The sequence below is a fragment of the Proteus sp. G2673 genome (assembly GCF_009915125.1).
Classification (GTDB): domain Bacteria; phylum Pseudomonadota; class Gammaproteobacteria; order Enterobacterales; family Enterobacteriaceae; genus Proteus; species Proteus penneri.
On record NZ_JAABLT010000019.1, the window covers coordinates 1 to 57,671 of the forward strand.

The following is a 57,671-nucleotide window of genomic DNA, read 5'->3' on the forward strand; positions in this document are numbered from 1 at the left end:
GTGACATACGGATTAACAGTCCGCCGTTCTACCGACTGAACTATGGAGGAAGCGAGTTCTCGTAAGAACGAGATGGATAATAGCGAGGGAGATGAACATTGTAAAGTAAAAAAAGTGAAATAACAGTTTAAGTGGTTAAAAAATAACTAATTTATGGTTTTTAAATCAAATAAGGAGGTTTTGAGTTTAAAAAATAGTCGGTGGAAGAGTGTTGATTGAAATGACCTTATAAAAAGGCATTCTTTTATTAATGATTTTGAGTTAACACGAAATTGAAGATGGACATATAAAAATACAAAAGAAATAAATAAGAAAATAGAGGAATAAAAATAGTCAATGAGTAGAAAGCAAAAAGCCCGCACTGTGATAGCGCGGGCTTTTCTAAATTTGGCTCCTCCAACTGGACTTGAACCAGTGACATACGGATTAACAGTCCGCCGTTCTACCGACTGAACTATGGAGGAAGCGAGTTCTCGTGAGAACGAGGCGAATAATAGCTATCCTTTATCACCTTGTAAAGTAAAAAAATGAAAAAAAATACCGTTTGCTCAAGACTGCATCAAGTTGTTTCTTTTTTGATAAAAATGTATAAAAAATAGATGGTTATCAATAGAAATAATATTCGAAATTTCATTTCTAGTCGCTGAAATGTGTCTTACATTGGAAAGAAAAGATAAAGCGTTTTTTTAAAAGAAAGTTTTTCATACTGTTTAGTTATACAATCTGACGAATTAAAAGACTAATTGAAGATCCCGAGACGATGGATACTACGAATTTATCAGTACCGATGGTATTAGAGTTTGAGCAATTTAAAAAAACACTTCTTCTATATACAAAAGATAAAGAAGGAGGATGGGATACCTCTGTTTCTGGTTTAGCGTTATGTCGGTATACTTCTATTACAGAGTCTGAAGGCTGGATGTATGAACCCAGTTTGGCTATTGCTGCACAAGGTGCAAAGCAAATAACGATAGGGCTAGAGACAAACTGTTATCGTCCTATGAATATGCTTTTAACATCATCAGATATACCTACTTTTGCTAAAGTCTGTGAAGCGTCAAAAGAAACGCCTTTTTTAGCAATGTTGCTAAAACTAGACCTCGCTCTATTACCTGAACTGCTAGCCGAAAATAAGTTTGAATTACTACAAGAAAATAACGAGATCAGCGCTCAACAAATTGTTCAAGCAACCGCGCCAATTTTACAAGCAGTAACAAGACTTATAAAACTAATAGATACACCAGAAGATGCACTTTTTATTGCTCCTTTGATCCAAAAAGAGATCCTTTATTACTTATTAAGATCGAATGATGGTGCGCGTCAGCAACTATTAGCATCACAACATCCTCAGTGTCGGCAAATTAGTGATGCGCTTGATTGGATTAAACAACATTATCACGAAACAATCCGGATTGAAGATCTTACAACGTTAGTGGGTATGAGCACCTCATCATTTCATTTTCACTTTAAAAAACGAACTGGCATGACGCCGTTGCAATATCAAAAGTGGTTACGGCTGAATGAAGCAAGAAGGATCATGCTGATTGAAATGAGTGATGTTTCTAAAGCAGCATTTATCGTCGGTTATGAAAGCCCATCACAATTTAGTCGTGAATATCATCGATTATTTGGTTTATCGCCCTTAAAAGATATTCAACGATTAAAAGAATCAGAAACTGAAACGGTATCTTTGGATTATTAGGCAAGAATAATGGAGAAATGAGTTAAAGCAGTGATGAGTAATTGCGTTATAGTTTGCTTATTAAATATGTGTATACAAGGAGTTTAGAAGTGACTAACGTTTTTATTATTAATGCTGCAAAAGAGTTTGATGGTTCTGAAGGGAAACTCAACGATCATTTAACGCAAGTCGCCACAGATTTGTTGTCTTCGCATCAGATAAATGTGCAATCAACACGCATTGATGATGGTTATGATAATAACGAAGAAGTTGATAAATACTTATGGGCCGATGTCATTATTTATCAAATGCCAGCATGGTGGATGGAAGGTCCTTGGATCTTAAAAAAATATATTGATGATGTATTTAGTGCTGGGTACGGCAAAATGTATATTGATGATGGTCGTACACGAAAAGATCCTTCGAAAAAATATGGTTCGGGTGGATTATTACAAGGCAAAAAGTATCTTCTTTCTGTAACTTGGAATGCGCCTTTTGAATCTTTTGAAGAACAAGAACAGTTCTTTGAAGGAAAAGGGATTGATGCTGTCTATTTTCCATTCCATAAAGCGAATCAATTTTTAGGTATGGAAGGATTAAAAACCTTCGGAATGTTTGATGTGGTGAAACAACCGCAAATTGAGCAAGATGTTGAAGCGTATAAAAAACACCTAAAACACGAAATTGTTGGAATAGCAGGTTAGGTCTTTATCGTACTAGATATAAATTAGCTATTTATTAATTAAGCAAGATAACGATACTGATTGGATTTAGGTAGCTGATTTAGATGATAAGAATGTAGAAAGTAAAAAGCCCGCACTGCAATAGCGCGGGCTTTTCTAAATTTGGCTCCTCCAACTGGACTCGAACCAGTGACATACGGATTAACAGTCCGCCGTTCTACCGACTGAACTATGGAGGAAGCGAGTTCTCGTGAGAACGAGCCGCATAATAACGATGATATATCAGAGTGTCAACGTTAAAAGTGGATTAAATATCTGTTTGGTGGGTTTATCGACAAAGTGACTAAATAATAGAAGTTATTCTCCGTGTTTTTATCTGTAACACGGAGAATCAATTAGGCTTGATGAGATAATTGTGATGCTGAAATTGATTGTTGAACGGGATCAAATGCCATCAAGTACACATCGTAAAAATGAATTTCTTGTTTTTTACTAATAATCTCACGAATGTCTTCTTTTATTTGTTGAGATATCGCAGGGTGCTGGTGGATCTCATTTATGGCTTCATCAGAGAGTTTTTCAAAGGTATACCATTCACCGTTATAGCAGACTCTCAAATCGAGAACGCCAATGTCTTCAAATTTATAGATAGGTTTTATATCAAATAATAAGATACCAGCCATCGCTAAGAACATCATAGTAAAGAGAACCAGCGAGATAACACCAAAGTAAGGTGAATAAATTAATAACGCCGCGAGTAATACATAAGAGAGAACCATGCTGATACATAGCCAGATATGGTTTTTTAAAAATTGACTATTAAAATGTGGTTTCCCGTCTCTTTTTTCTGCTTTATTGATCCGGTCTAAATCACGCTCTAAGATTTCTTTTAATACATTCATTGTAAACACCTTAAGAGATGAATGTTGCAAACTTGTTTCTTGTTACTAGATTATCACGTGGGCAAGATAAGCGGGTAGAACAGTTTTTTTAAATTCTGGCATTAACTGTTATTGTTAGATTATTAAGAATATTCTTATTCGTTGTTAATAATAGAGATAAAATATCAAATAAATTTTATACACAGTGATAAAAATCGAGGAAGAATTGTATTTTTAATGTGCAATTTGCATTTTTTTAATCTTTAGGTGCATAAAACTATTGCTATTAAACTTGTCTCATGCGTTAATGAGTAAGGCCTCAATACAGACCTGATTTATGATTGACATTCTAAGTTAATGAGTTTTAAACAGCATCGCTTTTTGACCGTTTTCTTCATGTGTGCCCATAAGTTATAGGTAGTTCAGGCCAGTAGATGCCGAGAAGGCAACGTTTTATTGATATATAGGAAAGTCACATGTCTGACAAAATGAAAGGTCAAGTTAAGTGGTTCAACGAGTCTAAAGGCTTTGGTTTTATTACTCCAGCAGACGGAAGCAAAGACGTATTCGTTCACTTTTCTGCCATTCAAGGTAACGGTTTCAAAACTCTGGCTGAAGGTCAGAACGTAGAATTCACAATTGAAAACGGTGCAAAAGGTCCAGCAGCTGCTAACGTAACTGCTCTGTAATTAAAGCCTTTTAAAAATTTTCTTCAAGCCTGTCACCTTATGGTGGCAGGCTTTTTCTTTATGGGTAAAATAAAAAAAGAGAATGATAATATTTATCAGGAGAGAAAATGCAAGTTAATGATAATGTTGTTGTAAAAACAGATGGTATTGACGATCGTGAAGGAACTATCCTACTTATCGAAGAATTTAATGAAGGTATAATGTATTTGGTATCACTCCCTGAATATCCAAAAGGAATTTGGTTTTTTAATGAAAAAGAGGGCGGTGAAGGAATATTTGTGAGACCAATACAGCAAAAGTGACTGACGTTTAGGTTTGGTTCATTTACATTTTCAAATCAGCTACTTATACTTTTGCTAAATTATAGTTAGGAGAAAACACCTTGGATACACAAAGTTGTAGGTTAATGACAAACCCATTAATCGAGAATAATTTTATTCAAAATAATAGGTAAGCTGTTTTCTTCACTAAAACTGCTTACCATTTTGGTGGGCAGTGCGTTGTAATATTCCTTTCTTATATTTCAATTATGCACTTACCCAAATAATTTCCCTTATGCAGCTAAAACAAGAAGGGTAATTTCATGTGCTATATTTTTTTCTCTTTATTTCCTCCTCCTAAGGCGATGAATTGATTTCAACACTCTGAATTGTCAGAGCAAAATTTTCATATCGATTTTAATCATCATGTAGAGGAAATAAACATGACGATGACGCCTTATATTTTAAATCTCGTGATTGCAATGTGCCTTGGTGCTTTGATTGGTGCTGAACGTCAATGGCGACAAAGAATGGCAGGTTTAAGAACAAATGCTTTAGTGGCAACGGGTGCTGCTGTTTTTATTTTAAGCTCAATAGAAACTTCGTCAGATAGCCCTGGTCGGATTGCAGCTCAAGTTGTTTCAGGTATTGGATTTCTTGGTGCTGGTGTGATCATGCGCGAAGGAATGAATATACGTGGGCTTAATACAGCAGCAACACTTTGGTGTTCTGCGGGAATTGGTGTGTTGAGTGGATTAGGTTTATATCAATTGGCGACCATAGCAGCACTTCTTATTCTTTGTGCGAATATTTTATTGCGAGAAGCTGCTCAGCGGATAAACGCTCAACCACAACATCAAGCAATAGATATTGAGCAACGCTACTCAATACGAATTATTTGTCATGAAGAAGATGAAGTTTTAGTTAGAACTCTGATTTTACAGGCAATAAATGGATTACATGTTCGATTACAGTCTTTAAGTAGTGCTGATACATTGATGCCTAGTCAATTGGAAGTTTGTGCCGAATTACTTGCAACCCCCGTCGAGCAAAAAGAGATAGAAGCGATTGTTTGCAGAGTAAGTTTAGAAAAGAGTGTCAGTGCAATTAATTGGAAGATAGCAGCAGAGCATCCTATTTAACGGATCTTTTTTAAGACAAGATTATTCTAATCAAGGCTCTCTATATTCAGTATAGGGCGCTTTTTTGTCATATAGATACTAGTTAGAGATCAACTTACAAAGTTATTTCAAAAAGGAATATGAATATTAATAAAAGTTATAAAGAATATAATTTTGTAATTTGTAAGTAATAGAACTGTCATATTTCAAGTTGTTGTATAGTCGATTATGTTTATTCGTACAGACATATTCTTTTGTATGTTCATAGTAAACTATTCACTTTTTCCTACCTAAATCCAAATCACTTAGTGTATTTACATAATATTTAATTCTAAAACTAATTTCTCTAATGAGAAGAATAAGGCGTTAGTTATACATTACGTATTATTACTAACATATAGAAATAAAGTATTTTAATTGTGTAATTATTATTTGCGTAACTATTACTTTATGGAATAAAAAATAGAAAAATATTATCAAAAAAGCTAATTAAAATACGTGATAGAGAGGATACGTTCATTTTCGTTTTAATAAAAACAAACATTTTTGTCTAAATTGATTAATGTACAATTATTTGTATTGTGGTTAACCCGTATATAATGAGTTATGAATGAAAAATATTGAACTACCTTTGTGGGGTGTTTGGTATCATTTCTCATTTTTATTAATCGTTTCTTTTGGTCTGATTTGATTTATCTCTGTTTATTTTGTTTTTAATAAATAGAAAAAACTAAAATCAAGTAAGAGATTGCTACCCATGGTTTACTTATTAAATGAGGCACTTAGGAGTATTATGGGACAAAAAGTCGTTATTAAGGGGCTTAGAGCAGTATTTCATTTGGGATAAAAATTGATGTTTTCCATTGATTATATTAGATTTTTTTAATACCTAAATTATACTCTCAAATTATTTCAATGTATTTGGCTAAAAATTTATCAACATTTACTGCCATATTTAATTTAAGCGTGATTTTTTTGAGTAATGTTTTTAATTTAATTTAATTAGACTCTCAAAATATGAAGAAAAATTTAGGAAAACGGTGGGTTTATACTGCTACAGTAAAGCTGATGAATTGCTATGGTATGTTGTCTGTAATCACTAATCATTGGTGAATGAAAATCTTTTGAAGAATTGTGGTTTTTTTTGTAAAAACCATGTGGAAAAATTGATACCAATAAGTAATCTTATAATAAGAGTAGAAAAATTACACCACTCTTTCTGTTCAGTAAAATAATCATTTCAAAATTATATTGTTTATAACTTTGTCAAGGATGTAAATCTTACTTATTACAGAAAGAGAATTATCTTAGTATGAAATAGATGTGTCGTTAGTATTTTTCTTGAAAATATATATAAAGGATAATTGTGGTACTGACCTTTTTTGATTCACCAAAAAAGATAAAACCAAGTATAAGAGGAACACTAATTTAAAACATTGCTGGTATAAAAGTGTGAACAAAAATTTCATGTTCGCTTACTAAAAAACAATGTAACTCGTTTCAATAGAACTGGAAGCAATACACAAACTATTTGCATTCACCTCATGAATGATCTCGATTATTACTATAACAAAATACGGTTACAATATTTTTCAATACCTTCTTTTTCCAAAAAATTAGAACACTTTGGGGTTATAGAATACTAAGTACTGTTATTGGTTTTTAAGACTAATCTAATAAATGAGATATAAGCCTTGATTATTTAGATATATCAATATTTTTATTAGGTTTTGAGCGAGAGAAAAAGTCTTTTTAATGTTGAAATTACTCATAAAAAGGGTAATAAAATGAGTCAAATTAGTAGTTAGAATAGAGGAACATTTAGAGATATATTTTGGCGCTTTAAGTAAAGATGTACCGATATTTAAATCTTTATACTCTCCTAGGTTCGTCAACACCAACTTTTGTTAAGTAATAGTGTTGTTACGAAGTCAGCATTTTTAGTTCCGTAATGCCTTGAGACTTGTGATAGCTAGGTTGAAAAAAAGAGGCTAACTACATGATAAGAGAGAAGGTGAAACAATACTCATCATTTGTAAGAGTAAAACAAATTGTTGTTAGAAACTATTTGGGGCTAAAAGTTAACATTTGATATTTTTTTATTCGTACCAATGCTAATGGAGTAATCAATAAGGTGTTATTTTAATCATATTTGTTTTTCTGGCTTTACATTGAGAAAGTGCATCTATACAGGTGTTAACTTCGGGTTATCATATTTGCCATTACAGCCATTTATTGTGTAGAGGCAATACGGTTAACAGGAAAAACAGAATTTATATTTTACCTTATTATTTTATGAATTAATTACTTTATCTTGGAGATCTTGGGATCTTTTTTTATGAAATTGAAATTTATATTTCAAGAAATGTCTTTTTTTTATAAAAAAAGAGATGTGGTTATATAAGACATGATTTTATAAATCTGCTTTTTTTCTTTATTTTTTTACTGTCTTTTGTGTTTTTTATTAGTTGTAAATTATTGGTGGAATATAACTATACAGTGAAAAATAAGAAATTTTAAATTTCTTATATTAATAATCTTTGACTTTATTTTATAAAAAAATGCGTGTTTTTTTTGATTCAACTTAAGTTAAATACTGTATTATTTTCATATTCAATTCTGAATTAATAATTAAATTGGTAAAAGGTTTTATTTAATTAAATAAAAAAGATTATTTTGTTTTTATATTAATCTAGTAGTAATTTTAAATTTATATTGTTCATAAATTATACTATGACTCATAAAAAAAACTTATTTATATGTGGATATTATTTCTCTGTGATTAATTTAAAGGCAATAAAACTCTTATTAAGGGTTCTGTAATTTAAGTGTTAAATAGTACTTGCTAAGTATTAGCTAAATTAAATTATTACAGTTGAAACTTTAATGATGTAGAAATAAATATTCAATGATTTAAGGGTGAAGATGCATAACTAAGAATTTAATTTTATATGACTTATCGTCCTGTCTAATAAATGCATTAACTTATCATATTGATTTTAAAGTATAATATTTGGTTTGAAATAATAAAAAAATTTAGGATAACTATAAATAATTAGAATGGGTTATTTTTCAAACAAATTGTAAACAAAAAGTGATCATTTATGAAGGTTTGCGTAAATGGTGAAAAAAATAATATCTATAGAAATATTTATTAAATTTAAGAAGCTTGTTTAGATAAAGATGAGGGGGAGATATATCAATATATGTTACTGTGATCAAAAAAATCTCTAATTGTAGATTTGTCAAATTTTTATGCTGTATTTTTAGGTTTATAAGTTTAATAGATCGTATAAAATAAAAAATTATCATTAATATTTTAATTTGGGTAGATTAGCTTATTAATTTACACCAAGTTTTATTACTTTTATCACTTGAATAGTTAATGAACTAATTCCATAATAATGATTATCTTTTTGTGATGTGACTCACATAGTATTTAAATTAGACTACTTTATCCGTTGAATAACTTAATCGTTAAGGAGTAAAGTTGTTGCGTTAGGATTATTCTTAACGAGCTATATTGGCGAGCATTTAAAGTTTACTTTTAATTTAAATGATTTTTTCGCTACTTTTGAAAATGACCGTAACTAAGTAATACAAGGTAGTGTTACTACGTGTCATGTTCATAAAATGGGGCCTGGAATTTAATATTACATTTATATTAATTTCCTCGGGATCTTTCATTAGAAAGATCCTCTTTGTTCAATATAATCGGACGGGATGTAAAGAGATGAGTACGGTTGAATTGCTTAAGCATATTTATGACATAAATTTATCGTATTTGCTTTTGGCGCAAAGGTTAATTAACCAAGAAAAGGCTTCCGCAATGTTTCGGCTTGGGATTAGTGATGCAATGGCGGATGCACTGGCAGAGCTTACATTGCCACAATTGGTTAAGTTGGCTGAAACAAACCAACTAATCTGTAATTTCCGCTTTGAAGACAGCGAAACAATAGAACAACTCACTAAAGAATCTAGAGTGGATGATTTACAACAAATTCATACTGGCATTCTTCTTTCTTCTAACTTGTTTCGTCAGTTATCGGAACAAGACACTACTGCAACAAAGAAACGGGCATAACAATGAGTGAGAAAAGTATCGTCCGAGAAGCGAAAGATATTCGCTTAGCAATGGAATTAATCACCTTGGGTGCCCGCTTACAAATGCTTGAAAGTGAAACTCAATTAAGTCGGGGGCGTTTAATTAAATTATACAAAGAATTAAGAGGGAGCCCCCCTCCAAAAGGAATGCTGCCATTTTCAACGGATTGGTTTATGACATGGGAACAAAATATCCATTCCTCAATGTTTTATAATGCTTATCGCTTTTTATTAAAAAATGGCGGTTGTGTTGGCGTTGAGGCTGTTGTTAAGGCTTATCGTTTATACTTAGAGCAATGTCCTCCTGTTAAAGATCAAGAACCTATTTTAGCACTAACAAGAGCATGGACATTAGTACGTTTTGTTGAAAGTGGTATGTTGCAACTTTCTGTTTGTACCAAATGTAATGGTTCATTTATTACACACGCACACCAGCCAGCTAGTAATTATGTTTGTAGTCTTTGCCAGCCACCTTCTCGCGCAATAAAAAAACGTAAACTTTCCGCCAATCCTGCCGATATTAACTTACAACTGTTGGATGGTCTTGAACAGTTTGCAATGTGATTCGAGATTGAAAGTTAAATATCAGGTTATAGAGCTTAGTTATCTATAACCTGTACCGTTTCCTCTCCCCCTCCTATCTCTTGCTGCTATGTTCGCCATTCTCTCAATAACGAAATTAGCTAAAGGGATATCGCGTGTTAGTACTCTTAGGATATATCGTGGTTATGAGCGCCGTCATCGGGGGATATCTTCTCGTCGGTGGTAGTTTAGGTGCCTTATACCAGCCAGCCGAATTTATAATCATCTTTGGTGCCGGTATCGGTGCTTTTATTGTAGGTAATAATGGTAGAGCAATTGTATCGACAATGAAGATCCTACCGAAATTACTTCGTAGTACAAATTATAATAAAGCGATGTACATGGATTTAATGGCACTCATGTTTCGTTTATTGTCAAAAGCTCGTCAAAACGGGATGTTGGCATTAGAGAGAGATATCGAAAATCCACAACAAAGTGACATTTTTTCCCAATATCCTCGCATTATGAAAGATGTTTATATGCTCAGTTTTATTACTGACTATATGCGTCTGATGGTGACAGGGAATATGAACCCTTATGAAATTGAATCTCTGATGGATGAAGAGATTGCAACTTTTGAGGAAGAGAGCGAAGTTCCTGCAACGGGATTATCTGCCATGGGTGATTCACTGCCCGCATTTGGTATTGTTGCTGCGGTGATGGGGGTCGTTAATGCGTTAGGTGCAGCCGATAGACCTGCTGGTGAAATGGGCGTTCTCATTGGTCATGCAATGGTTGGTACTTTCTTAGGTATTTTATTAGCTTATGGCTTTATTTCACCATTAGCTTCTAGGCTCAGACAGCGCTCTAGTCAGCAAATGAAAATGATGGAGTGCATCAAAACAACATTGTTATCTAGCATGAATGGATATGCACCACAGATAGCTGTTGAATTTGGACGTAAAACCCTCTTTCTGGCAGACAGACCTTCTTTTATTGAATTGGAAGAACATGTACGTCAGGTACGGACACCAATGCAGGCAAATCCTGATGCAATGAAAGAAGAGTAATTATGAAGAGTAATTCACAAATCATCCGAGTTAAAAAGCGAGGGAGAAAGCAACATAACGCTCACGGTGGTGCATGGAAGATAGCTTATGCTGACTTTATGACCGCAATGATGGCTTTCTTTCTGGTGATGTGGTTACTTTCAATCTCTAGTCCACAAGAATTAACTCGTGTAGCCGAATATTTTCGTACGCCATTAAAAGTCGCTATTGAAAAAGGGCGATTTAGTGGGGATGCAACCAATCCTATTCCTGGAGGAGGGCGTGATCCTGTCTATAACGAAGGCGATATTTTGCCAAAAGGCCAAGAAGATAAACAGCTCAATGAAAAGCAACAATTCCGCCGATTAAAAGAGAATTTAGAACAAGTCATTTTAAATGATCCTCGGTTAAAAGATCTGAAGCCTCATTTACTGATCGACATGATGGATGAAGGTTTGCGCATTCAAATTATTGATAAAGCAAATCGACCGATGTTTAGAGTCGGTAGTGCCACCGTTGAACCTTATATGAAAGATATTTTGACGGCAATCGCACCTATTTTAAATGATACGCCATACAAAATCAGTTTATCGGGTCATACCGATGATATCCCTTATGCAAGTGGTGCTTTTAAATATAGTAACTGGGAATTATCAACGGATCGTGCAAATGCTTCTCGTCGAGAATTAATTGGTGCAGGCTTAAATGAATGGAAAGTATTGCGTGTTGTGGGTATGGCATCAACAGTTCATTTAGTTAAAGAGGATGGTTTTGCAGCTGCTAACCGACGGATCAGTATTTTGGTCTTAACGAAGCAAGCAGAACAAAAAATTGTACAAGAAAATGAGCGGGTTGCACCGACAGTAACAGAGGCTTCAGAAATTAAACCTCTACTTTCAGGGCAAGAAACCCCACAAGAAAAAGCAGAAAACACACAGACGGGTTCGTCTGTGTCTTCTGCATCTGAGCTTCCCGAATCAAAAAAGGAAAATGTTGAAACAGGAGTTTCTGGGGAAAGTTTGCCATCACAATCGACAAATATTACTACAAAGCAGGGAACAGCCCCCTAATTTGTTAGTAATCGCGTAAAGGTGAATGAGTAACGATGGATATTACTGAGTTTTATCAAACATTTTTTGATGAAGCAGATGAGTTGTTAGCTGATATGGAACAGCATTTGCTGTTACTTGATCCGGCAAATCCAGATCAAGAACAGTTGAATGCAATTTTCCGTAGTGCACACTCCATAAAAGGAGGAGCTGCAACATTTGGCTTCGTTAAACTTCAACAGACCACTCATGTGCTTGAAAACTTGCTCGATAGTGCAAGGCGTCATGAGATGGCGCTCACCGACGACATTATTAACCTGTTTCTGGAAGCGAAAGATATTATGCAACAGCAATTGGATGCACATAAAAACTCACAAGAACCTGATGAGGAAACATTTAACTATATTTGTGAGAAGTTGCGTCAGCTGGCTCTCGATGTAAAAGAAGAACAATCCGCTCCTCAAGTTGAGGCTGTTGCTGGATCTGAAGCTTCGGACTCACAGGCCACAATGATTGAAACTCCTGTTTTGTCATCTGACGCTGAAAATGTGCAAAGTGAAGCCGTAGAAAACAGAGTTGAAGTCGCATCGACAATGGCAGCTGATGGACATTATTACCATCATATCATTTTGTCTGATCTGAAAGAGACAGATATTGATTTAATGCTCGATGAATTAAAGCATCTTGGTGAAGTTAGCCAAGTTGAAAAACAGCATCATGGCCTTGAAGCAATATTAAAAACTACTGCAACAGAAGAAGATATCAGCGCTGTACTTTGTTTTGTGATTGAACCTGAACAAATCTCGTTTAAAAAAGTGGTTGTTGCAGAAAAAACACCAGAAAAAAATGCAGTTACAGAAGAAAGTACAACATCTGTTGATGATGCTCATGTTGAAAGCCAAGCTGAGCAACCTGCACCTGTACAAAAAACAGTGGTTGAAAAGGTGATGCCATCGGCAGAACCAACTAAAGCACCTGTAGCAGCACCAACGAAAAGGCCAACTGCAGCGGCAACACCAAAAACAGAATCAAGCAGCATTCGTGTTGCAGTTGAAAAAGTTGACCAATTAATCAACTTAGTTGGTGAGCTGGTTATTACACAGTCAATGTTGGCGCAGCACAGCGGTAGTCTTGAGCCTGCAATATATAGTGATTTATTAAGTTGTATTGCTCAGTTGCAGCGTAATTCTCGTGATTTACAAGAATCTGTTATGTCAATACGTATGATGCCGATGGAATATGTTTTCAGTCGCTTCCCTCGAGTTGTTCGTGATGTTGCAGGTAAAATGAATAAGAAAGTTGAGTTAAACATGATTGGTAGCTCAACAGAACTTGATAAAAGCTTAATTGAAAAAATTATCGATCCTTTAACTCACTTAGTTCGTAACAGCCTTGATCACGGTATTGAAATGCCAGCGGAGCGGATTGCACTGGGTAAACCGGAAGCAGGGCAGTTAACGCTGTCTGCGGAACATCAAGGTGGTAATATTTGCATTGAAGTGACTGATGATGGCGCAGGATTAAACCGCGAACGTATTTTGAAAAAAGCGATTTCCTCTGGGCTTGCAGTTTCTGAAAATATGAGCAACGAAGAAGTTGCTATGCTGATTTTTGCACCGGGTTTCTCTACCGCCGAAGTCGTAACAGATGTTTCCGGCCGTGGTGTGGGTATGGATGTTGTGAAACGAAATATCCAAGAGATGGGGGGGCAAATTCAGATCAGTTTTGAGGTTGGTAAAGGAACGCGTATTCGTATTTTACTTCCACTAACATTAGCAATTTTAGATGGTATGTCTGTTAAAGTTCATGACGAAGTCTTTATTTTACCATTAGGAACGGTAGTCAGTTCTTTACAACCGGAAGAAGATGATATTTATCCATTGGCTGGCGATGAGAAATTATTGCAGGTTAGAGGGGAATATTTACCACTGATTGAATTGCATCGTACTTTTAATATTGAAGGCGCTCAAACGGATATTACCCAAGCAATTGCGGTTATTGTTCAAAGTGCCGGACGTCGTTATGCTTTATTAGTAGATCAATTAGTTGGTCAGCATCAAGTTGTTGTTAAAAATATAGAGAGTAATTACCGAAAAGTTCCGGGGATATCTGCAGCAACAATTATGGGTGACGGTAGTGTAGCTTTAATTCTTGATGTACCAGAATTGCAACGTTTAAGTCATACACAAATGACGAATAAGAAAAAGAATACAACTGCAAGTGCAGTCATTTAATAGTGAGGATAAAATAAGATTATGGCTTCGGAACATTTCGAGAAATTATCCGGTGAAACTGTTGGACAAGGATTTCTAATTTTTACGCTGGGTGATGAAGAATATGGAATTGATATTTTAAAGGTTCAAGAAATTCGTGGATATGATCAAGTTACACGTATTGCTAATTCACCTAGCTTTATTAAAGGTGTAACTAATTTACGGGGCGTTATTGTTCCGATAGTTGATCTGCGTATTAAATTTTCACAAGAAAGTGTAACTTATAATGACAATACTGTTGTTATCGTGGTTAACTTATTAAATCGAATTGTAGGAATTGTGGTTGATGGCGTTTCTGATGTTCTTACGCTAAAGCCAGAACAAATCTGCCCTGCGCCAGAGTTTGCAGTCACCATGTCTACTGAGTATTTAACAGGTTTAGGTACTTTAGATGAAAGAATGCTTATTCTTGTTGATATTGAAAAATTACTCAATAGTGAAGAAATGGAATTAGTCGATAGTGCTGCAATTCAAGCTAAATAAGTTTTTATTTTTTAAAAAATAATCTAAATACTGTTCCGGTAATTTTGCCGGAATAGTTATTTTTATCTTTTTTATTTTATTAGTGAGCGTTAACACATTAAATTAACCTTAAGTGAAATTAAAAGATAAAAAAGAACTAATAATTTTAGTTAAGTTCTATTTTATTACTTATTAACTTAATAAGTAGCTATCACTTAGCTGTAATATTTTTCTACTGACGGAAATAACTTTAAAGTTTTTTATACTTATAATTTTAATTAAAAATGGTATTACCACCGCTTTCTAATGGAGCAAAATGTGACTAAGACGAAATGAATCCTATAAAGTTTCTCTTAAGTCTGCCGATAACTTGCTCATTACCGTTTATTATAAAAAGGGAAACTATGTTTAGCCGAATGAAAATAGTGACTGGATTATTATCCATTCTTCTGTTGTTTGGTGTTTTGCAATTTGTCTCAGGGGGCGTTTTTTACTCAAATATCGTTGAGACAAGAAACGACCTTAATAAAACACTGACAATACAAAAGCAACGTGAACGCCTAGATGAAAGCTGGGCTAACTTACTTCAAGCTCGTAATAATATTAACCGCGCTGCGATTAGTTTTTTATTACAAGATAAAAATCTTAATGTAGATAATTCTCTGTCTGTTGATTATTTGGCGGGACTTGCTCGCAAAAATATGTCGCGTGCAGACGAGAAATTTAAAGAATTTGAAAAGAATATTACTGCTTATCAAATTCACTCAGAAGATGATATTCGTAGTCTAAAAGGGCGCTTTATCGAATATTTCTCTGCATTAAACCAATTAGAAATTTTACTTCAAGATAAGAACTTAAAAGATTTTTTTGAGCAACCAACTACGGGTTATCAAGACGCTTTATATAAAGAATATCTTTCATATGTTATGCGTAATGAGAAATTTAACGAAGAGTTAAATATGGCATTAGAAGCCTCTCACCAACGTACTACCATTACTATAGCAGTGTTAGCCATTATCGTTATTGCGGCATTAATTCTCTGTTGGTTTGCATTACGTAATGCCTTAATTAGACCATTAAACTCACTTCTATTAAGCATTAAAACTTTCTCTGAAGGTGATTTACGTCCAAATATCGAGGTGAATGGCCGCAATGAAATGAGCTTGTTAGCGAGTGGTTTAAAACATATGCAACAAGAGCTAATTCAAACTGTTCGTGGTGTCTATCAAAGTACAGAAAATATTTATAACAGTACAAGTGAAATTGCTGCGGGGAATAATGACTTATCTGCTCGTACAGAAGAGCAAGTCGCTTCGTTAGAAGAAACTGCTGCAAGTATGGAACAATTAACTGCAACTGTAAAACAGAACGCAGATAACGCTCGCCAAGCAAGTAACCTTGCTAATGACGCCTCAGATATTGCCCGCCAAGGTGGAAAAGTTGTTGCTAATGTGGTGCAAACAATGCACGACATAGCCGGAAGTTCTCAGAAAATCACCGATATCACAGCTGTTATCGATGGCATTGCATTCCAGACCAATATTTTGGCACTGAATGCAGCTGTTGAAGCAGCAAGAGCCGGTGAGCATGGTCGCGGATTTGCGGTGGTTGCCGGAGAAGTTCGTAACCTTGCACAGAGAAGTGCAGAAGCTGCTAAAGAAATAAAAACACTGATTGAAGATTCTGTAAGTCGTACTGAAACTGGCTCTGTGCTTGTTGAAAGTGCGGGTGAAACGATGACGCGTATCGTGGATTCAGTAACGCGCGTTACTGATATCATGGGCGAAATTGCTTCAGCATCAGATGAGCAAAGCCGAGGTATTTCACAAGTTGGCCTTGCGGTTTCTGAAATGGATCGTGTTACTCAGCAAAACGCCTCTTTAGTAGAACAATCTGCAGCCGCTGCTGCTGGTCTTGAAGATCAAGCAGTTGCATTAACCCGCTTAGTTTCAATCTTCAAATTACCGGGTCAGGAAGAAAAAACGCTAGAAAAAAAGGAATTGGATGCAACCCCTGTAGTTAAAGCCGCTGCTCCACTTATAAAACCAGGAACCTCAGAAAAGAAAAAGAGCAGCAGTGTTGAAGATCCCGCTAATTGGGAAACTTTCTAACAACAACAAGTGGCTGACAAGCGGTGGCTTTGAACCACCGCTTTAAACGAGGTGAAGGCATGTTTAGGTTTCGCAAATTAAAGATATCCACCAGTCTCTATTTATTACTGATGATGTTTTGCGTTATGCAATTGATTTCTAGTGGTATTTCGCTAGGGATTGTTCATTTGAATAACGAACAGATCACTAAAGTAGATATAGATACATCTAAGCGAGATGAATTAGGATTAAGTTGGGCATCTTTAATACAAACACGTAATGCGATTAATCGTGTAGCTATCGCAGTGAAAACTGAACAGTCAACGGATTATATTCAATCTATTGAATCAATTGCACTTTCACGTTTGGAAACGGCGAATACTCATTTTCAAAATTTCCTTGCTGAAATAAATAAAGAGGCAATCCCAACAGAAGAAAAAGAAATTGTTGATGCAGTGAAAAATGATTACCACGTTTTGTATGGTGCATTAACCGAATTACATAGCATGTTAAAAAACGATAACTTCCAAGGTTTTTTAGATCAACCAACAGAACGTTATCAAACAGCGATGGAAAATTCATTTAATACCTATATGAATTATGTTCAGGATGAAATTACTGAATCTATCGAGCAAGGACATCGTTCTTATACTATTGCTATCTTGATGTTTATCGGTGCAATAGCGATGGTTATTGTTGTATCAATCGCCGCTCATCGCTGGCTAAGTTTTAATATCATTAAACCTTTCGCAAGTTTAAGCCGTTATTTTAATGATGTTGCTACTGGTAAATTAAATCGTGAAATTCTTGTCTTCACCGATGATGAAATAGGAAATGTGTTTAAAAAACTACGAGAGATGCGTGGTGAGCTTGCACGTTCTATTCGTCTCGTTCGTGATAATAGCCATGCTATGTATTCGGGTATTCAAGAAATTTCCAAAGGAAATACGGATTTATCCTCAAGAACTGAACAACAAGCTGCTTCGTTAGAAGAAACTGCGGCAAGCATGGAAGAGTTAACAGCAACGGTAAAACAAAATGCTGATAACGCTCTGCAAGCGAGCAAGCTCGCAGAATCTGCTTCTGAAACAGCTATACGTGGTGGGCAAATCACGCATAGTGTTGTTGAAACCATGGATGCGATTACACAAAGTTCTCAAAAGATAGGGGCTATTATCAGTGTGATTGATGGTATTGCGTTCCAAACCAATATATTAGCACTTAACGCGGCGGTTGAAGCTGCTCGCGCGGGTGAACAAGGGCGTGGATTCTCTGTCGTTGCAGGAGAAGTTCGTAACCTTGCTCAACGTAGTGCTGATGCTGCAAAAGAAATTAAGTTGTTGATTGATGAGTCCGTTTTACGTGTCTCTCAAGGTTCTCAACTCGTTAATAATGCAGGACAGACAATGGAGGAACTCGTCACCTCAGTAAATAAAGTCACTGAATTAATGGCAGAAATCGCCTCAGCTTCTGATGAACAAAGCCGAGGTATTCACCAAGTCGCTGATGCAGTCAGTCAGATGGATCAGGTGACACAGCAAAACGCTGCTTTGGTGGAGCAATCAGCATCTGCTGCCGCAGCATTAGAAGATCAGGCTAATAACCTTGTTGATGCTGTATCGGCATTCGAGTTGCCTGACACGGATGAGAGTAATAATTCTTCATCCTTAGAAGGTAATGGGTTGAAAAAAGCAGATAAAAAATCATTTTTTAAAAAGACCCATTAAAAAACAATGAAACGTAATGTTACTGAAGTCTTATCAGATATCGCTGCTCAACCGTTGGATATTTTTACCCAACGGTTCATGTTGTCCGATGATCAGTTCCAATCTATATGCCAATTGATTTATCAAAAGGCTGGTATTGTGCTGACTAACAACAAAAGGGAGATGGTTTATAACCGTCTCACTAGGAGGTTACGTGAATTACGGATGAATAACTTTGGTGACTATCTTGCGTTTCTTAAAAGTGATGTACGCAACCCTGAATGGCAAGAGTTTGTCAATGCATTAACAACCAATCTCACTGCATTTTTCAGGGAAGCGCATCATTTTCCTATTTTGGCAAAACATGCCAGAAAAAAAGCAGGGGGCGTCTACCGAGTATGGTGTGCAGCAGCATCTACTGGAGAAGAACCTTATTCAATAGCGATGACTTTACGCGATGTTTTTGGAAATAACCCGTATAAAACCAAAATTATTGCCAGCGATATCGATACTAATGTGTTGGATAAAGCACGAAAAGGTGTTTACCGACAGGAAGAGCTTAAAACATTAAATGATGAATATTTGAAAAAATATTTTCTCAAAGGTGTCGGCGAGTTTGAAGGATACGTGAAAATTAGACATCAAATTAGCGAGATGGTCTCTTTTCAGTATTTGAATTTACTCGACAAGCAATGGGATTTAGAAGGTAGTTTTGATGCGATTTTTTGTCGTAATGTCATGATTTATTTCGACAAAGAAACACAACAAACCTTACTTAATCGCTTTACCTCATTACTTAAGCCAGACGGAATGCTGTTTGTTGGACATTCAGAGAATGTAAGCCAGCTTAGCAAGAATTTCTACTTGCATGGGCATACCGTTTACGGGCTGACACCAGCAAGGAGAGGTTATGAATAAAATAACGGTACTCTGTGTCGATGATTCGGCGTTAATGCGTCAAATCATGCGAGAAATCATCAACAGTCATAGCGATATGGAAGTTGTTGATTGTGCACCAGATCCTATAGTGGCTCGTGACTTAATAAAAAAGTACAACCCACAGGTATTAACGTTAGACGTTGAAATGCCACGTATGGATGGTATTGATTTCTTGGAAAAATTGATGCGATTAAGACCAATGCCTGTCGTTATGGTTTCATCATTAACAGCTAAAGGCTCCGAAGTAACGTTAAAAGCGTTAGAGTTGGGTGCGGTTGATTTTGTGACTAAACCACAGCTTGGTTTGCGTGAAGGTATGATGGCTTATAGCGAACTGATTGCCGAGAAAATTCGAGCGGCAGCACTGGCACGAATTAATCGCCGAGAAGTACAAGCACAGCCTTCTAAATCATTGTCATTTACACCGATGATTTCGAGTGAAAAGTTGATCGCTGTCGGCGCATCAACTGGTGGCACAGAGGCTATTCGTAATTTTCTAGAACCATTACCGATTACCAGCCCTGCGATATTAATTACGCAACATATGCCGGCAGGGTTTACACACTCATTTGCAGAACGATTAAATCGATTATGTCAAATTAGTGTAAAAGAAGCAGAAGACGGCGAACGTGTATTACCTGGGCATGCTTATATTGCACCAGGTGATTATCACATGGAGCTTCGTCGTAATGGTGCTAACTACCAGATCCACATTAATAAAGAACCTGCAGTAAACCGTCATCGTCCTTCAGTTGATGTGCTATTTCGTTCAGTTGCAAAATATGCGGGGCGTAATGCTATTGGCGTTATTTTAACTGGGATGGGAAGTGATGGTGCAGTTGGGTTATTAGAAATGCGTCAAGCAGGAAGTTATACCTTTGCACAAGATGAAGCGAGTTGTGTCGTCTTTGGTATGCCTCGTGCTGCGGTTGAAATAGGCGCAGTAGACGAAGTGAAAAGCATAAGCGCAATGAGTAAAGCGGTGCTGATGAAAATCAGTAGCACGCAATCATTGCGTATCTGATTAAGTTCAGTTTAAAAAGCAACATAGTAATTTGCCGATATATTTTGAAGGAGTTTTCAATGGCAAGTAAGGATCTGAAATTTTTAGTGGTTGATGATTTTTCAACAATGCGCCGCATAGTTCGTAATTTGCTAAAGGAATTAGGATTTACGAATGTAGAAGAAGCAGAAGATGGTGCTGACGCGTTAACTAAATTACGCAATTCGGCAGTTGATTTTGTGATTACAGACTGGAACATGCCAAACATGGATGGTCTAGAGCTTCTTAAAAATATTCGTAGTGACGCGGGACTTGCAGCAACACCAGTACTGATGGTAACCGCTGAAGCTAAAAAAGAAAATATCATTGCAGCAGCGCAAGCTGGTGCAAGTGGATATGTTGTTAAACCTTTTACGGCAGCAATTCTTGAAGAAAAACTAAATAAAATTTTTGAAAAACTGGGCATCTAAGGAGTCGCAATGAGTGGGAATCCAATTATGCCGAAAGATAATATTGAAATGACATCTGATATTATCAGCCGGATCGGACAATTGACGCGGATGTTACGCGACAGTTTGCGAGAATTAGGATTGGATAAAGCAATAGCCGAAGCAGCAGAAGCCATCCCTGACGCTAGGGAACGACTGGACTATGTTGCTCAAATGACCGCTCAGGCAGCTGAGCGTACATTGAATTGTGTCGAAGCTGCGCAGCCTAAACAGGATGCGTTAAGTGCCGATGCGACTAAGCTTACTGAACGTTGGGACCAATGGTTCGAACAGCCAGAAGAGCTGAAAGATGTACGCTCTCTTGTAACCGATACCCGCAATTATTTGCGGGATATCCCTGAGAGTACGGCTTTTACTAACAGTCAGTTATTGGAAATCATGATGGCACAGGATTTCCAAGATCTGACCGGTCAGGTGATTAAACGCATGATGAGTGTCGTTCAAGAAATTGAAAAACAACTCGTGATGGTATTAATGGAAAACCTGCCACCAGAGCAACTTGAAAAGTCTAATGTGAAGAAAGAGACTGACTCTTTATTAAATGGTCCTCAGGTTAATAAAAACAACGCTGGTGTGATCAAAAATCAAGATCAAGTTGATGATTTGCTAGAAAGTCTAGGTTTTTAACCTGTGATGAGTTGTAGGGCGATAAGGACGTTGAGATATGCAGGACGCATTCGCTCTATGCTCTGCTCTTTTAGGATGGTGTATTTTATGGATAAAAAATCACGTAATAATGCTTTAATAGCTCACGCTATTGAAGAAACTGTAAGCCGCTTTGTTTAAGCGGCTTTTGAAGTTGTTGAAATAAACATCAAAAGTAAAATAACTCAATTTTACTGTGAATTTTGCTAATTTCCTTATAATCAGCGTCAATATTGGTCATATCTCCATTTTTATCATTAGGTTGTTTTTTTCAGTGCATGCCGTCATAGCCCAAAAAGCCCCGTAAATTTGCGATTGTTCAACCCATCAATTTCCTCTGAATTTGTCATGCTTAGAGTCATTTCATTCATGCTTTTAATCTCATTACCTAAATCGGACAGACTGTGGCTGAAGATAGCGATCTCGAAAAAACAGAGGAACCCACACCCCATAAACGGGAAAAAGCTAAAAAGGATGGGCAAATTGTCCGTTCTAAAGAGCTTTCATCCGTTTTAATGATCTTGGGTGGCGTGAGTTTGCTGTGGATGAGTGGTGGATTTATCACTCGTGAGTTATATGCCATGTTAACAGAAGGGTTTACGTTTAATCATCACCTTATCGGTAATGAGAATTTATTGATCCCTCGATTTGGTAGCTTGATTAAACAAGCTGTTTTTGCGCTATCACCCGTGTTTTTGGGGTTAGTATTTGTAGCAATTGGTGGCTCTGCCTTATTAGGTGGGATTAACTTTAGTAGTAAATCCATTAAGTTTGATCCCAAAAAATGGAATCCTATTTCTGGGTTAAAACGTATTTTTTCTATGAATGCGTTAGCAGAGTTGTTTAAAGCGATACTGAAATCAACCTTTGTGGGGATCGCTGCAACAGTGTTTTTATGGCACAACTGGAACGATATTCTCCATCTGATCACGCTTCCACCGCTTAGTGCGCTAGCCAATGCGATGCAACTGCTAATTTTTGCTGTCTACATTACGGTTTTTATGCTGATCCCGATGGTGGCATTCGACATTATTTTCCAAATCCGTAGTCATCTGAAAAAACTACGTATGACACGCCAAGAAATTAAAGACGAATTTAAACAGCAAGAGGGTGATCCGCAACTTAAAGCGCGTATCCGCCAGCAGCAACATGCGATGTCGCGTCGTCGAATGATGGCAGATGTGCCTAATGCAGATGTAATTGTGACAAACCCAACCCACTATGCTGTCGCACTGCAATATAACGACAAAATGACAGCCCCTAAAGTGTTAGCAAAAGGGGCTGGGGCTATTGCGTTAAAAATTAAAGAAATTGGTGCAGAAAATCGAATTCCGCTTCTAGAAGCGCCGCCGCTTGCTAGGGCGTTATATCGTCACAGTGAAATAGGCCATGCAATACCTTCAACCCTTTATGCTGCGGTTGCAGAAGTACTTGCATGGGTTTATCAACTGAAACGATGGAAAACCGAAGGTGGTTTAAAACCTAAACAACCTATGAACTTGCCAGTGCCTCCCGCACTGGACTTTGCTGGAGAAGATAATCGTCATGGCTAATTTGGCCTCATTACTCCGCTTGCCGGGAAATTGGAAAAGTTCTCAGTGGCAGATACTGGCAGGGCCAGTGCTTATCTTGTTGATACTGTCAATGATGGTATTGCCATTGCCACCTTTTCTATTGGATTTATTATTTACCTTTAATATCGCACTCTCCATTATGGTGCTGTTAGTAGCAATGTTTACAAAGCGTACTTTAGATTTTGCTGCTTTCCCGACTATTTTGCTGTTTACCACGTTGTTACGTTTATCATTAAACGTGGCTTCAACGCGTATCATCTTAATGGAAGGGCATACAGGGCCAGAAGCCGCAGGGCGCGTTGTTGAGGCCTTTGGCCATTTCCTTGTTGGCGGTAACTTTGCTATCGGTATTGTGGTCTTTATCATCCTTATTTTGATTAACTTTATGGTTATTACCAAGGGTGCAGGACGTATTGCTGAAGTGGGTGCACGTTTTGTGTTAGATGGAATGCCGGGTAAACAGATGGCAATCGATGCTGACCTGAATGCGGGCATTATCAACGAAGATGAAGCTAAAAAACGTCGTAAAGAAGTTTCATTAGAATCTGACTTTTACGGCTCAATGGATGGTGCGAGTAAGTTTGTTCGTGGTGATGCTATCGCAGGCTTAATGATCCTAGTGATTAACGTGGTAGGCGGTCTTATCGTCGGTGTCGCTCAACATGGAATGGCATTAAACGATGCTGCAACGACTTATACCCTTTTAACCATTGGTGATGGTCTGGTTGCTCAGATCCCAGCATTGATTATCTCAACAGCAGCAGGTGTTATCGTTACGCGTGTTGCAACAGATGAAGATGTTGGGCAACAAATGGTGACCCAACTATTTGATAATCCTCGTGTACTGATGTTAACAGCTGGGGTATTAGGCTTGTTAGGTTTAGTACCGGGAATGCCTAACTTTGTTTTCCTATTCTTCACCGCAGCATTAGGTGGATTAGGTTGGTATATCTTACGTCGTAATGCTAACCCTGAAGTACAACAACAAAAAGAGATGGAAGAAGTTGAAAAACAAAATCGTGTTGTTGAAGCATCATGGGAAGATGTGCAACTTGAAGATCCATTAGCGATGGAAGTGGGGTATCGGTTAATTCCAATGGTAGATAGCCGCCAAAATGGCGAGTTGTTAGGTCGAATTAGTGGGATTCGTAAAAAGTTTGCTCAAGAGACAGGATATCTCCCTCCCGTTGTTCATATTCGAGACAATATGGAATTAAAACCTTCTTTTTATCGCATTCTAATGAAAGGGGTTGAAATTGGTCATGGAGAAGCGCATCCGGGGCGTTGGTTAGCAATCAATCCGGGTAATGCTGTTGGCTCTTTAGAAGGTGATATTACTCAAGAACCTGCATTTGGTTTACCGGCAGTTTGGATCGATGACAGTTTAAGAGAGCAAGCACAGGTGCAGGGCTATACCGTTGTTGCTGCAAGTACTGTTATTGCAACGCACTTTAATCATGCATTAACGAAATACGCATCAGAATTATTTGGTCGTCAAGAAGCACAAATGTTATTTGATAGGGTCAGTAAAGAGCTCCCTAAAATGACAGAAAATATGATCCCAGATATGCTTTCACTGACGGTATTGCACAAAGTATTGCAAAACCTACTGTCTGAGCAGGTGCCTATTCGTGATATGAGAACTATATTAGAAGCCTTAGCGGAGCATGCACCAGAACAAAAAGATCCAGCTGAATTAACCGCCGTGGTTCGTGTTGCACTTCGTCGAGCGATTACACAACATTGGTTTGGTGATCAAGATGAAATCCAGGTGATTGGTTTAGATGCAAGCTTAGAGCGTATTCTGGTTCAAGCGATGCAAAGTGGCGGTGGATTAGAACCAGGGCTTGCTGAAAATATTGAACAACAAGCGGCAGATGCTGTACGCCATCAAGAGATGTCCGGCGGTGCGCCAGTATTATTAGTGAATCATTCGCTACGTTCATTATTGTCACGTTTTTTACGTCGTAGCCTGCCACAATTAGCCGTATTATCAAATATGGAAATCAGTGAAGGTCGTCGTATTCGTATGACGTCGATGATTGGTGGACAGCCACACTAAACTAATAATTAGACGTCATATAGACCAATAATCTTTATTTTGAACATGTTATTACACGCGACTAATTTGATTAGTTGCGTGTTTTTTTATCTCTATCTTGTTTTAATCCTTACAGATGATGTTTTATTTATAATATCTAAGAAAATTAATTTCATTAATATAATTTTTTTTATAGGAGATTTATTAATGAAAAATAAAAAATTACTTTTCCCATTATTTATTTTATTCAATTCACAAATGGTTTTGGCAGGTGAGAATATTATTGTAAATGATAATTTATCGCCTAAGACAACGCTCACTTTTGATAATGAAAAAAATAAAGATGTCATTAATATAGATACAAACCTTGAAGATGGTATTTCACTTAATTTTTACCATAAATTTAATGTTCCTAAAGAGGGGATCATTCTTAATAATAGAAAAGCCAAAGCAAATATTATTATTAATGAAGCCACTGGAAATGAAATGAGTTTAATTAATGGTAATGTTAGAGTCGAAGGACTAAAGGCTCATGTAATTATTGCTAATCCTAATGGTATTGAATGCAACCAGTGTTCTGCCTCCAGAGTTACTGATTTTACACTAATTAGTGGAAAAACTAATGACAGTGTCAGAGATTTCATTTTATCAGATAAAAATTATGTCTCTATTCATGGTCTAAAACGGATCGCTAGTCAAAAAATTAATCTTATTTCTAATAAAATTTTTATGGAAGGAACATTAAATAAATCTATTGATACATTAAATATACTTAGTGGGTTGAAAACATATCATCTTTTTTCAAAAAATGAATTTAATCACAATGGACAAATTTCTTTTTTTGAAGGGTTTAAATCTAATTTAAATGAAATTAATATTAAGCATGGTTATGGTGAGGTTTATTTTGATAAAGGTTCTTATAATATAACAAAAAGTAAACTAAATATTGATGGTTTGTCTGGGGATAGTGCTCTTTATATATCTAGATAATTAATATATAAAAATAACGTTTTTATTTTAAATATAAAATATATAGGTGTTAATTTAGGTGAGTTATATATTTCGTTAATGTGCTGATATTTGTTTTCTAGAAATAATAAATTTAATAAGAAGTATTATATAAAATGCTTCTTATTATCCCTGCTAATGAATAATATAATTAGGTTTAGTAATGAAAGCAAAAAAAACACTTTATTTTTGTTATCATGGTTTATTTATAATATCACTATTTTTTTCCTCTCAAGCTTCTTCGGATATGTTAATCGTTAAAGATGATGATAAAGCAAAAAAACTTTCTATTAATTATGAAAGTGGAAAAGCTGTAATTAATATTGAGACAAATGATATTCAAGGGGTTTCACATAATTATTATAGTGACTTTAATGTTGATGAAAAAGGTGTAGTGTTTAATAACGCTAAAGAGCAAGATGTAATAACCATTATAAATGAAGTGACATCTAAAAATAAAACAATGCTTAAAGGTGACCTATCTATTAATGGCAACCCTGTAAGTATCGTTATTGCAAATCCTAATGGAATACATTGTCAAGGATGTTCATTTAATGGTAAACAGATTTACCATATGTATAATAAATTCCCCTAAAAGTATCATAAAGGAAAATTGTTATTAGATTTTGGCTCGATTATTAATTCAAAGAAATTTATTTATTCTGCTGGAAATAATGTTCTTATAAATAATGGCATTTTTAATGTGGGAGAGATAGTTATAGATACAAAGGGGAAAATAATCAACTTAGGGGAAATAAATATATTAAATTGGCGTATTGATTCTATTTTGAAAAATCTCTATAAGAAATATAATAACACTGATTTTTCAGAAAAAAATACCATATTTAATGCTAAGGCATACAGTAATGAAAAAAATTCTAGATTAACTATTTATAAAACTAATATTCATTTTAATTTATCTAAAGGTAACTTTTTTAATAAGGGAGCTCTACGTTTAGAGAAGAGTAAAATTTCTGCTAATGTACGTAATTACATTCATTCTTTCGAAAGTAAATCATTTAATATTAACTCTTTAATGGTTATTGATGCTAAAAAAAGAGTAACACTCAATGGGGAAATTTTCTTTATTGATCCCCTTGATAAAATTTTTATTCAAAATAGTACGAATATTAAATTTAATCCGAAAAATAGCGATAATATCCTTATTAAATATTAATTATTTATATATGTTTTTTTATAAAATATTTTATGTGAATGTTTTTATGTGGATGGTTTTTAAAATTAATCGGATTATATATTAATTATAATAATTACTTTAAAACCAAAGGAAATGGCTATGAAAAAAATCCCTTTATTTACTCTTTCATTATTATCTGTATTTGTTTCAGTATCTTGTTATGCTACTCAAGATGTTGTTTTAAATGCTAATTCATTATCTGATGCACAAGTATCAATGAATGATGATATAGGTAAAACACAAGTTAAAATCATAAACACTAATCAAGATAATGTAGCACATATCTATTACGACCGTTTTAATATTAATAATGATGGTTTATCATTAGATAATGATAAAGCAGAATTAATTATTAATGAGGTTGTTTCTCACGAAAGTTCAGAGTTGCATGGTGATCTTGAGTTACAAGGAAAAAAGGCGACAGTAATTATAGCTAACCCTAATGGAATTTCTTGTTATGATTGCTCTTTCTCAGGAATTGATGATATTAAGTTAATTTCTGGTAGCAGTGTAGGGAAATTTTCTAAGGAATTTACTATAACAGATAATCCTGTTGATTTTGCTTTTGTCAATAAATTACCTAGAAATAAGCTTACGCATATCAATCGTCATGATAAAGACGTTTCACCTAAATATATAAATATCATATCTAATGATATAACACTGGATAAAGGTGATTTTAATGCTGAATATATCCGTTTTGATATCGGTTTAGATAAATTTAATCTTAACTATTTAAATAATTATAATAGTAAAGGGAGGTTGATAATAGAACCCGAGGCAACGTTAAATAGTCGGTATTTGATGATAAAAGGGAATAGTGCTACGGTTGATAATTATGGTCATATTGATACTTTATCTTTAAATGCAAATGTCAGATCGTGGTGTAACCATAATGGTTCAATTATAGATTTAAATAGAGATATAAATTTATATAAAACAGCTTATGATGATGTAAAAAAATCAAAGTTAAATATTTCAACGTATTATTTTAGTGCTGATAAATCATCTTTTTATGTTAAAGATAGTGCTTTATTTATTAATGCGGGAGATATGGTGTTACTTAACGATTATATTATCGACAATAGCTATTTAATATCACGTGTTAATTATATAGATATGAATAACATTACGTTGAATAAAAGCTATCTTGATGTTACCTCTCTGCATCGTATAAATATTGATGGTAAAATCCATGGGGAAGGTAGTGTTGTGTTAGAAGGGATGTACGGGAGTTTTGATAAAAAAGATAAAATAGCGTTAACAGGAAAAGATCTAGCAGGATTAAAGGGACAACCGAAATTTCAATTAGGTACATCAACTATTATAGATAAAAAATATCAACCATAAAAATCTTTAATAAACTTTAATTAAAAAGTAATGATAAAAATATCATGTTTATTATTACTATCGATTTAACGTGTAACATTAATTTAATACTTATTTTATAGTTACTATATAAGTAAAAATAATAGGCTGCATAAAATAGTCCTTGTATTATGTTGATATAATGCAAGGACTGTTATTTTCTTTAAATTTTATACTTGGATTTTTCGCCCAGCTAATATTGAACGTTGTGCTTGCCCATCAGAACCATAAAGGGTTGGGCTGTGGTTCTTCTGCAAAAAACGGATAGCATCACTATTACGAGAGATGTGTTGATCAAGTAGTAATCCGTTATGTTGATTCAGATGTCTTAACTCCGCCGTGATGTCTATTATCTGTGTCCATAAATCAGATAAGAATGGCAACCCTGCATAAGGTTTTTCTACACCGGCTTGTAGGCTTAGCGTATGACGCTGTTGGTCTGTATGACCTAAAGCCGACAAGACAAAATTCTTCTGTTCAGTTACTTCGTGTAGGGCATTGATATCAATATTACCAGCGCATAATAACTGTTGTTCAGCACGTAAAATACTCGCAATGGTATTAAGCTGTGATAATTGAAGATCTAAAGTCTGGCGGAGTTCTTCCATCATAATCATTAAAATATTATTGAGTTATGCTTTCAGCAGCTTCACGGAAAAGAGCATCCGCAATTTTACCGCTGTCCATGGTTAATGTTCCGTTGGCAATTGCTTCTTTTAAGCGAGCAACTTTCTCAACGTTAATGTCTTTATTGCCAGGTTGAACAAGTTTTTTCTGCGCTTCACTTAGTTTTACAGACGTGTCACCTGTTGTAGCTTTTTGTTCAGTTGTTCCCGACTTACGTGAGCCCTGAGTGATTTCACTTGGGTTACGTTGTGCAATTGCGTTAATCGGAAGCAGTGGATTTGCGCGTTCAATACTCATAGGAAAATCCTTTGTTAGGCATCAATTAATAGTCAGATGAAGCCATTGTAAAACAACCTATGTGTTTTCGCCTATCATCTTGGTTCTTTATATCGGCTATTGAATCAAAAACTTTAATCTTAGTCGTCATATTCATCATACTCGTCATACTTCAAGCCGTAGCGTTGTTGACCGCATTCACTCACACTAGTCACATACTTATGTATGCTCCTAGCGATTCGTTCATTTGTCGCCTAGCTACAACTTGAATTATTTAGAGTATCTATATTAGATGCTTTAAATTGTTATCTAACTACAGCTTAAATTATTTAGAGTATCTACATATGATGCTTTAAATTATTTAGAGTAAAAAATGTAGCGCAAGAGAGTTTACCTCGGCTTGCCATAACTGAAACGGCTAACAAGCAATTTAATAAGGGCTTATTCTGCTTATCAGCTTTTTTATTTATTAAAGAGGGATGCGAACAGAGCCATTTTCAAGAGCTTCTCCAATGACGATTTGGCCTGATTTCACTCTAACTCTAATCGTTTCATTGGCAACAGCATTGTTGATTGCCTTGCCTTCATAGCGAATTTGAAAATGATCGCCTTGTGCAAAAACAGTAACGGTTTGACCTGCCAAAATAGCCCAAGGGCGACGGATCATGGTCGATGTGATAGGTTTTCCGGCAGAAATTTGGCGCATAGCAATGGCATTTTTAATTAACGTAGGATCACGTAATACGTCATAAGGTTGCTTTTCTAATTCACCTGTTATCATGCTGACTGATGCCGTTTCAATCGCATCATCACGATTGATGTCTTTTTTGGCGACTAAATATTTACCCGTTACACTCACATCAACTTGAATAAAACGACGTTGTTTATCACATTGAATGGGAATCGAAAGCCGCCCCCAATTACGAGAGCCTGCATGGCGTTGGATCGCTTGTGTTTGACACACTGGCCATTTCTCTTCCGGTGTTAAAACTGTGACTGTCACTTTATCGCCTTGTTGATGAAGCGCGACAAAGAAATCTTGTAGTTCTTCAGGAAGTGATTTCGCAATACTCACATTCACCATAAAGAAAAAAGAAAACAGACCGATAAGAGTTTTAACTAACATAGTTTGTATCACCTTACAGAGTTGATGCTAATTGTGCGTTTGTCATTATTTAGCAACAACAGTGTACAGCGACTTTGCATGCCTTAAACGCATAAATAGCAATCCAATTTACGCCTATTCCTCCAATCATCTTTTTTTTGAGCGTTTATTCTGTCAACTGAAATTGTTTTATCAGCTGAGGTAAGTGGCTTAGCCACCAAGGATAGAAGATGCTCGATAAATTAGAAAATACGTTTCATTTTCAACAAGAAGCGCTCTCAATACGCAATAAACGCCAAGAAATTCTCGCTGCGAATATCGCTAACGCAGACACCCCAGGCTTTCAGGCTCGTGATATTGATTTTGCTTCTGAATTGAAGAAAACCATTGAAAACGGACGTACTGGTAGTCATGGCATGCAATTGGCGATGACATCAGAGCGCCATATCCCGATCAAACCCGGTTATCGCTTAGAAGCAGACTTACTCTATCGCGTACCTCATCAAACGGCGATGGATGGTAATACCGTGGATATGGATATGGAACGTAGTAATTTTGCTGACAATAGCCTTAAGTATCAGGCTGATGTGACATTTATTAACTCGCAAGTCAAAAGCATGATGGCTGTATTGCAACAGTAGGGTAAAGAGCATGTCTTTATTTAGTATTTTTGATATTTCAGGTTCAGCACTTTCAGCGCAATCTCAACGTTTAAACGTAAGCGCTAGCAATATGGCAAATGCCGACAGTGTTGCGGGCCCAGATGGTGAACCTTATCGTGCCAAACAGGTTGTTTTTCAGGTCAACGCACCTGCTGGCCAAGAAGTTGGTGGTGTTCGTGTCACTGAAGTGGTGGATGATCCTGCTCCATTTCGTATGGAATATCAGCCGGGACACCCTTTTGCCGATGAAAAAGGGTATGTCCGTATGCCGAATGTTGATGTTGTGGGTGAAATGATTAACACCATTTCTGCATCAAGAAGCTACCAAGCTAACGTCGAAGTGATGAACACAGCCAAATCACTGATGCAAAAAACACTGATGATAGGCCAATAGGGAGAATAAATTGTGGGTATTTCCGCCTCAATGAATGAACCTTATGATAATACCATTATCGGGGATGCACCTTCTTCGTACCATACGAAAAAAAGTGGTAGTGAGGATATCAAAGGGAATTTCCTAACACTACTCATCACTCAGATGAAAAACCAAGACCCAACAAATCCAATGCAAAATAATGAGTTAACCTCCCAGTTAGCTCAAATTTCGACCGTTGAAGGTATCGAAACACTGAATAAAACAGTGAACAACATTGTTGGTCAGATTGATCAAAGTCAGGCATTGCGAGCATCTTCCTTAGTTGGCCATGGTGTCATGGTCTCTGGGAATAAAATTGTTGTCTTTCAGCCAACTGACGGTAAAGGTGAGACTGAAAAACCTGGTAACGGGGATGACACAATTCCAACACCTGATACTCAAAATGAAAAAACGCGCCAGCAAATGGGAACGTATAAATCAGAAGGTACTGACCCAACTACGCCTAGCGATGAACACCTTTTTTCAACACCTTTTGGTTTTGAATTACTCAGTCCAACCGATTCTCTTACGATAAACATCACCAATGCGAGTGGTGTTACCGTTCGTACAATCCAAATGGACAAAAAGATGCTACCGGATGTTTATAACTTCTCTTGGGATTGTACTGATGAAGATGACAATCCTGTTCCAACAGGCAGTTATAAATTTACCGTTAACGCCACGCTTAATGATGCTCAGGTCCCTGTTAAGACACTGAATTATGCGCTGGTGAATAGTGTGTCCATGGTGGATGGTGGTGCCCGCCTTGATGTTGGCTTAGGTAATACCGTTTCATTGGATGAAATTCGTCAGGTTCTTTAACTAACACATATTCAACTTGGAGGGCGCATGTCCTTTTCACAAGCAGTAAGTGGTTTAAACGCAGCAGCCGCTAACTTAGATACTATCGGTAATAATATTTCTAACTCCGCAACCTACGGTTTTAAAGGCGCAAGCGTTTCTTTTGCAGACGTATTCGCTGGTTCAGGTGCAGGTCTGGGGGTTAAAGTGGCGGGTATTAGCCAAAACTTTAAAGACGGTAGTATCACAACCACTAACCGTCCAACAGACGTGGCGATTTCTGGTGGTGGTTTTTTCCGTATTGAAGATCAAAACGGCGGCGTTTTCTATTCACGTAATGGTGAATTTGGTAAAGATAAAAATGGTTTTCTGACTAACATGCAAGGTATGCGTGTAACAGGTTATCCAGTACAAAGCGTTGATGGTAAAAACGTGGTTCAAAAAGGGGCAACGCCAACACCTATCGTTATTCCTACGGATATGATGAATGCAAGTGCAACCGATAAAGTGGATATGACGGTTAACTTGAACTCAGCTGAAGAGCCAATTGACCAAACGACTCATGCGTTTAATCCTAAAGATAATGACTCTTATAACTTCAGTACTAACGTAACAACTTATGATAGCTTAGGTAATGAACATAACTTGAACTTATTCTTTGTGAAAACAAAAGATAATGAATGGGAAGTTCATGCTCAAGACTCTACAACAGGTGAGCCAGCTCAAAATCTAGGTAAGTTAGTTTATAAAAATAATGGTGTACTAGACGAAACGGCAACTAGCATTAAAAATTTCACTACTGTGTCTTATAAAGGTTCAGAAACCATGGATATGGCGATGAACTTTACAGGCAGTACTCAACAAAAAGTAGCCGAATCAAGTGTTTCTAAACTGGCACAAAACGGTTATCAAGCAGGTGAATTCACCAACTTCCGTATTGAGCAAGACGGCTCTATTATGGCGACTTACTCAAACCAACAAAGCCAAGTTGTTGGCCAAATCGCATTAGCTAACTTTGCAAACGCTGGCGGCTTAAGCTCACAAGGCGACAACATGTGGTCTGAAACTAACGGTTCAGGTTCGCCAATCGTCGGTGTTGCTGGCTCTGGTGTATTCGGCAAATTAACCAATAACGCATTAGAAGCGTCTAACGTGGATATGAGCCAAGAGTTAGTCAATATGATCGTTGCTCAACGTAACTATCAATCAAACGCACAAACCATTAAGACTCAGGATCAGATCCTGCAGACTCTGGTTAGCTTGCGCTAATAACGCCGGAAATAATCTGTTATGGATCATGTGATTTATACCGCGATGGGCGGCGCCAGACACTCGATGGAAAATCAAGCTGTCGTGGCGAACAACTTAGCAAACGCATCAACGCCGGGATTCAAAGCGCAGCTTAGTGCAATGCGAGCCGTACCTGTCAATGGCGATACCTTACCAACTCGTACATTAACGGTAGCCTCAACGCCTGGTAGCGATCAGAGTCAAGGAACGATGAACTATACCGGCAGATCAATGGACGTTGCGTTAAGTGATAACGGCTATTTAGCGGTTCAACTTGAAGATGGTACTGAAGCCTATACCCGAAACGGGAATATCCAACGTAACGCTGACGGCATGTTGATGGTACAAGGGCGTTTGTTAATGGGGGATAACGGTGCGATTGAAGTACCTCCTCAAGCAGATGTCAGTATTGCCAATAACGGTATTGTGACTGCGCACGTACCGACTGATCCGCCAAAAATGTTGGGTCAGATTGGTCGTTTGAAAATGGTAAAACCAGAGCAAAACGATTTAGTTCGTGGCGATGATGGTTTATTCCATTTATCACCGAACGGCGTTGCACGTGCAGGTGAGGAATTACCTGCGGATGATAGCGTGAAGGTGTTAGCTGGTGTGTTAGAAGGCAGTAATGTTAATCCAGCAGAAGCCATGGTCGATATGATAGCAAACGCAAGACGTTTTGAAATGCAAATGAAGGTTATTCATAGCGCTGACGATAATGCGCAACGAGCTAACCAATTGCTATCACTGAGTTAAATAGTGTAAGGGGAAAACCATGATCCGTTCTTTATGGATTGCTAAAACTGGGTTGGATGCACAACAGACAAACATGGATGTGATTTCCAACAACCTCGCGAACGTCAGCACCAATGGCTTTAAACGTCAACGTGCGGTTTTCGAAGATTTACTGTATCAAACAATCCGTCAACCGGGGGCGATGACTTCTGAACAGACGAATGCACCGTCAGGTTTACAAATTGGTACGGGGGTTCGTCCTGTTGCTACTGAGCGTTTACATAGTCAAGGTAACTTGGCTCAAACTAATGGTACTCGTGATGTGGCAATTAAAGGACAGGGTTTCTTCCATGTTCAGTTACCTGATGGCACAGACGCTTATACCCGTGATGGTTCTTTTCAAATGGATCAAAATGGACAATTAGTGACAACCAGTGGTTTCCAAGTCGTTCCAGCAATTATTCTGCCTGAAACGGCGAAAAAGGTCATGATTGGTCGTGATGGTACTGTTAGTGTTGAAATTGAAGGTTCACCAGCACCACAACAAGTGGGGCAATTGACGCTAACAACCTTTATTAATGACAGCGGATTAGAAAGTGTCGGTGAAAACTTGTACTTAGAAACCGCAAGTTCTGGCGCACCGACTGAAAATGCTCCAGGTATCAACGGCGCAGGCTTGTTGTATCAGGGATATGTTGAAACCTCTAACGTTAATGTAGCTGAAGAGTTGGTCAATATGATCCAGACTCAACGTGCTTATGAAATTAACAGTAAAGCAATTTCAACATCTGATCAGATGTTACAGAAACTAACGCAACTCTAATTTCGTTTGTTCATTAGCCTGACAGGGTTTCCTGTCAGGCATATTACTAAAAGAGTATCGAAGATGGATACAAAGGTCATTACTGACAATTCTGGGGCAAGAAAGCTTAGTGTCAGATGGCGTCGTCATCAACGTTTAGGTACCGCCCTGTTGGTACTGACACTGGCGGGATGCGCACATATACCGAAAAAACCGTTGGTAGAAGGTAACACAACGGCGGTTCCAACGGCACCAACAGCACCTGCACCAAATGGCTCTATTTTTCAGGCAACTCAGCCTGTTTATTTTGGCTATCAACCTTTATTTGAAGATAGACGCCCTCGAAATATAGGTGACACGCTGACGATCACGTTGCAAGAAAATGTCAGTGCAAGCAAAAACTCATCTGCTAATGCAAGCCGTAATGGTAAAGCTGGGTTCCTTGCTTCGATCACCCCAAGATTCTTAGAAGGGTTGTTTGGTAATAATCGCGCTGATATGGGAATGGAAGGAAACAGTGACTTTGGCGGTAAAGGTGGCGCAAATGCGAACAATACCTTTAAAGGCACCATTACTGTTACCGTCGATCAGCTTCTTGCCAATGGTAACCTGCACGTTATTGGTGAAAAGCAAATTGCTATCAATCAAGGTACTGAATTTATCCGTTTTTCAGGTGTGGTGAATCCAAGAACAATTAGTGGTTCCAATACCGTAAATTCAACCCAAGTTGCTGATGCTCGTATTGAATATATCGGAGACGGTTATATCAATGAAGCTCAATCTATGGGATGGCTACAACGCTTCTTCTTAAATGTATCACCTTTTTAATGAGTAGGGTCCAGATGAAAAAAATAGCGATGAGCCTTTTCTTTATCGTGATGACATGTGTCGGTTTTTCCGCTCATGCCGAACGGATCAGAGATCTCACCTCTGTTGAAGGGGTAAGAGAAAATGCGCTGATTGGTTATGGTTTGGTCGTGGGATTAGATGGAACGGGTGACCAAACAATGCAAACCCCGTTTACCACACAAAGTCTGAATAACATGCTCTCACAATTGGGGATCACAGTACCACCCGGCACCAATATGCAATTGAAAAACGTTGCTGCGGTGATGGTAACAGCAAAATTACCGCCTTTTGGTCGTACAGGGCAATCAATCGACGTCGTTGTTTCATCCTTAGGTAATGCCAAAAGCTTACGTGGTGGTACGTTGCTGATGACACCATTAAAAGGTGTTGATAATCAGATTTATGCTTTAGCACAAGGCAATATTGTTGTCGGAGGAGCAGGCGCATCTGCGGGGGGTAATAGTGTTAAAGTTAACCAGCTAGCGGGTGGGCGCATTAGTAGTGGCGCTATCATTGAACGTGAGTTGCCTTCGCAATTTGGCCAAACAGGTCTGCTAAATCTACAACTAAATGAAGAAAACTTCACATTGGCACAACATATCTCTGATACCGTTAATAAATTACGTGGTGTGGGAACGGCTATTCCTTTAGATGCTCGTACCGTTCAATTACGTGTTCCTATTGGTAAAAGCGAACAAGTCCGTTTCTTGGCTGAAGTTCAGAACCTTGAAATTAAACGTGTTGTTGCTGATGCGAAAGTGATCATTAATGCCAGAACGGGTTCAGTTGTGATGAATCGTGATGTGACATTAGGAAGTTGTGCGATTGCACAAGGCAACCTTTCCGTTACGGTTGATAGCCAAGTCAATGTAAGCCAACCTAATACCCCATTTGCGGGTGGTAGCACTGTTGTAACACGGAATACTAGCGTGAATATGAGTGAACAAGGTGGCTCATTACAGCAAGTGAATGCAAGCGCAAGCCTAAACGAAGTGGTTCGTACATTAAATGCATTAGGTGCAACACCAACTGATTTAATGTCGATATTGCAGGCAATGGAAAGCGCGGGTTGCTTACGTGCGAGATTGGAGATTATCTGATGAAAGATTTATCTCTGCTTTCTTCAATGCCGAACGTTTCTACTCCGGCATATGACAGCAATGCATTGAATAAACTTAAATATCAGGTTGGACAAAATGCTGATCAGCAAGGGTTGCGCCAAGTGGCGCAACAACTTGAAGGTGTTTTTGTTCAAATGATGTTAAAGAGCATGCGCGATGCAATACCTCAAGAGAGCATGTTTAATTCAGAAAGTACCAAGATGTACACCTCACTTTATGATCAACAAATCGCTCAAGACCTATCACAAAAAGGCTTGGGCTTTGCTGACATGATAGAAAAACAACTTTCTGCCAAAGTCACGATGGACCCAAGTGAAATGGCGGGTAAAACACCAATGCCATTAGATGGCAGTGATATTTTTCAATCCATGCCAACACAAGCTTTGGGGCAAATTTATCGTGCAATGCAGCCTTATCAAAATGCAATTGAAAGTACGATTGGTAAGCTTAAAGGGTTATCTGAAAGCAGTGCTTCTTTTGCATCAAAATTGTTAGGGCCTGCTAAACAAGCGACAGAAGGCACGGGTGTACACCATCTTTTAGTTGTTGCTCAAGCCGCGCTTGAATCAGGCTGGGGAAAACGTGAGATCCTAACGGGTGATGGTAAACCAAGTTATAACCTGTTTGGTATTAAAGCAGGAAGTCGCTGGAAAGGGCCTGTCACAAATATCATGACAACTGAAGTGATTGACGGTAAGTCAATTAAAATGCGGGATAATTTCCGCGTTTATGGCTCTTATGTTGAAGCCATTCAAGATTATCTCCGATTGATTACTGAAAGTCCTCGTTACGCAAAAGTGCCTCAAGCTCAAACCCCAGAACAAGCTGCTTATCGCATCCAAGAAGCGGGTTATGCCACCGATCCAGGTTATGCGAAAAAACTGGTTTCAATCATTGGCCAATTAAAAGGAAGCGGTGAGCAAGTTGCTAAAACTTATACTCACGATTTAAGCGATCTATTTTAATGCTTTCCCCTCAAGTTTAGAGGGGAAGTACCGATAATAAAGACCAGAGCATTCATTCCAACTTGCCAGCTATGCTCCGTGCATACGGGTGATGACTAAACGTAAAAGGATAGACAAATGTCCAACAGTTTAATTAATACAGCGATGAGCGGACTTAATGCGGCACAAGCTGCGATGAGCACTGTGAGTAATAACATCGCTAACCAAAATGTAAAATGGTACAACCGTCAAATGACTGTTTTTAATGAAAACAGCGGCACAATGACCGGTAATGGTTATATCGGTAATGGTGTTAATGTTAGCCGTATTCATCGTGAGTATAACGAATTTCTTGCCGGTCAAATGAACCGTGCAATGTCAAAACAAAGCGCACTTAATAGCTATACCAAAAATATCTCACAAATCAATGATTTGTTAGCAGATAAAGGAAATGACGTTTCCAGTGCGATTGACGAATTTTTTACTAGCTTACCAAACGTAACCAATAATGCCGAAGACAACCCTGCGCGTACAACGGTAATTGGTAAAGCGGAAGCCATGGTGAATATGTTTGCTAAAGCAGACCAATCATTGCGTGATTTAGAAAAAGATATTAATAGTCAGGTGACAAATACCTCTAAAAATATCAATGAATATACAAAACAGATCGCAAAACTAAATAACGAAATTAGTCGTTCTAAAGGCTTCAATGGCGCTGATCCTAACGACTTATTAGACCAACGTGATCGTTTAATTCAAGAGTTAAACACACTGGTTGATGTTCAAGTGACTCAACAAGATGGTGGTTTTGTTAACGTCACGTTTGCTAATGGTCTGCCATTAGTATCTGGTACTCGCTCTTATGAAGTTTCTGCTATTCCATCTAATAAAAATAGTGAACGTCTTGTTCTTGGTTATAGTAATGGCATTGATGAAGTTCGCGAAGTAGATGCAAAACGTATTAAAGGTGGCGAACTTGGCGGCGCGTATCGTAGCCGTGAAGAAGTGTTAGATCCAAGCCGTAACCAATTAAATCAATTAGCGTTAGTATTAGGTGATCAATTTAATAAGCAGCATGAGCAAGGTTTTGATTTAGATGGTAAAAACGGTGAGAAGTTCTTCGAACTTGGTGGCGCTCATGTTATGCCTAACGGTAAGAATAAAGGTGACGCTACCTTTGATGTCAAATATACCGATACCAAAGCAGTGAAAGCGGCTGATTATACTGTTAAATATGATGGTAGTAAGTGGGATGTTACGGTAGAGCCGGGCGGTCGTAAAGTTAATGCAAAAGTAAGCGCAACGGGCGAATTAGAATTCGAAGGCATGAGTATCAAAATCAATGGTACAGCACAAAAAGAAGATTCTATTATTGTTCAATCTGTCGGTAATGTTATTGCTGGTATGGAAGTTGCAGTGACTGATCCAAGCAAGATAGCGGCAGCTGGCTCGCTAAACGCGGATGGAACAACGGCACCAAGTGATAACGAAAACATGAAAAAATTGTTTGATTTACCAGACCAAAAAGTGATTGATGGTAAAACAACGATTGCAGGTGGTTATGGCTCACTGATCAGTATGGTGGGTAATAAAGTGAATACCGCGCAAGTTGATTTTGATGCTCAGGTTTCTATCACTAAAAGTATTGTCGAACAACAGCAGTCTGTTTCTGGTGTGAACTTGGATGAAGAGTACGGTGAGATGTATCGCATTCAAGAATACTACATGGCAAATGCGAAAGTTATTCAAACTGCAAACAGTATGTTTGATGCGATTATGCAAGTTTTCTAAGTAACCCTTCATCAGAATAAGGAATAACACGGTGCGTTTAAGTTCAAATCAAATTTTTAGTCAGCGTGTGGATAATATCACTGGCTCGCAAAGCAAATGGATGACTGAAGGAAATAAAATTTCAAGTGGTCGTCGCGTTGAAAAGCCTTCAGATGATCCCATGGCGGCTTCTCAAGCGGTAATGGTGAAACAATCTGAATCACGTAACCAACAGTATGCAACAGCGCGCGGATTTGCAAAAAACAGCATGTCATTGCAAATGAGTTTAGCGAGTCAAATGGTGAATATCACCACCAAAATTCAAGAAACACTGGTTGCTGCGGGTAATGACGCCACGCTTAGTGATGAAGACCGTTCATCTCTTGCTGATCAATTACAAGGTTTAAAAGATCAATTAGTGGGTATTGGTAATACAAAAGATGGTGTGGGGCGTTATATTTTTGCCGGTTTCCAATCAGATAAACCGCCTTTTGTTGCTGATGCAACGGGTAAAATCACCTATCAAGGTGGCGACAAGCAAATTACCCAAAAAGTAGATAGCAATATTGAAATGACGACCAACTTCACTGGAATTGAAACATTACAATCTTCAGGTGGTAAAGGGACAGAGCCTGATATTTTTAATGCACTTGATAATGCTATTACAGCGTTACGTGAACCTTTAACAGGTAAACCACAAGCAGATCGTGATGCAGCATTAGATAAAATTGATGCTGCAAACCGTGTTAACCGTGCAACTTTAAATAACATTTCTAGTGTAGAAGCCAAATTAGGTTTACAACTTCAAGAGCTTGATAATTTAGATGATTTGGGGGCAGATACCTCTTTAAGAAATGCAAAACGTTTAAGCGAGTTGCGTGACTTAGATTGGACACAAGCAATTTCTGATTATTATCAAGAAGAGTCTGTCTTACAGGCTTCTTATAAAGTTTTTAACGACATGAAAGAGATGTCGATGTTCAAGATGTATCGCTAATTTTTATCGTACTGTTTCGCGACATTTTGATATCTCCCCTGATATTGATTTATCAGGGGGTTTTTTTTATTGTTTATTGAATACAATTGATAAGTTCATTTTTTTAATATTAGAAATAAAGTGTTTTGCTGATGAAACTTCAAAACCATGATAAAGCCGTTTTATATTTTTTATAAAGGTATCAATCATAATTAGCTTGACGCCAATATTTTTGGCAATATGAAATATTGTGAAACTACTTTTTATAATAAATTAGCATCAAGGCCTTTCCCATTGAAATGATATTAACAGTAAGTCTAGATAACATAGTAATTATTTTATTTATAAACGACAAAATATGAGATGTACCTCGTCATTGTTTTTTAAATTCCTTTGCTTTATCCAGTTATCTAATGTGATTTTACCACATCTAATTTTATATCCTGCCTTTTTGTGTGGATATTCCTTGCAGAATAAACTCGATTTCTTATCATCTTATTTTACGTATGTTATTTGTTTTTTTGTTTTAACATTCCAACTTTGAAAGTAATATCGTTATTAAACTTCAATTAAGATAAATCCTAACAGGAGTCGTTGTGTGTATAAACTATATAAGTTAATTTATCACTCGTCATAATATGATTTTCTTTTTTTAATTTACATTATTGATTTAAAAAGGAAAAAGAATATCTAATAAAGACGTTCTTTTAAGGATGATCAATTATAATTCATTCGGATAAGTCAATGGATATTATTTTTATTTTATTCTTGATATATATTTTATTCATTAATTCGATATAAAATTAGTTATTATTCTTTAAGTTTTGTTTAAAAATAAGTCATTAAAGATTAAGTAAAGCTAATATTTATGAAAAAAGGATAATTTTCTCTTCTGTATTTAATTATCTATTTGATAAATAAGTTTTTTTAACTATTTTTAATAGTGTATAACGATCTATTTTGATAGATTAATAGATGTATCCTATCAAGCGTTGAGTTATTGATTGATAATAGCGTATTTACAGTGAATATTTATAAATTTATATTGTAAAAAATTTATTTTTCTAATAATAAATAATTATAAATATATAAAATTGTATTTTAAGTGAAAATTTAGAAATGTTAGGTTTTCTAAATTAGAATGATTATATTTTTATTTTCTATAAATTTTATTCAATGATATATAAAAGAATAGGTTATTAATATGAGAAAGCATTGTAACGAACCATTACGTAAAATAATCGGGAAGTATATAAAAAAAGCGCGTATAAATAAATCATTGTCAGGTGAGCAATTAGGGCTACTATTGAATGTCAGTCAGCAACAAATATCAAGATATGAAAATGCAGAGACGAGTGTTAATATTGAAACATTATATTTCATATTACAAACGCTAGATAAAAACTGGGAGGATTTTTATTGTCATGTTATACGAGAGTATGAAAATAAAAAAATGTAGAAATAGGTATGGCTTTTATTTTTATTCTTTTTAATTAAATAACTAATAAATAAATTATTTTATAGCGAATTATTATTGTCTATGAAAATTTAATATATGGCTTTATATGAAATAAATATTCTCATTAATTCAAGTATGAATGTGTTGTCAATAATAATGTTAATGTTTAATAAAAGTGCCTTTTGTCAATTTTATTATTGAAAAGGCCCATCGTATGTATTTTTAATCAGTCTTATGTCAAGAAACCAGCTGCTGTAGTATTAAGGTGATGCGATTAAATGTATCGCTAAAGACACGCTCAGTAAAGACAGGAAGAGCGGGCATGATCATTGATAGCGCTAGCATACCAATGGTTAATGTTAGTGGGAAACCGACCACAAAAACAGAAAGCTGTGGTGTCATACGGTTTAAAATACCTAATGAAAGGTTGAGCACTAAAAGTAGAGTGATTAATGGCATGGCTAACATCATACCGTTGATAAATATAGTCCCACCACTTTGAACTAAAGTTAATATGCCTAATGAGTTAAAGGTCTGATTTCCAATAGGAACAACATAGAATGTATCAACTAATATAGATAATAGCCATAAATGACCGTCGAAGACCATAAATAATAGCATTGTTAGCATATTAAAAATACGTGCCAGAATAGGCATGTTAGGGCCACCTGATGGATCGACAAAGGTAGCGAATGAAAGCCCCATCTGTAAACCAATCACTTCACCAGCATGACGAACAGAAGCGAACGCCAACTGCATTGATAACCCGAGAATGGTGCCAATCAAAATTTGTTGTAACAGTACCCAAAAGGCAATAAGCGAGAATAAAGGCACATGACTTTGCGGTAAGCCTGGTGCGACTAATGCAGTAATTAAAAAAGCGAGTGCAATACGAAATTTTTTAGGTGTTTGTTTTTCACTAAATAGCGGTGCGGTGCTAAAAAGGGCGAGTATTCGCACAAATGGCCAGAAAAAATCACTAATGTAGCCGCTAAGCATTTCACTGGTCAGGGTTATCATTGCTATTAACCAATCATCCCTGGAATGCCTGTAAATAGGTTATGCATATAATCGACAAGTAAACTTAACATCCAAGGACCCGCAACTAAAATAGCGACTAATACAGCAAGAATTTTTGGAATAAACGATAATGTCATTTCGTTTATTTGTGTTGCAGCTTGAAGCATACTGATCACAAGACCCGTTACCAGAGCGGACAATAAAAGAGGGCCTGCTAGTGATAAAGCGATTTTCATCGCTTCAGTACCTAGTGCTAAGACGGATTCTGGTGTCATGGGGTTACCTCTGCGCTAATTAAAAAAGCTTTGTGCAAGCGAGCCTAGTATTAATTGCCAGCCATCGACTAAAACAAAAAGCATCAGTTTAAATGGCAATGAAACTGTGGCTGGTGGCACCATCATCATACCTAGCGCCATCAACACACTGGCGACAACTAAGTCGATAATAAGAAAAGGAATAAAAATCATAAAACCGATTTGAAAAGCGGTTTTTAGTTCACTGGTAATATATGCAGGTACCAAAATACGCATAGGTACACTTTCGCGAGTTTCAAATGCAGGTGCATCGGCAAGACGAGCAAACAGAGCCAAGTCAGTTTCACGAGTTTGTTGCATCATAAACTGACGTAGAGGTTTTGAACCATTTTCTAAGGCTTGCTCAAAGGTAATTTGATCTTCAGTAAATGGCATATAGGCATCTTGATAAATTTTATCAAAAACGGGTGCCATAATGAAAAATGTCATAAATAATGCTAAACCAAGAACTACTTGGTTTGGCGGGGCAGAAGGTGTACCTAAAGCATTACGTAATAATCCAAGGACAATAATAATACGGGTAAAACTTGTCATCATCAGCAAAACAGCAGGAATAAAGCCTAATGCTGTAATGAAGATTAAGGTTTGTACTGGCAGTGACCAACTTTGACCTCCACCCGGTAAAGGCTGTGTAATAATACCCGGAAATTGGGCAAACGCACTGGTAGGTAACAAGAGTAAAACCAGCACACTAGCGAAGAGACGCCAACGCTTTAATGCGTTAAAAAAAGTGACACACTGATGCATTATGAGTTGCCTTTATCTCGCTTTAGCGTTTTTTGTAATATTTGAGTAAACAAGGGTGATGTTGGTGATGAGGTCGCTTCCTGCGAGGCTTTATCAGGAACGGGTAATTTATGCAGCAGATTTACCTGCGATGCAGTTACCCCTAATACGAGCCATTCCTGTTCTATTTCAACCACCACCACACGTTCTTTCGCACCTAATGAACAACTTGCTTTGACGCTAAGTTGTGCTGTTGTTCCTTTAAATGAACCTCGGCTAAAGCCAAAACGGCGAAATAACCACATAGCAACAATAATAAGAACGATGATGCCTGCAAGTGCCGTGCTAACTTGAGCAAGGCTTTGACCTACAGGCAACGGTTGTGTAGGTGTTTGAACTGTTTGTGTTGTAGCGGGTGCGGTAGTATTTACCGCACCTTGGCTGGAAAAGGAAGGAAGCTGTTCCATAGATTAACGGCTCAGGCGACGCATACGTTCTGATGGTGTAATGATATCGGTAATGCGAATACCATATTTATCAGAAACAACCACAACTTCACCTTGAGCGATTAAATAGCCATTGATAAGAATATCAAGAGGCTCACCAGCTAAACCATCCAGTGAAACGACAGAACCTTGTGACAGGCTAAGTAATTTTTTAATGGTCATTTTGGTGCGACCTAACTCTACTGTTAATTTGACAGGAATATCCATAATCAAATTAATGTCAGATAGATGGTTCAGTGTGTCGTCTTCAGGTAAAAGATGTTCAAATAGATCGGAACTATTATCCTGGCTTTTACCAGTTTGCTGTTCCATTGCATCAGCCCACATATCCTCAGCCGATTGTGAATTATCAGTTGGGCGATTTGCATCACTCATTGGTTTGTTCCTCATCCAGAGCGTTTAAAACAGGGTTAATTAGGTGTTCAACACGAAGGGCATATTGCCCATTTACTGTACCGTATTGGCTTGTTAATACGGGCACACCATCAACATGTGCAATCAATCTTTCTGGTTTATCAATCGGGATAACATCCCCTTCTTTAAGTGTTAACACTTTTGATAAGCGCAGTGGGATGTCAGTAAAGTTTGCGACCAGTTCAAGCTCTGAATGCTGAACTTGGTTGACTAAACTATCTAACCAAACCCCATCTTCTTGACGAACATTTTCAATTGGTGGATTGATCAGTCGTTCACGTAATGGCTCAATCATGGCAAATGGAATACAAATACTAAATTCCCCAACCATGGAACCAATTTCTACCTGAAAAGGTGTCGTAACAACAATGTCATTCGGTGATGAGGTGATATTGGTAAATTTCACCTGCATTTCAGAACGAACATATTCCACCTGAATTTTAAATATGGAATCCCAAGCATCACGGTAGGCATCAAGTGCCAATTTCAACATTTTGTTGATGATCCGTTGCTCTGTGTTGGTAAATTCACGCCCTTCCACAGGGATTGGAAAACGGCCATCACCACCAAACAGGTTATCTACCGCGATATAAACCAGATTGGGTTCAAAAGTAAATAATGCTGTTCCTCGTAAAGGCTTTAAATGCACCAAGTTAAGGTTCGTTGGCACAGGTAAATTACGAGCAAAGTCGTGATATGGGTGAATTTTAATGCCACCAACAGTAATGTCAGGACTCCGACGAAGCATGTTAAACAGCCCCATACGAAATTGACGCGCAAAGCGTTCGTTAATAATCTCTAACGACTGTAAACGTTCTCGAACCACACGACGTTGCGTGTTGGGGTCATAAGGCTGAATATCCGGTTCATTCGGATCCTTCGCTATCGCAGGTTCCCTGTTCGCGCTTTTTTTGGCGTCGTCACCTGATGTGTCATCATTCAGCAGAGCATCAATCTCTGCCTGTGAAAGGATATTATCGCTCATAATGATTATCGCAGAATAAACGTGGTAAACAGTACATCGGAGAGGATCTGTTCTGATTCTCCCGGTACGAGAGTCGGTCTCAGCGTTTCTTTTACATCCGTCATTAGCTGGAGTTTTCCATTGTCTGTCGCGAGCTTATTAGCCTGTTGACGAGAAAGCAGTAATAACAAGCGGCTACGAACTTCAGGTAAATAATCATGTAGACGCTTACGAGTGTCTTCATTATGTAATCTTAATGTGATCCCTATGTAGAGCACTCTGTCTAAGTGTTCTTCGTCATCAATTAGATTTACCGTAAAGGGTTCTAATGACATAAAAACGGGTGCTGGTATAACTTTTTGCTGACTTGTGCCCGCTGAACCTGATTTAGCATGCTTCAATGCCCACCAACTATATCCACCGAATGCCGCTGCAATAATGGCGATCACCAATAGTACGATGATCAGAATTAAGCTATAGCTTTTACGTTCATTGCTGTAATTAGACATGGACAGTTAAATTCCTGTTTTGTAGTGGATACGTGTTCACTGTTGTGGACTTCCATATCCATCTAAATCAACCTTAATTATCCCGCTATTTCTGTTTTTTAATTGCAGAAACAGATAGGGAAAAAACCATTAACTCTTACGTTTATTGACATAGTGTGTCCTCCCAATACATTTGTATTAGGCGAAAATATCAACACCACCACGAGCAGATGCTAATTCTTGAGGCGTAAGCGTTATCTTTTGTAGTGCCGTTTCAGAGGCTAATTGCAGTGAATTACCCTCGCTTCCTTGATGATTATCGGCACCATCTCCACTAAATTGAGAGGAATCTGACATATTTTGTTGTTGCCAACTGTCATTAGTGTCGCTAGACACCTGACTCTGCGTGAGCTGGATCCCATTTTCAGAGAGCGCTTGACGCAATTGATGCATGGCATTTTCTAATACAGAACGAACTTGGCCGTTTTGTGAAGCTAGGTGTAGCTGTGCTTGCCCATCTTCTATTTTCATGCGGATATGTAATGAACCTAGCTCTTCAGGGTGTAAGCGTAGCTCTGCCTTTTGTAAGCCATTACGGCTAAACATCACAATTTGTTGATTGAGTTGCTGTTGCCACTCTTGTGTTCCCACTTGTGCATTGAGTACCTGTGTTGCCATCGGTGAAAATTGCATTTGTGGTTGTGTTGATGAGTGAGCATGGCCCGTAATGCCTTGTGAAGCCAAAGAAGAAGAGGTAGAAAGTGTACTGTGAAGATCGCTTTCTACAACGCGATTACTTGTTACTATTTGCTGAGCAACATTATCCGCTAATTTTGCATTTGTAACTTGCTTATCGCTGTTTAGCAATGCATTCACTTTTTCGGCTGTTGGCGTTAAAAGCGTTGCGACGCTATCTCCTTTTTTCGCAGAAGGTTTTTCTGTCTGATTAGCACCGACAAGTGTACTTTCTGTTGCTAATGCTGTTGCTTCTGGTCGTAGCTGGGTTAACAAGGACTTTTCATCTGATTTTGATAGATTGAGCTTGTCGGCAAGGTTGAATTCCGACATATCGCTATCTTTTGAAAGAGTACGCGCTAACGAGGCTAAGCCTTCATCACCTTTAACTGATTGATGCTGTTGTAATGCTTGAGTCAGTTGTTCTGAAGGAAGGGTTAGGCGTTTTAATCCCGGTAATCCTGCTAATTGAACCGGCAGTTCGGCAGCAAGCTCTTCTGCTGACATTAATAAAGAAGGATTTTTATTTTCAACAATAGCCGCAAATTGTTCATTATCTGGCAAAGTAAGAGCCAATTGAGATTTCTCAAGAGATGAATCTTCTATCACACTAGGTTCTGTAGTGGCAGACGCAAGATGACTACCGTCTTCTTTTGTTTTGTCTTCATCAGAGTGTGAATGCGCCTTATTTTCTTTTGTTGAATGATTTGTGATATTGGCTGTTTTTTTATCACTCTGCGCATTTTGAGGTTGAGAGCCCAAAAGCTGAGCAAATGTCGGGGCATTATCACCGGGTTGACTATTTGAAGCAGATGTCGTTCCCGGAGAGGCTGCAGCGACATCCATGGTCAGAAGCGTTATCTCCATCAAGTTGTTCTCCGTAAAGTACTACGCTGTGCGTACTCATCCATTTGTTTCTGTTCAATACGATCAAGATGTCGCTTACGGCTATCTTCAGCGCGTTGCTCCAAAGTCTCAAATGCATTGAGTCGTTGCTGTTTTTCTCTCCATTGTTCAGTTGCAAGATCGAGTTGCGCCTGCCAATGTTGAAGTTGCTGTTTATGTTGTTCGATAGTCAATTCGAGCGTTTTGAGAAATTGTTGGTAGTTTTGCCACGATGCTGACGACATCCCCCCTAAATTTAACGTTTCATTTAGACGTACACGGTATTCATCCTGATACCCAATCAACATATTGAGTTGTTGTTCCATTTGTTGATGACTCTGCCGGACCTGAGCCAGTTGAATAGCGGCTTGTTCAGCCGCTGTCTGTGCCAGTTCTCTCAGTGTCACTAAAGGTGACTGCTCCCGCATTGGAACCCTCTTTACTTTCTCTGATTATGTTCAGAATTAGTTTATTGTGATCAGTTGATTAAGTTGCTCACATGCACTTTGATAACTGCATTGCTCTTGGATATCTTGTTGTAAGAACTTCGCGAGAGATGGATAAAGAGCAATGGCTTTATCAAGCATAGGATCACTACCCGCAGCATAAGCACCTACGTTAATTAAATCGCGGTTACGTTGATAATTAGATAAAAGCTGTTTAAACATTTGTACGCGACGATAATGTGTTTTATCAATCAGTGACGTCATTGCACGGCTAATAGAAGCTTCGATATCGATAGCAGGGTAGTGCCCAGATTCTGCAAGAGAACGCGAAAGCACAATGTGGCCATCTAAAATCGCACGTGCAGAATCTGCAATAGGATCTTGCTGGTCATCACCTTCTGTTAAAACAGTATAGAAAGCCGTGATAGAACCGCCACCATCAACGCCATTTCCTGCACGTTCGACCAGTGCGGGCAATTTAGCAAAGACAGAAGGTGGATAACCTTTGGTTGCAGGTGGCTCACCAACAGCAAGAGCAATTTCACGTTGTGCCATACTGTAACGGGTGAGTGAGTCCATAATTAACAGGACATGTTTACCTCTATCGCGAAAATCTTCAGCAATACGTGTGGCATAAGAAGCCCCTTGCATACGAAGCAGTGGTGATACGTCTGCGGGGGCGGCAACAACAACAGAACGAGCTAAGCCTTCAGTACCAAGGATATTCTCGATAAAGTCTTTAACTTCACGACCACGTTCACCGATTAAGCCAACAACAATGACATCCGCTTGAGTAAAACGTGCCATCATGCCTAATAGCACACTTTTACCTACACCAGAGCCAGCGAACAGCCCCATACGCTGACCACGACCTACGGTCAACAGTGAATTGATTGCACGCACGCCCACATCCAGTACATCAGTAATAGGGGTACGTTGTAGTGGGTTGATCGGTGGCGTAATGAGTGGGGCACGATAACCTGTATCCGGTGGTGGTAAACCATCTAAAGGGTAACCAGAACCATCTAAAACACGTCCTAATAACGCATCACCTAGTGGTAATTGGCGGCCTTCATTTTCACCACCGGGTGTGGCTTGTGCATAAACACGAGCACCTGGTGTTAATCCCTCCACTTCTTGTAAAGGCATTAACAACATCTGGCTACCATTAAACCCAACCACTTCGCTTTCGACTTCTTCAACCGTTTTACCGATAGTACGTTCTATTAAACATGTAGAGCCAAGAGGCATAACAAGCCCCTTAGCTTCCATGACTAAACCTGTAGCTCTGGTTAAACGACCATATTGACGTACACGCGGAATTTTATTTAAACGCGCTTCTGCTTCACTGAGTTTTTCTAACCAACGCCCCAATCTTGCTGTCATTACAACGCCTCCGGTGCAGCAAGACGGCAAAGCTCATGCCAACGAGTTGCAATCGTGGCATCAAGATCGCCATCATTTGTTACAACACGGCATCCACCCACATGAATACTGTTATCGGCAACCACTTTCCAACCATGAGCAGAAAGGGAATCACCCAGTTCTTTTTCAATTTGTGGAATATGTTTTGGATTCACTCGTAACTGTGGATTGCTTGAGAACATTTGTTCTTGTTGCAACATTAAAGTTATTTGCGCCAGTAATGCAGAACCATCACAAACCGCAGGCTGACCGAGAACTTCTTTTGCCGCAGTGAGGGCGATTTGCATTAAACGCGAAGCAATAACACTGTCTAACCCATTTAAAGAGTGCCTAAATTCAGCTAACAACCCTTGCCACTCATTAATTAATGGTGATTGTTGAGCAATGCCTTGGCGAATACCTTCTTCAATACCTGATTGTAATCCAGCCTGATAGCCTTCCTGATAACCCTGGTTTTTCCCTGCCTCAAAGCCTTCAGCATGGCCCAATTTCTGAGCCTTTTCTTTCATGTCATCAAGCATATTAATTTGCTCAAGAACTTTCTGTTGCTGAACGACTTCTTTTTCCTGTTTTTCGACTTCCTTTTCGTCTTCTGCCGTTTCCTCGACAGTTAATGCCCAATCAGTGAGTTCTTTGGGAACCCAAGGCTTCCAGTTAGTATCAGTATGTTTATCAGACATAGGTATCGTCTCCTCCATGAAGAACAACCTCTCCAGTCTCTGCTAATTTGCGTACCACAAGCAGAATTGCTTTCTGCTCTGCTTCCACTTGAGACATACGAACAGGGCCGCGAGAATTCAAATCATCACGCATGATTTCAGCAGCACGTTGCGACATATTGTTGAGGAAGTGATCGCGCAGCTCTTGATCGCATCCTTTCAATGCCACAACCAAGGAGTCGGATTCCACTTCCTGCAGAATGCGCTGGATAGAACGGTTGTCGATATCGATAAGGTTTTCGAACAGGAACATTTCGTCGATAATTTTTTGTGCCAATTCGCCGTCGTAATCGCGAACCGCAGTAATGACATTCTCTTCTTGCTGACTCTTCATCAAGTTGATGATTTCAGCAGCAGTACGAACACCACCCATTTTACTGCGTTTGAGGTTTTGACCATCAAGCAGGTTATTCAGTACTTCAGTTAACTCTGCTAATGCTGACGGTTGAACACCACCAAATGTTGCGATACGTAACATCACGTCATTACGTAATTTCTCATCAAACAGGGCAAGAATATCTGCTGCTTGGCCCCGTTTGAGGTGAACCAAGATGGTTGCGATAATCTGCGGATGTTCGTCGCGGATAATATCGGCAGCCATTTGTGGCTCCATAAAGTTAAGTGTCTCGATACCCGTTGTTGTTTCGCGAGTTTCTGAGATCTCATCTAATAGATTATTTGCACGTTCTTCACCCAAGGCTTTAACAAGAACTGAGCGTAAATAATCGTTCGCATTCACATTCAACGCTGCATATTGAACAGCGTCTTCTTCAAAGCTTGCCATAACATCAATCAATTGCTGATTTGAGATATGGCGCATTGATGACATTGCAATACTCAGCTGTTGAACTTCACGTGTACTTAGATGCTTAAATACTTCCGCCGCCCGGTCTTCACCGAGTGTTAGTAACATAACGGCGCTTTTTTCGGTTCCAGTTAAGTTATTACTCATTGCTCTTTACTCATCCATTCACGAATTACCATTGCAACGACACGAGGATCTTTCTCTGCCATTTCACGGATACGTTGGCTTTGCAATTCGGCACTGACACGTTTACGTGCTTGTTTACGTCTTGCTTCGTCATCTAATTCTGCTTCATCTACATCATCTTTAACTTGTAGCTTGGTTTTCAGCACGGCTTTCTGTGCAGCAGCTTCAGCTTCACGGCGTTTTTCAATCTGTGGTTTCACCAGTTTGCGCCATAAGATCCATGCGATGATGATAAGTAATAACCAGCGACCTAAATCTAATGCTTTCGCAAGAATTTCAGGATTTTCCCATACAGGAACCGTGATCACTTTCTCTTCAATATCGTTGAACTGTGAGTTTACGACACTTAAAGAGTCACCACGTTCTTGGGAATAGCCCATCGCTTCACGAACAAGTCCTTCAATTTGCTGGATTTGCTCATCAGTTAGCGGAACAAGTTTAGTTTCAACAACAGGCTCTTCGCCTTCAGCAGCTTCTTTCTTATTTTCAACTGTTTTGTAGTTCACAATAACAGCAACAGAAAGACGTTCGACATTACCGACAGGGCGTTTGATATGGCGAATTCGGCGATCAACTTCATAGTTGGTTGTTTCATCTAAACGGCTATTGCTGTTTGGATTGCGCGTTAATGAGCGATTAGTACCCGTTGCATTGGTACCCTCTGTTTTTTCACCTTCTTGTGCCTTTGGCGTTTCAATCGGCGCTTGTGGTGGAGCAACAGGTTGATTAGATAATGCACCGGGGACACCGCCCGCTAACATGCCACCATTTTGCTCACTTTGGCTCAATTGTTTTGAACGCACGGCGGCTTGATTTGGTGGCTGATTTGGTTTGTACTCTTCCGCTGTTTCTTCTGTATGAGAGAAGTCAACTTGAGCAGTCACCTGTGCATGAACGTTTCCACGACCCACAATTGGGCCTAATAACGTTTCAATACGTTGCTGATAACGGCTTTCTAGCTCTTGAACATATTTCAGTTGGATAGAGTTAAGATCACGACCTAATGCATCTGGTTGTGTCAATAATTTGCCACTTTGGTCAACGATAGTCACACTGCTGTCAGGCATACCTGCAACACTGCTCGCAACGATATGCACGATGGCATTAATTTGACCTTCATCCAGCGCTCTACCCTGTAAAAGACCCACCGTAACGGATGCAGAAGGGGATTTCTGTTCACGAACAAAAAGAGATGGTTTTGGCAGTGCTAAATGAACACGAGCATTTTGTACAGGACCTAATGTCTCGATAGTGCGAGCAAGCTCACCTTCAAGTGCACGTTGATAGTTAATCTGTTCACTAAATTGGCTGATCCCGAACTTTTCTTTATCTAACAGTTCAAAACCGGCAGCACCGCCTTTAGGAAGTCCCGCTTGCGCGAGTTTCAGGCGTAATTCATGAACCTGATTGTCAGGCACCATGATCGCTGAGCCATTTTGTGACAAGCGATAAGGTACGTTCATTTGTGTTAACTGTGTGACAATTTCGCCACCGTCTTTATCGCTAAGATTACTATAAAGCACTTTATAATCAGGGCTTTGTAACCATAAAAATGCAGCAACAAAAATGGCAATCGCCGCCGAGCCCGCAATAATGAGCGGAATTTTCGGATCGGCTTTTATCCGGTTAATAATGGCGTTAAAACCCTTTTTCTGGTTCACAACGTCGGTTTTTTCGGCATTCATAGACAATCCTTGCCTTGTAGTTCGGGATGAATACTAAAAGCGTGGCGTAACAAAACAGACTCCCCTTACGCAAATAAATAAACCTACTCTCAGGTGTCTCATTATTGGCCTTTTGCGTTTCATTTAATGGCGTAATTAGCCCTTAACTTTTGCGTTAATTACTCGCTTTGGAATGAAGCCCCTGTGTTAGGGTATAACTCGGTAAGCGTGTTGGTTCACTTCCTTACTATGACATTGATTCAGTAATTGAATTAGATGATTAACGCAGAGGTTTATATGTCAATTCCAGCTATTGAAAGTGTTCTGGATAAAATGCAAATCCAGACTTTGCAAGCATCCAATATTGCAAAACCCCAGCCAGTACAAGCAGGGTTTGCTACTCAGCTTGTTCAAGCTGTGGGTAAAATTAATGAAACCCGAGTGAATGCAACCAACAAAGTGCAAGCGTTTACCTTAGGTACACCTGGAGTCGAGTTAAACGATGTGATGGTAGATATGCAAAAATCCAGTATCTCATTACAAATGGGCATACAAGTGCGTAATAAGCTCGTTGCTGCTTATCAAGAAATTATGAGTATGCAAGTGTAGTGCCTCATCATTTGTTAATGATTGCTTTTCTTTTGTATAGCAATTTGTATAGCAATAAAGACGCACCTAATCAAAACAGAATGGGGCATATGGTTCAATATCATTAAATAGATGATATAAGCTTTTGAATGTGATTAAACGTTCGAATATTTATACTATTGTTTGCTATTTATGATGATGAGCGCCCCGATTTGTACAGAGAAAATAGACACATCATTTTATTGATGTGTGCTTTTTCACATCTATATCAAAGCAACTCGCTATTTTATCCCTTCTTATATTTCAAAAAAGATCAAAATCAAATGGTTAAATAAGTTACTTAATTTATTACTCTATGGTAAACCTTGATAATTATTCTGAATAAATTAGATCACTTTGAAAAAACAGTAAAAATAAAAAATGAGTGCAATCAGAAATGAAAGAGTACGCTTAAATTTCTTACGATGAAGTTCATCTTTTTATAAAACGATTTTATTAAACTAAAAATTATTGATTATTATCACATTAAAGCGGGTCATAAACGGCTATGGTAATTACATGATTAATAACGTAAACGGTGATGATATGGAATATTGGTTTATTGCGTATAAAGTGCGTTCCAGAAATGGTGATACCTACGCCGGACATAAAATTGTAGAAACAGAAAGTGGGATCACACCCCATATTGCGTTAGATAAAGCATGTCAGGAAGTTGCTGAAGGAGCACAAGCTGATATTCCTGCGGTGAGAGTTGTGGCTTTTAATCGTTTATAAAAATTCTATCAACCTAATAGAAATCCTACATTCATTTAATGTGGGATTTTTTTATTTTAAATTTAAAACTTGGTTATTTAATGCACTTTTTTATGAACTGATTAACTAATAGAATTAATAAAAAAGTAAGGTATCCACTTATAAAATTTAATTACATTGATCTGATAGAGTTTTTTCATTTCTTTTACCTAAATAAAGTTCCATTATGTGATCTCAGCTTTACTAATTTATTTTTACTCATTGAATAAAAAAATGCTTATGGTTAATGTGCTGGTGGGCTAAGGAATAGCTCAATACAAGGAAATAAAAATCATTATTTTGATTTTTAGTTATTAATAAAAGGAAATTTAATTATGACAGTATTAACCGTTTATTTATGTGGCACTGGCTCAAACTCATTTGATAATAATAATCCGACCTTCTGGCAAGGTGAATTAGTCTCCACTTTAGCGCAAAACAACCAAGGACGAGAATTTGCACAGTGGTTTATTGTTGATGGTCCAGGTAGTGGTAATCTGCAAGAAGATGATTTATGGGTTGAAAGCCCTAATTACTCTGATATTAAAGGCTCGTTATTTGGCAGTGGTTGGGAAGAAAATGTTAATCACGCACTTTGTTTAATGAAAGGTCACTTTGATTGGCAACGTGAAAAATTAACAGAACAGCAGTATAACCAACTGAAAAAAGCGGGCATACCTATTGAAGATGTCAAAGTCACAGGCTCTTTTTTATGGCGTAAATATGACTATGGCGATCGCCATGTCACTCAACAGCAACTCCAACAGCAAATTATTCGTATCTTCCGTAAAGATGGCATTATTCCAACGCAAGTTAACTTAGTGGGGTGGAGTCGTGGAGGAATTACTTGCCATATGCTAGCAAATGCGATGTTGGCAGATCCTCAATTAAAAGATATCCCCGTGAATATTTTTGCTATTGATCCCGTTCCAGGTCCACTGAATTTTCAACCTGAAAAAGTGTCACTGGGTAAAAACGTCAAAGAATATGTCGGATTTTATGCAAGAGATGAGCGCTCTAAAGGATTTACTTGCGTGATCCCAACTGTTGTTGCTGATACTAAAATGCATATTTTCCCTATTTCAGGGCGCCATGCCACATTAGTGGGCAATGCGTCTATTGATGGTAGTGAAGGTGAAAATGCATTATATGCACCGGGTATAGTGGTTCGCCATTTTGCCGAAGTCTGTTTAACCCGCTGGGGTTGTGATTTAGCTAATAAATTGGCCTTAACGGATACACAAATTACGGATTATCACACCGATATTGCTAATGATGCAGATAAATATATAGCCATGCGCCGTAAAACCTATTCTATCCATGAAAGCACAGGTAAAGATGAACGTAAGGTTTCACTAGGTAAAGAGGGTAAAGCATTCTCTGAGATCTTTGGCGTACAATATAATCCATCAGCAGGTTTAACTGCAGATTATTTATCTAATCTGCAACTTTATGATGTGATTAAATAAGATTTTATTGATCACACAATAATGTATTAATGTATCGCTCACTGTTTAGTGGGCGATTTTTACTCTAATAAAACATAAAAAAAGGAAAGGGGGTAAGTTGATAAATGAAAAAAAAGAACGTTACCGATAACAAGTTAAGCTGAATAACAAGCGATAGTTTTTCTAAGTAAAGACGCCATTAGCTAATAAAACCGCTTTTGGCGCAGAGGAGAGTTATTTAAGATTGAGATCAGGATAATAACTATGTTCTGTAAACTGACCATAGCTATTCTGTACCCTCTGCTCTTGTTCAGTCTGTCTTATTAATATGCCAAGCTCATCTAGACGAGCCCGTAATAAATTTCGCGTCTCGTTTTCGTTCTCTAAGATTTTCTTTAGCATATCCGTGAGTCGTTGTTGTAGTCTCAGCTCACCGTCAGCAGGTTTTACCATCTTAGTGATTTTTTCTACGCTTTTTAAATAATCCATTTCCATTTCTATCAGCTTGTCCCATTGCTGATCTTTGGCAAGCGTTAACATTTGCTCACTTGATTTTAAAACATGCTCGTAAGCCGCCATAATATCCATATTGTTGTCCACTCTAATTTAATAAGAATTAATCTGTGTGCCAATTTGTTGCCAAGCATCAGAAATTTCAGTTAAGAGCTTGATGACTTCATGAATTTTTTCTGGGTTATTTTTTAAGTTAGCATCGAGTAGCTGATTAACCATATAGTCATAAAGGAGCTCCAGATTTTCTGCAAGCTCACCACCTTTTTCTTTATCCAGACCTTGTTTTAATCCGTTACCAATAATATTAATGGCTTTAGAGATATTTTCGCCTTTACCGGCGATATTT

The 57,671-nt window shown here is 37.7% G+C and carries 58 protein-coding genes and 2 tRNA genes (1 of these 60 running past the window's edge); 38 read left to right on the plus strand and 22 right to left on the minus strand.

Features of this window, described 5'->3' with window-relative positions; all coding sequences use genetic code 11:
- Nucleotides 1-388: 388 nt before the first annotated feature.
- Nucleotides 389-464 (minus strand) — tRNA-Asn (locus GWI59_RS09755).
- 296 nt (nt 465-760) lie between these two features.
- Here GWI59_RS09755 and GWI59_RS09760 point away from each other — a divergent pair.
- Together GWI59_RS09760 and GWI59_RS09765 are read left to right on the plus strand one after the other, a co-directional pair.
- The gene (locus GWI59_RS09760; protein ID WP_229096607.1) at nt 761-1,702 is read left to right on the plus strand and encodes an AraC family transcriptional regulator; all 942 of its coding nucleotides are present in this window, start codon (nt 761-763) and stop codon (nt 1,700-1,702) included.
- An 89-nt stretch (nt 1,703-1,791) separates the two neighbouring features.
- On the plus strand, nt 1,792-2,385 hold the full coding sequence (locus GWI59_RS09765; protein WP_072063129.1) for an NAD(P)H-dependent oxidoreductase: 594 nt from the start codon (nt 1,792-1,794) through the stop codon (nt 2,383-2,385).
- Nucleotides 2,386-2,527: 142 nt separating this feature from the next.
- Here the strand turns inward: GWI59_RS09765 and GWI59_RS09770 are convergent.
- Both GWI59_RS09770 and GWI59_RS09775 read right to left on the minus strand, forming a co-directional pair.
- Nucleotides 2,528-2,603 (minus strand) — tRNA-Asn (locus tag GWI59_RS09770).
- 156 nt (nt 2,604-2,759) lie between these two features.
- Nucleotides 2,760-3,266, minus strand: a complete 507-nt coding sequence (locus tag GWI59_RS09775) for a YlaC family protein (protein ID WP_072063128.1) — start codon at nt 3,264-3,266, stop codon at nt 2,760-2,762.
- Nucleotides 3,267-3,721: 455 nt separating this feature from the next.
- On the opposite strand from GWI59_RS09775, the gene cspE reads away from it, so the two are divergent.
- The 21 genes from cspE (at nt 3,722) to GWI59_RS09880 (ending at nt 28,837) form a co-directional block, all read left to right on the plus strand.
- On the plus strand, nt 3,722-3,934 hold the full coding sequence (gene cspE / locus GWI59_RS09780) for a transcription antiterminator/RNA stability regulator CspE (protein ID WP_004243573.1): 213 nt from the start codon (nt 3,722-3,724) through the stop codon (nt 3,932-3,934).
- A gap of 107 nt (nt 3,935-4,041) precedes the next feature.
- Entirely contained in the window at nt 4,042-4,236 is a 195-nt protein-coding gene (dsrB, locus tag GWI59_RS09785; RefSeq protein WP_006533211.1) for a protein DsrB, read from the plus strand.
- Nucleotides 4,237-4,637: 401 nt separating this feature from the next.
- The gene (locus GWI59_RS09790; protein WP_072063127.1) at nt 4,638-5,336 is read left to right on the plus strand and encodes an MgtC family protein; all 699 of its coding nucleotides are present in this window, start codon (nt 4,638-4,640) and stop codon (nt 5,334-5,336) included.
- A 3,712-nt stretch (nt 5,337-9,048) separates the two neighbouring features.
- Entirely contained in the window at nt 9,049-9,399 is a 351-nt protein-coding gene (flhD, locus tag GWI59_RS09795) for a flagellar transcriptional regulator FlhD (protein WP_072063484.1), read from the plus strand.
- A gap of 2 nt (nt 9,400-9,401) precedes the next feature.
- Entirely contained in the window at nt 9,402-9,983 is a 582-nt protein-coding gene (gene flhC, locus GWI59_RS09800) for a flagellar transcriptional regulator FlhC (protein ID WP_006533207.1), read from the plus strand.
- Nucleotides 9,984-10,117: 134 nt separating this feature from the next.
- The gene (gene motA / locus GWI59_RS09805) at nt 10,118-11,011 is read left to right on the plus strand and encodes a flagellar motor stator protein MotA (protein ID WP_036935706.1); all 894 of its coding nucleotides are present in this window, start codon (nt 10,118-10,120) and stop codon (nt 11,009-11,011) included.
- 2 nt (nt 11,012-11,013) lie between these two features.
- Nucleotides 11,014-12,060, plus strand: coding sequence for a flagellar motor protein MotB (motB, locus tag GWI59_RS09810; RefSeq protein WP_072063126.1), 1,047 nt, complete (start codon nt 11,014-11,016; stop codon nt 12,058-12,060).
- Nucleotides 12,061-12,095: 35 nt separating this feature from the next.
- Complete coding sequence (cheA, locus tag GWI59_RS09815) at nt 12,096-14,273, plus strand: chemotaxis protein CheA (RefSeq protein WP_109400761.1); 2,178 nt, start codon at nt 12,096-12,098, stop codon at nt 14,271-14,273.
- 21 nt (nt 14,274-14,294) lie between these two features.
- Complete coding sequence (cheW, locus tag GWI59_RS09820; RefSeq protein ID WP_006533200.1) at nt 14,295-14,795, plus strand: chemotaxis protein CheW; 501 nt, start codon at nt 14,295-14,297, stop codon at nt 14,793-14,795.
- Nucleotides 14,796-15,178: 383 nt separating this feature from the next.
- Entirely contained in the window at nt 15,179-16,885 is a 1,707-nt protein-coding gene (locus GWI59_RS09825; RefSeq protein WP_161671114.1) for a methyl-accepting chemotaxis protein, read from the plus strand.
- Nucleotides 16,886-16,944: 59 nt separating this feature from the next.
- Entirely contained in the window at nt 16,945-18,591 is a 1,647-nt protein-coding gene (locus GWI59_RS09830) for a methyl-accepting chemotaxis protein (protein ID WP_072063122.1), read from the plus strand.
- Between the two features lie 6 nt (nt 18,592-18,597).
- Nucleotides 18,598-19,488, plus strand: coding sequence for a protein-glutamate O-methyltransferase CheR (gene cheR, locus GWI59_RS09835; protein WP_072063121.1), 891 nt, complete (start codon nt 18,598-18,600; stop codon nt 19,486-19,488).
- Nucleotides 19,481-20,533, plus strand: coding sequence for a protein-glutamate methylesterase/protein-glutamine glutaminase (locus GWI59_RS09840; protein ID WP_109847276.1), 1,053 nt, complete (start codon nt 19,481-19,483; stop codon nt 20,531-20,533). Before cheR ends, GWI59_RS09840 begins: the two co-directional genes overlap by 8 nt.
- 59 nt (nt 20,534-20,592) lie before the next feature.
- Nucleotides 20,593-20,982 (plus strand): chemotaxis response regulator CheY, encoded by a 390-nt coding sequence (gene cheY / locus GWI59_RS09845; RefSeq protein ID WP_161671115.1) that lies wholly within the window; start codon nt 20,593-20,595, stop codon nt 20,980-20,982.
- 9 nt (nt 20,983-20,991) lie between these two features.
- Nucleotides 20,992-21,648 carry a protein phosphatase CheZ gene (gene cheZ, locus GWI59_RS09850; RefSeq protein WP_023581808.1) on the plus strand — a complete coding sequence of 219 codons (657 nt, stop codon included), beginning with the start codon at nt 20,992-20,994 and terminating at the stop codon, nt 21,646-21,648.
- A 422-nt stretch (nt 21,649-22,070) separates the two neighbouring features.
- Nucleotides 22,071-23,219 (plus strand): flagellar biosynthesis protein FlhB, encoded by a 1,149-nt coding sequence (gene flhB, locus GWI59_RS09855; protein WP_072063119.1) that lies wholly within the window; start codon nt 22,071-22,073, stop codon nt 23,217-23,219.
- Nucleotides 23,212-25,302: a flagellar biosynthesis protein FlhA gene (gene flhA, locus GWI59_RS09860; protein WP_109847277.1), complete on the plus strand. Its 2,091-nt coding sequence runs from the start codon at nt 23,212-23,214 to the stop codon at nt 25,300-25,302. The genes flhB and flhA overlap by 8 nt, the downstream gene beginning before the upstream one ends.
- 186 nt (nt 25,303-25,488) lie before the next feature.
- Nucleotides 25,489-26,271: a two-partner secretion domain-containing protein gene (locus GWI59_RS09865; RefSeq protein WP_237584378.1), complete on the plus strand. Its 783-nt coding sequence runs from the start codon at nt 25,489-25,491 to the stop codon at nt 26,269-26,271.
- A gap of 181 nt (nt 26,272-26,452) precedes the next feature.
- Complete coding sequence (locus tag GWI59_RS09870) at nt 26,453-26,884, plus strand: two-partner secretion domain-containing protein (RefSeq protein ID WP_161724563.1); 432 nt, start codon at nt 26,453-26,455, stop codon at nt 26,882-26,884.
- An 18-nt stretch (nt 26,885-26,902) separates the two neighbouring features.
- The gene (locus GWI59_RS09875; RefSeq protein ID WP_161724566.1) at nt 26,903-27,466 is read left to right on the plus strand and encodes a hypothetical protein; all 564 of its coding nucleotides are present in this window, start codon (nt 26,903-26,905) and stop codon (nt 27,464-27,466) included.
- 120 nt (nt 27,467-27,586) lie between these two features.
- Complete coding sequence (locus GWI59_RS09880) at nt 27,587-28,837, plus strand: filamentous hemagglutinin N-terminal domain-containing protein (protein WP_161671117.1); 1,251 nt, start codon at nt 27,587-27,589, stop codon at nt 28,835-28,837.
- 188 nt (nt 28,838-29,025) lie between these two features.
- Here the strand turns inward: GWI59_RS09880 and GWI59_RS09885 are convergent, their stop codons facing one another.
- From GWI59_RS09885 to flgA, 3 genes are all read right to left on the minus strand, one after another.
- On the minus strand, nt 29,026-29,466 hold the full coding sequence (locus tag GWI59_RS09885) for a flagella synthesis protein FlgN (RefSeq protein ID WP_161671118.1): 441 nt from the start codon (nt 29,464-29,466) through the stop codon (nt 29,026-29,028).
- 13 nt (nt 29,467-29,479) lie between these two features.
- On the minus strand, nt 29,480-29,779 hold the full coding sequence (gene flgM / locus GWI59_RS09890) for a flagellar biosynthesis anti-sigma factor FlgM (protein ID WP_161671119.1): 300 nt from the start codon (nt 29,777-29,779) through the stop codon (nt 29,480-29,482).
- A gap of 448 nt (nt 29,780-30,227) precedes the next feature.
- The gene (gene flgA, locus GWI59_RS09895) at nt 30,228-30,884 is read right to left on the minus strand and encodes a flagellar basal body P-ring formation chaperone FlgA (RefSeq protein WP_006533175.1); all 657 of its coding nucleotides are present in this window, start codon (nt 30,882-30,884) and stop codon (nt 30,228-30,230) included.
- Nucleotides 30,885-31,093: 209 nt separating this feature from the next.
- Here flgA and flgB point away from each other — a divergent pair, with 209 nt between their 5' ends.
- The 11 genes from flgB (at nt 31,094) to flgL (ending at nt 41,249) form a co-directional block, all read left to right on the plus strand.
- On the plus strand, nt 31,094-31,504 hold the full coding sequence (gene flgB, locus GWI59_RS09900) for a flagellar basal body rod protein FlgB (RefSeq protein ID WP_006533174.1): 411 nt from the start codon (nt 31,094-31,096) through the stop codon (nt 31,502-31,504).
- A 10-nt stretch (nt 31,505-31,514) separates the two neighbouring features.
- Nucleotides 31,515-31,919 (plus strand): flagellar basal body rod protein FlgC, encoded by a 405-nt coding sequence (gene flgC / locus GWI59_RS09905; protein ID WP_006533173.1) that lies wholly within the window; start codon nt 31,515-31,517, stop codon nt 31,917-31,919.
- 12 nt (nt 31,920-31,931) lie between these two features.
- Nucleotides 31,932-32,762, plus strand: coding sequence for a flagellar hook assembly protein FlgD (locus tag GWI59_RS09910; RefSeq protein ID WP_115065469.1), 831 nt, complete (start codon nt 31,932-31,934; stop codon nt 32,760-32,762).
- Between the two features lie 27 nt (nt 32,763-32,789).
- Entirely contained in the window at nt 32,790-34,010 is a 1,221-nt protein-coding gene (gene flgE / locus GWI59_RS09915) for a flagellar hook protein FlgE (protein WP_006533171.1), read from the plus strand.
- Nucleotides 34,011-34,031: 21 nt separating this feature from the next.
- On the plus strand, nt 34,032-34,787 hold the full coding sequence (locus GWI59_RS09920) for a flagellar basal body rod protein FlgF (RefSeq protein WP_161724568.1): 756 nt from the start codon (nt 34,032-34,034) through the stop codon (nt 34,785-34,787).
- 19 nt (nt 34,788-34,806) lie between these two features.
- On the plus strand, nt 34,807-35,589 hold the full coding sequence (gene flgG, locus GWI59_RS09925; protein WP_036935743.1) for a flagellar basal-body rod protein FlgG: 783 nt from the start codon (nt 34,807-34,809) through the stop codon (nt 35,587-35,589).
- 63 nt (nt 35,590-35,652) lie between these two features.
- On the plus strand, nt 35,653-36,396 hold the full coding sequence (locus tag GWI59_RS09930) for a flagellar basal body L-ring protein FlgH (RefSeq protein ID WP_006533166.1): 744 nt from the start codon (nt 35,653-35,655) through the stop codon (nt 36,394-36,396).
- A gap of 14 nt (nt 36,397-36,410) precedes the next feature.
- Nucleotides 36,411-37,517, plus strand: a complete 1,107-nt coding sequence (locus GWI59_RS09935; RefSeq protein WP_072063109.1) for a flagellar basal body P-ring protein FlgI — start codon at nt 36,411-36,413, stop codon at nt 37,515-37,517.
- Nucleotides 37,517-38,503, plus strand: coding sequence for a flagellar assembly peptidoglycan hydrolase FlgJ (gene flgJ, locus GWI59_RS09940; protein ID WP_109400751.1), 987 nt, complete (start codon nt 37,517-37,519; stop codon nt 38,501-38,503). The genes GWI59_RS09935 and flgJ overlap by 1 nt, the downstream gene beginning before the upstream one ends.
- Nucleotides 38,504-38,620: 117 nt before the next feature.
- Nucleotides 38,621-40,273 (plus strand): flagellar hook-associated protein FlgK, encoded by a 1,653-nt coding sequence (flgK, locus tag GWI59_RS09945; RefSeq protein ID WP_109400750.1) that lies wholly within the window; start codon nt 38,621-38,623, stop codon nt 40,271-40,273.
- Nucleotides 40,274-40,304: 31 nt separating this feature from the next.
- Entirely contained in the window at nt 40,305-41,249 is a 945-nt protein-coding gene (gene flgL, locus GWI59_RS09950; RefSeq protein WP_072063106.1) for a flagellar hook-associated protein FlgL, read from the plus strand.
- Nucleotides 41,250-41,315: 66 nt separating this feature from the next.
- Here the strand turns inward: flgL and GWI59_RS17705 are convergent, their stop codons facing one another.
- Nucleotides 41,316-41,498: a (5-formylfuran-3-yl)methyl phosphate synthase gene (locus tag GWI59_RS17705; RefSeq protein WP_115065465.1), complete on the minus strand. Its 183-nt coding sequence runs from the start codon at nt 41,496-41,498 to the stop codon at nt 41,316-41,318.
- Nucleotides 41,499-42,432: 934 nt separating this feature from the next.
- Here GWI59_RS17705 and GWI59_RS09960 point away from each other — a divergent pair.
- The gene (locus GWI59_RS09960) at nt 42,433-42,687 is read left to right on the plus strand and encodes a helix-turn-helix domain-containing protein (RefSeq protein ID WP_161671122.1); all 255 of its coding nucleotides are present in this window, start codon (nt 42,433-42,435) and stop codon (nt 42,685-42,687) included.
- Nucleotides 42,688-42,924: 237 nt separating this feature from the next.
- Here GWI59_RS09960 and fliR read toward each other — a convergent pair whose 3' ends face one another.
- The 13 genes from fliR to fliF all read right to left on the minus strand — a co-directional run bounded on the left by fliR (nt 42,925) and on the right by fliF (nt 54,005).
- Entirely contained in the window at nt 42,925-43,707 is a 783-nt protein-coding gene (gene fliR, locus GWI59_RS09965; RefSeq protein ID WP_072063103.1) for a flagellar biosynthetic protein FliR, read from the minus strand.
- A 5-nt stretch (nt 43,708-43,712) separates the two neighbouring features.
- Complete coding sequence (gene fliQ / locus GWI59_RS09970; protein ID WP_006533156.1) at nt 43,713-43,982, minus strand: flagellar biosynthesis protein FliQ; 270 nt, start codon at nt 43,980-43,982, stop codon at nt 43,713-43,715.
- A 15-nt stretch (nt 43,983-43,997) separates the two neighbouring features.
- On the minus strand, nt 43,998-44,768 hold the full coding sequence (fliP, locus tag GWI59_RS09975; RefSeq protein ID WP_006533155.1) for a flagellar type III secretion system pore protein FliP: 771 nt from the start codon (nt 44,766-44,768) through the stop codon (nt 43,998-44,000).
- Nucleotides 44,768-45,214, minus strand: a complete 447-nt coding sequence (gene fliO, locus GWI59_RS09980; RefSeq protein WP_006533154.1) for a flagellar biosynthetic protein FliO — start codon at nt 45,212-45,214, stop codon at nt 44,768-44,770. The genes fliP and fliO overlap by 1 nt, the downstream gene beginning before the upstream one ends.
- 3 nt (nt 45,215-45,217) lie before the next feature.
- A complete protein-coding gene (gene fliN / locus GWI59_RS09985; RefSeq protein WP_006533153.1) occupies nt 45,218-45,628 on the minus strand; it encodes a flagellar motor switch protein FliN in 411 nt (136 codons plus the stop codon).
- A complete protein-coding gene (gene fliM / locus GWI59_RS09990) occupies nt 45,621-46,652 on the minus strand; it encodes a flagellar motor switch protein FliM (protein ID WP_006533152.1) in 1,032 nt (343 codons plus the stop codon). Before fliM ends, fliN begins: the two co-directional genes overlap by 8 nt.
- A gap of 5 nt (nt 46,653-46,657) precedes the next feature.
- Nucleotides 46,658-47,140 carry a flagellar basal body-associated protein FliL gene (gene fliL, locus GWI59_RS09995; RefSeq protein WP_006533151.1) on the minus strand — a complete coding sequence of 161 codons (483 nt, stop codon included), beginning with the start codon at nt 47,138-47,140 and terminating at the stop codon, nt 46,658-46,660.
- 177 nt (nt 47,141-47,317) lie between these two features.
- Complete coding sequence (locus GWI59_RS10000; protein ID WP_006533150.1) at nt 47,318-48,721, minus strand: flagellar hook-length control protein FliK; 1,404 nt, start codon at nt 48,719-48,721, stop codon at nt 47,318-47,320.
- Nucleotides 48,721-49,167, minus strand: coding sequence for a flagellar export protein FliJ (gene fliJ / locus GWI59_RS10005; protein ID WP_006533149.1), 447 nt, complete (start codon nt 49,165-49,167; stop codon nt 48,721-48,723). The genes GWI59_RS10000 and fliJ overlap by 1 nt, the downstream gene beginning before the upstream one ends.
- A gap of 36 nt (nt 49,168-49,203) precedes the next feature.
- Complete coding sequence (gene fliI, locus GWI59_RS10010) at nt 49,204-50,571, minus strand: flagellar protein export ATPase FliI (protein ID WP_006533148.1); 1,368 nt, start codon at nt 50,569-50,571, stop codon at nt 49,204-49,206.
- The gene (gene fliH / locus GWI59_RS10015; protein WP_072063099.1) at nt 50,571-51,290 is read right to left on the minus strand and encodes a flagellar assembly protein FliH; all 720 of its coding nucleotides are present in this window, start codon (nt 51,288-51,290) and stop codon (nt 50,571-50,573) included. The genes fliI and fliH overlap by 1 nt, the downstream gene beginning before the upstream one ends.
- Nucleotides 51,283-52,281 carry a flagellar motor switch protein FliG gene (fliG, locus tag GWI59_RS10020; protein WP_006533145.1) on the minus strand — a complete coding sequence of 333 codons (999 nt, stop codon included), beginning with the start codon at nt 52,279-52,281 and terminating at the stop codon, nt 51,283-51,285. The genes fliH and fliG overlap by 8 nt, the downstream gene beginning before the upstream one ends.
- Nucleotides 52,278-54,005, minus strand: coding sequence for a flagellar basal-body MS-ring/collar protein FliF (gene fliF, locus GWI59_RS10025; RefSeq protein ID WP_072063098.1), 1,728 nt, complete (start codon nt 54,003-54,005; stop codon nt 52,278-52,280). The genes fliG and fliF overlap by 4 nt, the downstream gene beginning before the upstream one ends.
- 276 nt (nt 54,006-54,281) lie before the next feature.
- Between fliF and fliE the strand changes: the two genes are divergently transcribed.
- From fliE to GWI59_RS10040, 3 genes are all read left to right on the plus strand, one after another.
- Nucleotides 54,282-54,593: a flagellar hook-basal body complex protein FliE gene (gene fliE, locus GWI59_RS10030; protein ID WP_072063097.1), complete on the plus strand. Its 312-nt coding sequence runs from the start codon at nt 54,282-54,284 to the stop codon at nt 54,591-54,593.
- Between the two features lie 537 nt (nt 54,594-55,130).
- Nucleotides 55,131-55,346, plus strand: coding sequence for a hypothetical protein (locus GWI59_RS10035; protein WP_006533140.1), 216 nt, complete (start codon nt 55,131-55,133; stop codon nt 55,344-55,346).
- A 353-nt stretch (nt 55,347-55,699) separates the two neighbouring features.
- Nucleotides 55,700-56,833 carry a hypothetical protein gene (locus GWI59_RS10040; RefSeq protein ID WP_109847293.1) on the plus strand — a complete coding sequence of 378 codons (1,134 nt, stop codon included), beginning with the start codon at nt 55,700-55,702 and terminating at the stop codon, nt 56,831-56,833.
- 213 nt (nt 56,834-57,046) lie between these two features.
- On the opposite strand, the gene fliT is transcribed toward GWI59_RS10040, so the two are convergent.
- Together fliT and fliS are read right to left on the minus strand one after the other, a co-directional pair.
- The gene (gene fliT / locus GWI59_RS10045; RefSeq protein WP_006533138.1) at nt 57,047-57,400 is read right to left on the minus strand and encodes a flagellar protein FliT; all 354 of its coding nucleotides are present in this window, start codon (nt 57,398-57,400) and stop codon (nt 57,047-57,049) included.
- Between the two features lie 18 nt (nt 57,401-57,418).
- Nucleotides 57,419-57,671 carry the 3' portion of a flagellar export chaperone FliS gene (gene fliS / locus GWI59_RS10050; protein ID WP_023581844.1) on the minus strand. The gene runs 146 nt beyond the window's last position, so only the last 253 of its 399 coding nucleotides appear in the window; its start codon lies off the right edge, out of view — the gene reads right to left on this strand; it ends in the stop codon at nt 57,419-57,421.

Bases quoted from the DNA above. Each gene is read 5' to 3' on its own strand.
- GWI59_RS09760 (WP_229096607.1), top strand. From the start codon at position 761: ATGGATACTACGAATTTATCAGTACCGATGGTATTAGAGTTTGAGCAA.
- GWI59_RS09775 (WP_072063128.1), bottom strand. From the start codon at position 3,266: ATGAATGTATTAAAAGAAATCTTAGAGCGTGATTTAGACCGGATCAAT.
- cspE (WP_004243573.1), top strand. From the start codon at position 3,722: ATGTCTGACAAAATGAAAGGTCAAGTTAAGTGGTTCAACGAGTCTAAA.
- dsrB (WP_006533211.1), top strand. From the start codon at position 4,042: ATGCAAGTTAATGATAATGTTGTTGTAAAAACAGATGGTATTGACGAT.
- GWI59_RS09790 (WP_072063127.1), top strand. From the start codon at position 4,638: ATGACGATGACGCCTTATATTTTAAATCTCGTGATTGCAATGTGCCTT.
- flhD (WP_072063484.1), top strand. From the start codon at position 9,049: ATGAGTACGGTTGAATTGCTTAAGCATATTTATGACATAAATTTATCG.
- flhC (WP_006533207.1), top strand. From the start codon at position 9,402: ATGAGTGAGAAAAGTATCGTCCGAGAAGCGAAAGATATTCGCTTAGCA.
- motB (WP_072063126.1), top strand. From the start codon at position 11,014: ATGAAGAGTAATTCACAAATCATCCGAGTTAAAAAGCGAGGGAGAAAG.
- cheA (WP_109400761.1), top strand. From the start codon at position 12,096: ATGGATATTACTGAGTTTTATCAAACATTTTTTGATGAAGCAGATGAG.
- cheW (WP_006533200.1), top strand. From the start codon at position 14,295: ATGGCTTCGGAACATTTCGAGAAATTATCCGGTGAAACTGTTGGACAA.
- GWI59_RS09825 (WP_161671114.1), top strand. From the start codon at position 15,179: ATGTTTAGCCGAATGAAAATAGTGACTGGATTATTATCCATTCTTCTG.
- GWI59_RS09830 (WP_072063122.1), top strand. From the start codon at position 16,945: ATGTTTAGGTTTCGCAAATTAAAGATATCCACCAGTCTCTATTTATTA.
- cheR (WP_072063121.1), top strand. From the start codon at position 18,598: ATGAAACGTAATGTTACTGAAGTCTTATCAGATATCGCTGCTCAACCG.
- GWI59_RS09840 (WP_109847276.1), top strand. From the start codon at position 19,481: ATGAATAAAATAACGGTACTCTGTGTCGATGATTCGGCGTTAATGCGT.
- cheY (WP_161671115.1), top strand. From the start codon at position 20,593: ATGGCAAGTAAGGATCTGAAATTTTTAGTGGTTGATGATTTTTCAACA.
- cheZ (WP_023581808.1), top strand. From the start codon at position 20,992: ATGAGTGGGAATCCAATTATGCCGAAAGATAATATTGAAATGACATCT.
- flhA (WP_109847277.1), top strand. From the start codon at position 23,212: ATGGCTAATTTGGCCTCATTACTCCGCTTGCCGGGAAATTGGAAAAGT.
- GWI59_RS09865 (WP_237584378.1), top strand. From the start codon at position 25,489: ATGAAAAATAAAAAATTACTTTTCCCATTATTTATTTTATTCAATTCA.
- GWI59_RS09870 (WP_161724563.1), top strand. From the start codon at position 26,453: ATGAAAGCAAAAAAAACACTTTATTTTTGTTATCATGGTTTATTTATA.
- GWI59_RS09880 (WP_161671117.1), top strand. From the start codon at position 27,587: ATGAAAAAAATCCCTTTATTTACTCTTTCATTATTATCTGTATTTGTT.
- GWI59_RS09885 (WP_161671118.1), bottom strand. From the start codon at position 29,466: ATGATGGAAGAACTCCGCCAGACTTTAGATCTTCAATTATCACAGCTT.
- flgM (WP_161671119.1), bottom strand. From the start codon at position 29,779: ATGAGTATTGAACGCGCAAATCCACTGCTTCCGATTAACGCAATTGCA.
- flgA (WP_006533175.1), bottom strand. From the start codon at position 30,884: ATGTTAGTTAAAACTCTTATCGGTCTGTTTTCTTTTTTCTTTATGGTG.
- flgB (WP_006533174.1), top strand. From the start codon at position 31,094: ATGCTCGATAAATTAGAAAATACGTTTCATTTTCAACAAGAAGCGCTC.
- flgC (WP_006533173.1), top strand. From the start codon at position 31,515: ATGTCTTTATTTAGTATTTTTGATATTTCAGGTTCAGCACTTTCAGCG.
- flgE (WP_006533171.1), top strand. From the start codon at position 32,790: ATGTCCTTTTCACAAGCAGTAAGTGGTTTAAACGCAGCAGCCGCTAAC.
- GWI59_RS09920 (WP_161724568.1), top strand. From the start codon at position 34,032: ATGGATCATGTGATTTATACCGCGATGGGCGGCGCCAGACACTCGATG.
- flgG (WP_036935743.1), top strand. From the start codon at position 34,807: ATGATCCGTTCTTTATGGATTGCTAAAACTGGGTTGGATGCACAACAG.
- GWI59_RS09930 (WP_006533166.1), top strand. From the start codon at position 35,653: ATGGATACAAAGGTCATTACTGACAATTCTGGGGCAAGAAAGCTTAGT.
- GWI59_RS09935 (WP_072063109.1), top strand. From the start codon at position 36,411: ATGAAAAAAATAGCGATGAGCCTTTTCTTTATCGTGATGACATGTGTC.
- flgJ (WP_109400751.1), top strand. From the start codon at position 37,517: ATGAAAGATTTATCTCTGCTTTCTTCAATGCCGAACGTTTCTACTCCG.
- flgK (WP_109400750.1), top strand. From the start codon at position 38,621: ATGTCCAACAGTTTAATTAATACAGCGATGAGCGGACTTAATGCGGCA.
- GWI59_RS09960 (WP_161671122.1), top strand. From the start codon at position 42,433: ATGAGAAAGCATTGTAACGAACCATTACGTAAAATAATCGGGAAGTAT.
- fliR (WP_072063103.1), bottom strand. From the start codon at position 43,707: ATGATAACCCTGACCAGTGAAATGCTTAGCGGCTACATTAGTGATTTT.
- fliQ (WP_006533156.1), bottom strand. From the start codon at position 43,982: ATGACACCAGAATCCGTCTTAGCACTAGGTACTGAAGCGATGAAAATC.
- fliP (WP_006533155.1), bottom strand. From the start codon at position 44,768: ATGCATCAGTGTGTCACTTTTTTTAACGCATTAAAGCGTTGGCGTCTC.
- fliO (WP_006533154.1), bottom strand. From the start codon at position 45,214: ATGGAACAGCTTCCTTCCTTTTCCAGCCAAGGTGCGGTAAATACTACC.
- fliN (WP_006533153.1), bottom strand. From the start codon at position 45,628: ATGAGTGATGCAAATCGCCCAACTGATAATTCACAATCGGCTGAGGAT.
- fliM (WP_006533152.1), bottom strand. From the start codon at position 46,652: ATGAGCGATAATATCCTTTCACAGGCAGAGATTGATGCTCTGCTGAAT.
- fliL (WP_006533151.1), bottom strand. From the start codon at position 47,140: ATGTCTAATTACAGCAATGAACGTAAAAGCTATAGCTTAATTCTGATC.
- GWI59_RS10000 (WP_006533150.1), bottom strand. From the start codon at position 48,721: ATGGAGATAACGCTTCTGACCATGGATGTCGCTGCAGCCTCTCCGGGA.
- fliJ (WP_006533149.1), bottom strand. From the start codon at position 49,167: ATGCGGGAGCAGTCACCTTTAGTGACACTGAGAGAACTGGCACAGACA.
- fliI (WP_006533148.1), bottom strand. From the start codon at position 50,571: ATGACAGCAAGATTGGGGCGTTGGTTAGAAAAACTCAGTGAAGCAGAA.
- fliH (WP_072063099.1), bottom strand. From the start codon at position 51,290: ATGTCTGATAAACATACTGATACTAACTGGAAGCCTTGGGTTCCCAAA.
- fliG (WP_006533145.1), bottom strand. From the start codon at position 52,281: ATGAGTAATAACTTAACTGGAACCGAAAAAAGCGCCGTTATGTTACTA.
- fliF (WP_072063098.1), bottom strand. From the start codon at position 54,005: ATGAATGCCGAAAAAACCGACGTTGTGAACCAGAAAAAGGGTTTTAAC.
- fliE (WP_072063097.1), top strand. From the start codon at position 54,282: ATGTCAATTCCAGCTATTGAAAGTGTTCTGGATAAAATGCAAATCCAG.
- GWI59_RS10035 (WP_006533140.1), top strand. From the start codon at position 55,131: ATGATTAATAACGTAAACGGTGATGATATGGAATATTGGTTTATTGCG.
- GWI59_RS10040 (WP_109847293.1), top strand. From the start codon at position 55,700: ATGACAGTATTAACCGTTTATTTATGTGGCACTGGCTCAAACTCATTT.
- fliT (WP_006533138.1), bottom strand. From the start codon at position 57,400: ATGGATATTATGGCGGCTTACGAGCATGTTTTAAAATCAAGTGAGCAA.